The following is a 49,714-nucleotide window of genomic DNA, read 5'->3' on the forward strand; positions in this document are numbered from 1 at the left end:
CCAATTTCTCAACAACCGCGTTCGGGACAAGTGGGGGGTTAAACAAAAAGACCGAAAACGCGTATACATTCCACCGCCATCTTGAAGCGTACGCGCGCCCCACTCGCCCCCGCCTATGCCGTACGTGGCGAGCGTCTCCTCAAACATACACACGAGCATTTATTGTGCCAATGGGTTAATCCCAATAGCAAAACGAGACTCAATACTTTTTCCGCCTTGCTTTTTACACATCTGTATTATCTCATAGTGTTATTTCAAAGAGAAAAGTATTTTTGCCAGTGGTTTGAGCAAAAAAAATAATTTGCATACAACATAACATTAATGTCCCAATTCTAACGAGACTCTAATGAATGAGTCTATTTAATTCATTACTTGATTTTTCCCCTTTGTATTTATTTTTAGATGGATTTATCTGATAACTTGCAGTGAAGATAAACGTACATCTATCGGCATCGTTCCATTTATTTAAAATGATATTATTGGTGTTTTTACTCCATTTTTCACGACTTGTGTTAAATAGATTATTAACTGCAAATTTTAATCGTAGCTTTTCATTAAAAAAGTCTTTTACGCAATGAATATTACAATCGAAATTTTGAGAATAAGAAACCAACTCTGTATCTAAATTCCCACATGTGTTAAAGCTCATATTAACTCCTATTTGGAAATGCTTAGGCAGGGTTATTATATTATTCAATAGAAAAGAATAAATGGGCTTATTATATTTACTGTTATTGTAAACCAAAAAAGGTTTGGTGAAATCTATTGTAAATGATGGCCTCCATATTTTAAACCATATAGGTGAGTAATATAAAGCAATATCAAAGGTTTGATTGCTTTTTATATTCTGAGTGTGAAAAATAGCAATGCTATCACTTCCATTGTATCTGTCGTAAACATACATCGTACTATTCTTCATCATCGAATAATTTGCCATTACTTGTAAATCTTTCCACCCTAATGAAAATGAAAGCATATTGTTTTTTTGTGGTAAAAGGTTAGGAGTACCACCTTCATATCCATAAGGGTTATTATACTCAACAGAATTTCTTAGCATAAAATAACTTGGACGTAATGTCGTATAACGATATGCAAGGGTCATCTGTACATCATTGTTTTTGTAATTAATGGCAGTGGAAGGATAAAACCCCTTATCCTTCTGAGAATCTTTCGTTGAATTATTGCTATTGTTATAATAATTAAAATTCATATATTCAAACCTGATCCCCATACTTATATCCCAGTGCGCGCCAAAAGATTTTTCATATTCTGAGAAAATAGAATATAGCTGTTGTTTAGCCACATTGGAAGTAGGTAACAGGCTATTTCGCAAGGTTGTGCCATCAAGTATTGAGTAACGATTTTTGTTTGTGGTAAAAGCTCCATCAGTTCCGGAGGTCAAAGTTCCACCAGCCAAAGGGCTTATTACCTTTGCCCGATAGGCATATAGCATATTATTACTATGATTCTTTGAATGGATTTCTTTGCTTGAAAGAGAATAATCTTGGTTATTCTCGTTAGATGAGTTCATATAATCAAAATCAATCTTGAGATATGTGTCTTTTGTGAAATAATAAGAGAAATAACCATTTATATAATGACTGTATATGGCGGATTTTCTTTTATCGTTTGACATAAAACCTCTTACGCGTCCCAAATGTTTAACTTCCACATAATCATCAACTGTAAAAGTTTCATCAGGTACAGATGTGTACTTGTATATAGCACCCATAGCCACCTTATCTCTGTGCTCGTAATTAAGCCCTACTGATCCGTTCCAAGAGAATGCGTTAATTCGCATATCCAAATTCTCGTTTACCTGCCGAGTTAATAAACTTCGATCTGAGAGCTGCTTAGCTTCAGATGATCTTTGATTATATCGCAAATCCGCAAAAACGTCAAATTCTTTTTTGCGATATTTTATGTTTAGTCCACTATAATGAGACAATCTACGCTCCATGCTTAAACCTGCATTAGCCAAACAGCCAATTCCTTCTCCTATTGCTTTTGATGTGATTATTTTTATCACAGCGCTTATTGTAGCGTCATACTCCGCTCCGGGATTGGTTATAATTTCCACTCGTTTAATATCAGAAGAGTTTATTTGATGCAATTCGCTTTGATTACGCACCAATCTATTGTTGATAAAGATTAAAGGTTTTCCTTTACCCAAAACACTAATATTTCCATTCTTGTTTATAATAAAGGGAAGATGAGATAACACATCTAAGCCATTACCAAGTTTAGCCAATGGTCCAGAAGCAATATTAGCGATGATACCTTTCGATGTATGTAAGTAGGTCTTACCTTTGACTATAACTTCTTTTAGAGTATTTTCATTGGGCTGTAAAAAGAAATTATATAAGGTATCTTCAGGCACTATTTTTCTAAATTGGGTATTGCAGCCAATGAAACTTACTTTTATAATACTGTTGGGTATGGTGCTTGGAATTATAAACATGCCCAAAGAGTCAGTAGTGGTTCCTGTTATAAAAGCACTATCAGATGCGGAAAGGATGGTAACATTTACAAACTCCATAGGTAAATTGCTATCTTTTTCTCTTACTATTCCTTTTATTTGTGCCAAGGTACAAAGTGAAAGCATAAGTAATTTTATAATCAATATGCTTCGCATCTTATTGTTAGTATTCATATAGCATTTATTTTTTTTATTGATTCGATATCTTTGTTTATAGATTCGTGATTTCGTCCTCTGTAAATGACGACATGTGATGGGAATAATTCTCCCTAACTATGAAATTGGCAACTTCATTCGAACAGGATTTATCAGCCATGAATATCTCATACTCTTCGAACGACGCTACTTCCATTTCCATAACGATTCTTTTGTATTTAATTTTATACGGCAAAAGTAGTGGTTCTTTAAACATTGTACACTACACTTTTGTGTAATTCTTCTTTTCTATCTTGCTATTTACACTTTTGTGTAATCTATTAGTGCCATTTCGAAGAAAAAAGTATTTTTGCCATGAGATTAAGTGAAGAACCTGATATGTTCGTCATATATGACAGACATAAAAGATTTCTTTATAGCATCGAACACCGTGCGCAATGCACCGGACTATGACTCACATGTACTGTCTACATTAGTACAAACGGTAGAGGCTTTTGCACGTGTGACTTATCAGAGCGTTTACTTGATAGATTATTATAAGCAGGAATTCCTTTATGTTTCGGAAAACCCTTTGTTTCTTTGTGGGCATACGGCAAAGGAAGTAAAGGAATTAGGGTATAGCTTTTACTTGGAATATGTGCCGGAGGGAGGAACAAAAAATGCTCGTGGAGCTGAACGGCGGTGGTTTTAAGTTCTTCGATACTTTCGACAACGCTGATAAATACCAATGCTCTATGTCCTATCATTTTCATCTGAAGAGTGGAACAAGGAGCAAACTGATCAACCATCAGCTTACTCCCATTCTATTAACCGATGAGGGCAAGATATACTATGACGGAAATTGCAAAGGATCATATTGCAAGATGATAGGAAAGGATGTTGTCATTTTTATCGTATATCTTTTATCTCATTGTATTCTTGATTACCTGTAATTTTCTTAATTGTAGAATGCTTACCTTTCTCGAAAGTCCATTTTACGCAGAGTCCAATATATGGAAATGCGGTGGTATTATCATAAGTAGTCTTAAATAAATTTGTCTGTCGGGAGTATTTGCGTCCTTTTCCTGCAAGTCCAAACGACAGCTCCAATTCTAATTTATCTTTGAAAAGTTCTTTATAGATATTTCCCGTAACATTATAGACGCTATAATAAACACGGTCTAAGTTCCTAAATGTTGGTTCTAACATTACGTTCAACATACCGCCCCATCCTGAAGGGAGGTTGAAACTATTATAAAGCGTATAATATTGTCGGAGTCTATTCTTGTCATATTTTATACCATCTAAAGTTATATCCTCTACATGCAATTCTAATTTACCCGTGGCTTTCATCATCCAATATTTCAAAGGGTGTAGATTCAGTTCCACACTCATCCCATACGCATTTATCCCATCAAGATTAACAGGACGAGTGTAAAGGTAATCTTTATTCTCCGAACTATTTTCGGTTTGCCAATAAATATTATTATTAGCGTGGATATAGACACCTGTTACTCCAAGTAAATTTTTAAAGAAAGAGAAAGAAGCCATCACCATATCATTCGTTGGAGCTTTCAAAGACGGGTTTCCCATTGAATAATTAGAGGCACTCGACCATCTAATCGTTGATGATATTGCTGAATAAGGAATGTTCTCCAATATATGCTTAAAAGCAAAACGAAAGATACTGCTTCCGTTTTTATTTAATGGAGTCATTAAACTAATTGAAGGACTTAATTCTCTTTGTATGTTCTTGGAAATTGCATAGGACTCATCATCGCTATATGAAATATGATTCATTTGCCAATTTACGCCAAAAGAATATTTAAACTTCTTGAATGCTCCCGCTAACTGAACATAGACATAAGGGGTAAAGCCCTTGACTTTCGTTCTACTGTTGCTTACGAAAAAATCGTCAGTCATATTGTTTACTACTGTTGGAGTAAATTGCTGATTCGCAAATTGAACTGCACCACCATAAGTCAATAGATTTCTACCTATGGGTTGAGTGAAATCTAATGAAGTTTTCCAAAGATTATTATTTTGCTTGTCAGTTGCTCCAACGCATTCTGCGCTATTCCCAAAATAAGTTGTAGCTGTATTTGCGTGCCTGTTAAAATAGTCAATCGTCAAATCTGCCAAGATTTTACTCTTGCCGAGAGGAGTTAAATATTTTGTAGTTACTTCTTGTTCTACAATTCGTTTGTAAGTCCTTATATTTGTATTATTATCGTCATCATAAGTATTTAAGCGTGAATGGTTGTGGTTGGCTGAGATATAGTAACTAAAACTCAATGACGATTGTTTGTTAAACTGTTGGGTAAGGCTCAGCCGATTAGAGAAACGATGGCCCGAATTATTATTTTTTTCATAACTCTCTTTCTCAATGCCCGATAGTTTATTATAAAGAATTTGCCGGCCATTCTCTTTATACTGATACCAAGGCAGCGATAGATTATCGTAAACATGCAAATTTTTATATCTATAATATATCGTTCCTCCTATGTTTTCTTCTTCTATACCATTCCCCTTGTGTGCGGTTCCTTCCGCAGACAAACTACCGTAATAGTTCCTGTCGGCTATTTTCCTTAATGAGATATTGATAACTCCTCCACCAGTAGAGGCATTGGCGTTACTTCCTGCAAGATAATCAACCTTCACAGAGCCAATCATATTGGCAGGAAACTTGTTAAGTTCTTCTTGCGAGGTTATTTTAATTCCATTTACATATATTTCGCTTACAGGAAGTCCATTAATGTTGATAACTCCGTTTTCATTAGTTATTCCTGGGAGGAATAGCAAAGCATCAGCTGTTTTCTTCCCTTTCAAGATAGGAGAGGATGCTAAGTTTACGGTGTATCCCATCGTGTTTTGTATGATTCTTGAAGCCGACACAGCAACTTCGTTCAGCCCAACAGCCTTGGGATAAAGCGTAATTTTTATAGGGTTATTGTCCATTTCCTTAGTTTGGAAAGCATTTTTGTACGATAGATGTGAAACTCTCACGATTACAATTTTGTTTTTGTCGGAGATCTTAACCTTGAATTGTCCATCTGCCGTCGTTATACAACCTCCTACCAGTGTAGAATCAGTAGAAGTTAAGATGGCTACCGATGCAAGCTCTACTGGCTTTCCTTGATTATCTAATACATATCCTTCTACTTCCTGTGCGTGCAGAACACCACAGAAAGATAGCATTAATACTAAAAACAAAAATACAACTTTTCTCATCAATATTAATTATTTACAATTTTGAAATTAATGATGTCATAAACAAACACCTCCATGGAGTATACCTAATTCATCCTCTCTTAACTCTGAAAATCCTCCTTGATAATTTGATTTTTATTTATTTTGTCTACTCTTATAGATTTTCAACTTCTTCTCCTTTTTTATTACAGTGAGGTCTGTATTATAATCTTGTCGACTTTATGATTTCTGTTGCAAAAATATTTATATCTCCAAATTATATCGTTACACTTTTGTGTAATTTTTCTATTCCTATCTTGCCTTTTACACTTTTGTGTAATCTTTTTGCAGTATTCCGCATTAAAAATGTACTTTTGTAGTGAAATATATCAGCGAACCTTAGCACGTTTAGCATATATGACAGACATAAAAGATTTCTTTATCGCATCAAACACCGTGCGCAATGCACCAGACTATGGCTCACATGTAATGTCTACATTAGTACAAACGGTAGAGGCTTTTGCACGTGTGACTTATCAGAGTGTTTACTTGATAGATTATTACAGGCAGGAGTTTCTTTATGTGTCAGACAACCCTTTGTTTCTTTGTGGGCATACGGCAAAGGAGGTGAAGGAATTAGGGTACGGTTTTTACTTGGAACATGTGCCGGAGGAGGAACAAAAAATGCTCGTGGAGCTGAACAGCAGTGGTTTTAAGTTCTTCGATACTTTCGACAACGTTGATAAATACCAATGCTCTATGTCCTATCATTTTCATCTAAAGAGTGGAACGAGGAGCAAACTGATCAACCATCAGCTTACTCCTATACTATTAACCGATGAGGGCAAGATATGGATTGGAATGTGTGTCGTGTCTCTGTCTTCGCATAAAACAGCTGGGCATGTAGAGTTTCACAAGAATGGACAACAGAAATATTGGAATTACTCTTTCGAGGGACATCGGTGGCAGGAATGTGATGGTGTATCGCTTAAAGAAGAAGAGCTTGAAGTTCTCAGACTATCTGTGGCTGGTCTTACGATGGCAGAAATTGCAGACAGAATGTGTCGCTCGTTAGACTCCATTAAATTCTACAAACGCCACGCCTTTGAAAAATTAGGCGTGGCGAATATTACAGAAGCTATTTCAAGGGCAACCTTAAACAAATTGTTCTGAGAAAAGAACTTCGCTTATTGCAAAAGTGAGGAGAAATAGAATTTTGGAAAATAGTTCACAGGTTTTCCTGTAGCAAGATTGTACATTGCTGTTGTACACAATCCCGCTGTAATCCATGATGCTATGGACAGTTGTGGAGGTGGGAGCATTCCGCATTCTTCCCTATATTGAGTAACGATTTTGTCCAACCACTCTTTTGGCTGATTCCAAAAAGCTCCATGCCCTGTAACATATTCAGCCACCTTTAGTTCAAATCCCTTAAATCCGTCTGCCAATTCTGATATGGAATGTCCCAATGGGTCTGCGATTGTAACAAAGCCTGCCCAACCAAAGTTGTATGGGTGCAGTACGGGGATTTTTCTTTCTTTGCATATCTCATCAAAGACGAATGGGGTCTTATCCTTAAAGTCCAAGGCATTGATAGCCACATCATGTCCACTCAATAAATTCTCAATGTTACCCGGATTCAAAAACTCTGTATGATAGTCTATCTGTGCATTGGGGTTAATACTTTGCAAGCGTTTAGCCAAACATTCCGCTTTGTATCTGCCAATGTCATTCTCCGTATAATTCTGTCTGTTAAGGTCGCTTTCATCCACCTTATCACCATCAACGATGGTGATATGCTCAAAACCAAATCTTAAAGCGCATTCAGCGATAATGCTGCCAATACCCGCACCACCAAGGAATATTTTATAATCCTTGATAATTTTTTGTTCCCTTTCACTCACGTAGAGCCTGTTTCTACTGTATCTGTCTTCCATAATCTATAATTTTTATTTTTGGCAAAAGTATAAGCAACAATAAAAACATGCGCTACACAAAAGTGTAATAATCGATTATGTTATTGATTTTTTTAGATTTTATAACGTATTCAGAGGTAATATGGTTGCTATTCCTGATAATGTTCGTCCAATAATTTCTCCAAATCCGACACCTTATAGAGTATCTTCCCTGCAAACTGAGTGTATGGAATAATCCTCCTGTCCCGATAGTCTCGCAAGGTACGAGGGCTGATATACAGCCGCTCGCATACATCCTTGCTCGTCAGGAAATGTTCTCCTCCAAACAGCGGTTTGTGTGTCTGTGACACTTCCTTGATTCCCTTGCTTACACCACTAATAGCGGACAACATCGCCTGCATATCATCCGCTTCAATATTCAAGTGCTTTACTGATTCCATAAGACCCTTGCCTTATTTGTTATTCTTTAGTCTGTCTGTTTTTGTTTTCTCCGATTTAGTCTGCAACAGCCGCTCCACGTCCTCACGCCTGTAATAGCACTTATGCGCGATTGGGGAGAAAGGCAACACACCAGTATCGCGATAGCGTTGCAATGTGCGCTTGCTAAAATTAAGCAACTTGCATACATCGCCGTTGTGCAGTCAATCGGTGTGCTTGCTTTGTTCCCCAAATGCCTTGTGGCAGGTCTCGGCAAGATCCGCAGTGTCAGAAAGGAAAATGGATTTTTAAAGACAACAGATAATTTGATTAAAAAAAATAGTATAACTTTGCACTTTGATTTTGAATCTTCATCTCGCTACGCTTCGAGAACGTCTGCGTCTCTCGGCGAGGGGGACTCTTTTATTGCACTTCGTTTTGGAACTTACGAGGTATTCTATTGAAAATTAAAAACCTATATTTGCCTACACCTTCTTTTTAGCCTAAACGCGTGAAATAATGTTGGATGCTTACGTTTTTCTTGCGTATTTGCTGGTTTAAGGATTTTGTGTTACGATATAGTCTTGCTATCTCAGTACACTGCTGACTGAGATAACACACGTAAACCATATCTCTTGCATCATGTCTTTCAACACTTTCGACAGGTCCGCAACTTACTCTTTGACAGGTATAAAGGTGCGAAAATACATCTAATATGCAAGAATACATACCGCTTAAAAAAGTTTTAAGGGATGTTTTGCGGGAAATAAAAGATAGAGGTAGAGTGGTTTTTACTATCGCTGAATAGTTTTACAAATGAGAAATATTCTGTTAATCGATATCAAATATTTGAACCTGATTGGCATTATATCGAGATATGCCTTTCTGGCCCATCCGTCCCTTACTCAGCCATGTTCGGGTCATCATTCAGGTATTGACGTAAACTGGCTGTAAGCGATGGCATTCCCTCTGTTCCGATGTCGTCCATTTTCCAGTCAGAATTTTCCTGTCTCATGGTGACATGAGCTATTCGATCAGAATTTTTATATGCCGGATCAATAATTCTTACTCGAACCTGCGCGACGTTATCACCATTAGAGTCTTGACTTAGCTCTACGTTTTCCACTTCCGCTCGTATATCGGGGAACCAGTCTTGAGCTTGCGTGAAAATATCATAATCGATGAAGCCACACTCGTGTTGATGGTAGATCCTATCGTACTCCATTACTCTGTTCCAAAGCTCCTTCAGAATATCGGTACTATAAGCGTTGATGACTTCAGATTGGCCGAGAGCATTGAAATCAGTCTTATACATTTCCAATACTGCTCGCTTAACATCATCTTTCATTTCAGATGCACCCATGTCATATGTGTCATCAGAAACGGCAACGGAATCTACTAATGCAAGGGAATCTGATGCTTCTGTATTATTTGGGTCTGTAGACATGATATCCAATAGCGTTGTTCCGTTACGGTTAATCATACCTTCTATTCTTAAAGCACTAAAGAAAATTAATATTGCCATGACTATCCAAAAAATGAGATCTGTATTGGATCGTACCACGAATTTTCGGTCTTCTTCATTCGTTATTTCTTCTTTCTTACAATATAGGACGAGAAGCCATATTGCTCCAATCACTGGAATGACACTTATCAAGATCCACCACCCACTCTTGTTGATAGAGTGCAATCTGCGTACCTGCAAAGCGATTGACGGGATGGCAAGTACTAATGAAACCATACCTGTGATGGCGAAGAACCAATCAACTAAGATTATATCCAAGGCACCAGCCCCTATCAATACGAGCGTGTAATATAAGCACGCTAACCAGAAACGTTCACGGCTTATGGTAGAGCTGAAATCAAGATACTTCTCTATGAACTGCTTAACAAAGTAGTTGTTGAAATATCCTTCCTTGATGTCATCATTAAGATCTGTATCATCATCGGTGTCGTTCGTATCATCAGGTGAAAGAAGAGTGCCGGTGACAGGTGTCGGCTGTGAAGTGGATGTCGTGACATTTCTCTCCGTACCCTCATGTTCGTCCATGACAATTGGGGTAGACTTGGTGTCAGGGGATGGTTGTCCTTGCTGTTCTTCCCACTCGTGAGGGATGGTCGTGCCATTCTGCAAGGGTTCGTTGCAATATGGGCAGACCGTTGTATTCTCCGGAATAAGTTCAGAACAAGCCGGACAGGGTATCATCTTTACCGGCTCTTCTTTCTCTACTTTCTCCGTAAGCCATTCTCCGCAATATCTACATTTCTTGGCGACGGCTTTTATTTCTTCGCCACAATAGGGACATGTCTTAGTCTTATCATTCATTTTGAAAGTATTGATTTAGAATTGTTAATTATTTAATAGTTTGTCATAGAACTCCTTTCCTCCATCCTTTGTGAGCATGAAGTCATCCCAATCTACACTTGCGAAAGTCATTCCTAATACGCCAAAACCGACATCTATACCATCGGGATGTTGATTATTCACTATAGAGACCGTATTCCAGAACCAATGCTTCTCTATGTTAATGGAATTATATTGGCTGAAGGTCTTGTCTATACCATCATTAATCGTTCCTGTATCTAATGCCATGGCACCCAATGTCCCTAACCCTGGAATGATTGTATTGCCCAAGGAGGCAACCTCGTCTTGTACAGCTTCATGAACTCCGTCTAAAACTTTGTTATAGAGTCTAGCCTCATTGGGTATTGTAAAATGTGCAATGATTAAAAAAACAACTATCCAGAATGCTTTTGCAATGAAACCGGTAATCATATTCTTCACCTCAGGATCCATTTGATCAGAATCTGCATCTTCATACACCGGCTCAGGTGTTACTGGTTCTGTGTTAGGGTTAGGCTGAGATATGGCAACATCCTTAATCAGCCATTCTCCACAATGCTTGCATTTTTTTGCTGTCGCAAGAATTTCCTCTCCGCAATAGGGACATCTTTTAGTACTGTTCATAATTCGTCAAATTTACTGTGGAATGCCGGTAAATGGAATAACAAGGCAACGACACCGGCAACAAGTCCACCTGTCATGTCATAAACTGCATAGCCAATACAAAACCATGTGGCGATAGCGCCCACACAATAAACAATTCTAAGTATCTGGAAACTCATCAGTATCGTAAATATAAAGTAAGCTATCAGAGTTTCCCACCATTTCCAATCATAGACGTACGACAATAAGACTCCTAACACAATGGATTCTATCAACAACAAACAGCCCGTTATGGAAGAATAGCCTTCAACGACTTCTTCTAAAGTCTCATTGCCTTCGTCATCATCATCTGCTGGAACAGAAGCAGGCTGAGGGGCGAGGGCGCCAGTCTTTATATCGTAGGCTTTCCTGTCTTTGTAACTAAACCAAGTTCCGCAATGCTTGCATTTTTTCGCATCAATGTTAACCCATTCGTCGCAGGCAGGGCACTTCTTCTCAAGCCAGTTTCCACAATGCTTGCATTTTTTAGCTGTTGCCAGAATTTCAGAGCCACAGTATGGACAAATTTTTGTTTCTTCCATATTCTATATAATTCGTATAAGCCTCAGACTTCCGCCCTACATCGTTTTATTGTAGGCAGGAAGTACTGAAGCGTGATTATGGATTTTGAAGACTGCTTACTCGTCTCCCAAGACATTCAGTTCGTAGGTAGGATAGATACCTTCACCATCTATCGTCACTTTTTTGCCTTCTACCTTAATATTACATTCTCTTGGCTCCGAATAACCTTGCATAGCAGCATTGACAATTTCCTCATACTTTGCGTCTTGATTGGTTACAGAAGCGCCGTCGGTGTCGAAAGTAAAGATTATCTTACCATCTGATATTTTCCACTTAAATGGAATATCAATCTCTTCATCCCCATTACTATAAACTGCAGTCTCCATACCGGTTCCATCTTCATCCAGCACACAGTGCCAGCCTTCAAAATCCCCAGTGGAAGTATAAATACCGGCTATACCAGCCGACTGTGCATCTGTTTCGGTAGAGGATTGGACAGTGTCAACCCCTTTGGCAGAATTAGTCTTCTTAGAATTACATGAGACAATTGTTAGCGATGCAATAATTGCAATTGACAGAATACTTAGTTTTTTCATAATTAAATTATTTTGATTAGGATTAATATGTTTCATATTTAATAGCGTCCCGCATATATTTATATTGCAACCAGCTAAAACCGAATGAAATTAATGCGAAAAAGAACTTATATACTTCCTCGTCTTCAACCATAAAAGCAACTATAACTAAAGATGTCACACCGAACACAATGGATGCCAGCAACACTATGCCAATTTTCTTGATGCTGCCTTCATACTTAGTAATCAGCACGATGCCAAAGGCTACTTCTATCAGGCTAAAGATCGGTATCAATACATCCACAACCTCACCATCTTCGATAATTTCAAACAAGGATAGCACTATGGACAGAATGACAAAAACAGTCTGTGGGCGACCGATTATCTCAAGACGCTTCATGACCCCGTACCAAAGTCCTACGGCGCCAACCGCTTCTATAATTGACGCTATCGTCGCATTGATACCGATTGATTGGATTAAGGAAAGCACAAAGAAAACGAATCTAAACTTCCCCCCTCCATGTAAATCTCTTGAGATGTAAGGACAAACCGCTAAAGAATAGAGCAATGCGCCAGTTATGGCTATGAAGAATGATATTTGCGCGAGCCCCTTAATATCTTCACTTAAAACCCTTGGCTCGGTGTCCTCAGTATCATTAGGTTTAGGCGTTGGCCCAGGCCTCTGCGCCGATACTGTTGGGCTAACGCCTGGTTTAGGTATAAGCCATTGTTTGCAATGCTTGCACTTCTTCGCCGATTCTATAATATATTCACCGCAAAAGGGACATTGTTTTAAATTTTCGACCATACGTATTCACTATATATTTTTAAGACTCACTTGAACTATTATGAGAGCTCCCGTCAAGAAAGTACCATTGCACAGTTCTATCAAGACAGAACTCTTTAGAAAAAGAATTAAATAATAGAGCCTTTAATTGCTGTTAGTTTTGTTTATAATAATGGTATTCTTCCTGTTCACTGTCTTTAAAAGACATACTATTACCATTTATCTCCAGATCGGAATATTGATAGGATTCATCTTTCTTGCAGTGATAATAATCGAACATGTCAGAGTAACAGCTTTTCTGAATTTGCTTTTCCAACTCATTTTTTTCTGCTACCAAATCTAAAAGATCACTACTGAGCACTTCATAAGGAGAGTAATGAACTTTTAGGCTCTTTTCCTCGACTGCGACCCGAAGTGTGGAGACATCATAGCTGACATATAGGTCGCCTGCTATAATTTCCCATTTCCCCTCAACATAAGAATCTAAAACATAATCGTAGGTGTCGTCCCCATATTCGTAATTTTTAGATATGTATCTTTTAGTTTCAACCAAGGTTCCGGACGCGTCATCATTATTTCCCTTTTCGAATACCAAAGTCTCATTTATACTATCTACACTCTGGTCATTGGAGGTTAAATTATATTGTATGTTCCAAGTTCCTTGAATGGCCTCTGACAGTCTATCGTCGTCACATGAGGAGAAGAGAGCGGACAACAAGACAAGACTGAAAAAAACACAGTGATTTGGGACAGATACTCTATTCATAGGTAAAATGATTATTGTCCTTAAAGTGCAGATTGAAATATTGCCCCCAACTCTTCGATAGCTGTTTCATCAAAAAAAATAGAGCCACCCATACGCAGCAAACCCACCACGCGGTTATTGACAATGAGCTGATGCCCCAAATAGGCCGATCCGAAGGCATGATCATGGTGGCCAATGGCCAGTGAGAAAACTTCTGATAATGGGAGAGAACCTTTATCGGATATGGCAACCAAGCCACTCAAAAAAGAATCCTTCACACATTTATAGTACAAAGTCTTATCCGTAATCATTAATCCAGACCATCCATACCCTTTAAATGTCCCAGGAATCTTATCATTTACGATAAGGAGAGGTCGCTCGTTTTGACAACCATCAGCATAACGGTTGCAATGTTTTTCAATTAATTCTGACGTTATGGCGTCACCAACATAAACGTTCTTGCTAATTTTTTTACCAGACGATAAATACTTCTGAATGGCATTTTTCAAACTCAGTTCATTCATAGCTTTAATTTGATGATAATTATTAATAAAGAGTTAAATAGTATGCTGTCATGATTTTCAGCTATGCCCGAATAAAAAGTGAGGTGTGGACCCTAATCCACACTTTCTCAAAGTAAGGCTCTGGTAAAACCCAATAACAAAGAAAACATGAAAGAGGAATCCACACCCTATGCAGGTGTGAACTCGCCCAGACATATCTTTGTTCAATGTTATTTGTTTGAATTTACCAGATTCTACTTTTTGAACTTCGATATCCGAACGGGAACACAAGTACTTCTTGTGACTATTCATTTGCAAATATATATAATATTTGTATAACAAACGATAAATTTCAAAGAAAAGAGTGTGGATATTCCTCATTTCGTTTATTTAGAACATTTTTGCAAAGATATAATAGATAATCTTCCACAAAAAATAATTTAAAGTTCAAGTTGGTTCAAGTAATGAGTTTGGGAACGGAAAACTGTTCATTTGTTTTTGTAAAGAACATGTACAAACTACTATTAATATCGTAAGCATCCGTGTTCTTTAGTTCCGATTTTTATGCTCAAGAAGTTCAATAACAACATCCCAAGTCTAAACGCATCTTTTCTTTATGGTAGCGTTAGGGCTTATTCCTTCAAGCGGAGCTCGCAAGGTACGGAATTCTGCCGTATTATTTTTTGACTCATGCAGCCCTGCGCCATCCGCTTGTGATAGACGACAAAACCACGACGTTCCCAATGAAACAACTTGATTCGGTTAAGAGATCGAATGCAGAAAACGTAAACTACACCATCAAAAGGGTTGAAATCGTAGCCGCGTGCCAATTTGGACAGGCGAAGTATTGCCTGACGGCATGTTCACGCAAGTGCGACGAGCCCGACAACATTTGTTTCGTTGAGTGCAAAAACCAACGTTTTCCAGGCAAAGGAATTAAAATAGGAAAGCCACGCAAAAGCGGCTAACGCTGGACGCTTACGCTGTTTTTGCACTTAATATAAAAAGAGCATGTTAGTTTAATGTAAGACGCTGTATATTAACAGTATCCGAACATCCATATTTCAGGCCGTTTTTCTCCGAAAGTATGCGCGTCTTCAATTATTCGCCATTCCATAGCTCGATGCGTTATACCTGTTTTTCCATATCTCGCAATATCCGCGCGGCTTCTGTGATATTGCGCACGTTGCTGATTTGGATGAGACGCCGCCCATGACTGTCTTTGAAATTGCAACGGCGGGCGTTGGCCATGACATATTTGATGACACGGCCAAATGTGGCGCTTTGGTAGAACGGACTGTCTTGGGCGGACACGAGCTGCATGTTCATGGAGGATTGGCGCAATGTGAGTTTCTCGCAACCAAGTCTTTTGCCCACGCGCCTGAGAGCCACTACCTGCATAAGTTCCTCCCCCTCTGGTGGCACGGGGCCGAAGCGGTCCACCAAGCGCTGTCTATAGGCGGCGAGTTCGTCGTCGTTCTCCATGTTGTCAAGTTCGCGATAGAGCAACATTCGCTCACTGCTGCCTGGCACATACGTGTCGGGGAAATACATCTCAAGATCGCTCTCCACGGCGCAATCGCTCACGAAGTCGGAGCCTGTCACATCGTCTGCCTGCTCAATGGCTTCGGCGTAGAGATCGGAGAACTCGTCATTGCGCAGCTCGGTAACAGCTTGCGTGAGTATTTTTTGATAGGTCTCATACCCCAAATCCTCCATAAATCCACTCTGTTCAGCCCCAAGCAGATTGCCCGCGCCACGTATGTCGAGATCTTGCATGGCCACGTTGAAGCCACTTCCCAGCTCGGAGAAAGCCTCAAGCGCCTCTAATCGCCGTCTCGCCTCGGGCGTGAGCGAGTTCTTGGGCGGCGCGAGCAGGTAGCAAAAGGCCTTTCGGTTGGAGCGTCCCACACGCCCGCGCATTTGGTGCAAGTCTGAAAGCCCAAACCGATTGGCGCCATTGATGATAATGGTGTTGGCGTTGGGTATGTCAATGCCGTTCTCTATGATGGTTGTGGAGAGAAGCACGTCATACTCGTAATTGACGAAATCCATGACTATCTTCTCTAACTCGTTTGGCGCCATCTGCCCATGTCCTATGGCAACTCGGCAATCGGGTATGTGCTTGCGAATGAGATTAGCCAGTTCGTCCAGGTTGGATATGCGATTGTTAACAAAAAACACTTGCCCATTGCGACTCATCTCAAAGTTGATAGCGTCGGCGATCACCTCGTGGCTGAACACGCTCAGCTCGGTATGTATGGGGTGACGGTTGGGCGGTGGGGTACGCATGACGCTCATATCGCGCGCGCCCATTAGCGAGAATTGCAAGGTGCGAGGTATTGGCGTGGCCGACATGGTGAGCGTATCCACATTGGATTTTAGCTTGCGGAGCTTTTCCTTGGTGCTCACCCCAAACTTGTGCTCCTCGTCTATGACGAGCAATCCCAAGTCGTGCCATTTTACCGCCTTGCCCAAAAGTTTGTGCGTGCCGATGATAATATCTATTTTTCCTGTGGCCAAATCGTCCATCACCTGTTTGGTTTGCTTGGCCGTGCGAGCTCGGGTGAGATAGTCCACCCGGACGGGAAAATCTTTCAGGCGGTCTCGAAATGTCTGAAAATGCTGGAAAGCCAGCACGGTGGTAGGCACCAACACCGCCACTTGTTTGGAGTCGCAAGCTGCCTTGAAAGCCGCCCTGACGGCAACTTCCGTCTTTCCAAATCCCACGTCGCCGCATATTAGGCGATCCATGGGGCGGGCTCGCTCCATGTCTTCCTTGACCTCGCGCGTGGCCTTGAGCTGGTCAGGGGTGTCTTCGTACAGGAAACTGGCCTCCAACTCATGCTGCATGAAAGAGTCGGGGCCGAAGGCGAAACCCTTGACGTGCCGCCGCTTGGCGTAAAGACGTATCAGATCGCGGGCTATGTCTTTTACGCGTTTCTTGGTTTTCTCTTTCAAACGCTCCCAAGCGCCCGTGCCCAACGCGCTCAACCGGGGTGGCTCGCCAGAGTTGGCGTTGCGATATTTGGATATTTTGTAAAGCGAGTGGATGGACACGTCCACCTTGTCGTTGTTCTTATAAATGAGGCGTATGACTTCTTGGTACGAGTCGGCAACGCCCGGTTTTGTGATAGGAACCCTTACCAAACCTCCAAATTTGCCTATACCGAAATCTACGTGCACTATGAAGTCTCCCGGCTCCATGTCTTGCAGCTCCTTCATGGTGAGGGCCATCTTGCCGGCTCGGGCCGCGTCTGACTTAAGGTTGTACTTGTGGAAACGGTCGAAGATTTGGTGGTCAGTGAAGAAACAAGCTTTTAAATCATTGTCGGCAAACCCTTCGTGGATGGTTCTATCCACGGCCGTGAAATTGATAACAGACCGCTGAGCGTTGGCGCCAGATCGCTCTTGGTCGGCTCCCATCTCGTCAAAGATGTCGCGCAAACGCTGATGCTGCTTGCGACTGTCGGCCAAAATGTAGAGTGTGTAGCCCTTCAACAGATAGTCTTCAAGCGTTTGGCGCAACAACGTGAAGTTTTTATGGAAAAGCGGCTGGGGCGATACGTGGAAGTCTATGGCCGCTGCGCCGCCTTTGTCAAATTCCGCCACATTGGCCGATGGTTGCATGATTACCTGCTTGAATCGTTGCGCGTCTGTCTCGAATTGGGTGGCGGGACACAATGCGCTCTCCTTGGTCATCTCGCGCAATATTTGCGCCTGTTCCATTTCGGTGGCTCCCTCCATGCGCTCGGCGAGTGCCTGGGCTGAGAAACCCTCGTTGTAAACGCGGTCGATGACACCGCGCACATAAGCCATGTCTTTAGTCACCAAGATGGTTTCTGGCGGCAAAAACCGCGTGAAAGGTGTTTTGTCCAATGCCTGCGCGGCCAATTCGGGCACGATGTCTATTTCCGTTTTCTTGTCCTTGGAGAGCTGGTCCTCCACGCTAAACGTGCGAATGGTATCTATTTCGTCGCCGAAAAAATCGAGACGGAACGGCAACTCGCTCGAAAAAGAATAGATGTCGAGAATGCTGCCGCGTGCCGCAAACTGACCTGGCTCGTACACATAATCTTTCTCCTCGAACCCTAACGCTCGCAAACGGCGTTGCAAATCGACGATATCGACGTTTTGGCCTGTTCGCAACGACATGCGCCGCTCGTCCAAATGAACTTGGTTAACGACCATCTCCGCGATGGCCTCTGGATATGTCACGATATAGACGGCACGATCGGTGGGCTTGGACAACATGGCAAGCGCCTCTGTTCGAAGTATCTCGTTGGCTGGATCGCGTTGTCCGTACTTCGTGGCCCGCCTATAAGAAGATGGGAAGAAAAGCACGGCGGCGAGATTTTCATCCGTGTTCGCGCTTTCGTCTTCGGGGCATTTGGCGGCATGTGGCTCGTCATTGGCATGCTTTCGTGCATACGCTGACATCATGTCGTTGTAAAAATAACCAGCCTCGTCAGCGTCTTGGAGTATGAAAACAAATGTTTTTTTTACTTTTGGAGCCACCGACGAAAAAAACATGGGGGCGGAGGAGGCCACGAGACCTCGCAGGAAAACGGTGTTTATAGATTTGTTTTCCAGTATTTGCGCGAACGCTCCGCCTTGCGGAAGGTTCGCGTACAATTGTTGTAACACTTTTATATCCATTCAAAGAAGTCTCCCGCGCGCTGTCCATTTGCCACCTTTTTGACATTGGCAAAATTGCTTGCCAACAAACAGGATAAAACGTGAGAGACTGGTTCTTTCTTATACTACGGCACATGAGAAATTGGTCTCGCCCCCACCGCTGCCGCCATTGGGTCGCGAAGTTGTCACGCTCGCCAGCTCATTCATGCATGTTTAGGGCTTACGCTTAGGGTATTGCCTTAGCCAGCCATCCAGTCGCAGACGCATTACGCCAAAAAAAGCCTCGCTGAAGATGCTGCCGTTCATCTTGCTGGTGCCCTCTTGTCGGTTGACGAAGACGACCGACACTTCTTTTATCTTGAACCCTATCTTGTAGGCCGTATACTTCATTTCTATCTGGAAAGCGTAGCCCTTGAAACGAATTTTGTCAAGCTCAAGGGTCTCGAGTACCTCGCGCCGATAACAAACAAAGCCCGCCGTGGTGTCGTGGATGGGTATTCCGGTCACTATCCTGACATACTGGGAGGCGAAATAGCTCATCAAGATGCGTCCCATGGGCCAATTCACGACGTTCACGCCCGTCACGTAGCGAGAGCCAACCGACACGTCGGCGCCATCGTCGTGGCAGGCCGCGTAGAGCCGAGGAAGATCGCCGGGATTGTGACTGAAGTCGGCGTCCATCTCTATGACATAGCCGTAATGGCGCTCAAGCGCCCATTTGAAGCCGGCTATATAGGCTGTTCCCAGCCCTTGCTTGCCCGAACGCTCGACGATGAACAGTCGATCGGCAAACTCGGAGGCCATAAGCTCGCGCACTATTTGCGCCGTTCCGTCCGGGCTGCCGTCATCAACAACAAGAATATCAAAACTCTTTTCCAAGGAAAAGACCGCCCTGATGATCTTTTCTATGTTCTCCTTCTCGTTATATGTTGGAATAATAACTATCGAATCACTTGCTTTCATAGTAGTGTTGCATTTGCGTTTAGTGCAAAATTATAAAATAAAATGGTAATATTATTATTTAATGGCATTTTTATTGGTCAGGATTTTCTGCATAATCTTGAAATTCTTTCGTAAGTCCACTCATCACCGTGCGATAGCTCTCTCCTTTCAGATAGTCTATGTTGTCGCGGCCTTGGCCTTGGGGCATAATGGGTTTGTGAATGGTAAGGGTGAGTGGTTGCCAATTTATCCAATGATAATCGCGCGTGCGAGGCATCACCAAGAACGAGCCGTTGATGGTGAGTGGGCACACCGGCAACCGCAACTCATCGGCCAATGAGAAAGCTCCACGGCGGAAAAGCCCCATGTGCCCGGTGAAAGTGCGAGCGCCCTCAGGAAACACCACCAACGACATTTCATCGCGAAGCGTGTCCCGCGCTTCGTCGTAGGTACGCCTAATAGCCGACTTGCTGGTTCGATCCACAAAGATATGATGGGCGGCTTGGCATGCTATCCCAATGAAAGGGAGATTGCGCAACGACTTCTTCATCATCCATTTGAAGTTGCGATCAAGGTAACCGTAGATCAAAAAAATATCGAACATGCCTTGGTGATTGGCCACAAAAACGTATGATTGCCCTTTCTCAAGAAGCTCCCTACCCTCCACCTTGACGGGCAAGAACAGCAAACGCAGGATGAGCCAAGACCAAACTTTGCCAGGATAATAGCCCCAAAAATGGCCATCGCCTATGAAACAACCCACCACCGTGAACATAGCGGTGAGTACTGTGATGACCAAAAAGATGGGCAGGAATACGAGAACTTGATAGAGTCGATACAGATATTTCATTTGTTCAATCGATGTAAGGTTATTAACACGACTTCCGGCGACATCCCAAAACGAAAGGGAATGAGGCCACCAACGCCTGCGGAGACAAACATAGCCTTGCCATTTTCGCGAAATAGACCGTAGTCATGCTTATATATTATAGATGATGGACGAAACCCGAAGAAAGCTATTTGCCCACCATGAACATGCCCACTTAGGGTGAGTTGGATGCGGCCAGACGGCATTATGTACCTCTCCCATGCCTTTGGATTATGCTGCAACATAACTACAAAAGCGCCACGCGCCACTCCACGCATAGTTTTAGGGAAATCGGCCCGAGCCGGCTTCTCGAGGTTTTCCTCGCCCGCAATCACCAACGAGTCGTTGCCGTGACGGATGATGGCATGCTCGTTGAGCAACAGTCGCCAGCCAAGTTGCCGCTCAAGAGCAATAACCTCTTGACAATTGGCAGCCTCCTCTGCCGCGTTCAAGTGCACATACTCGCTGTAATCATGGTTTCCCAATACGGAATAGATGCCGTCCTTAGCACGCAATTTTGCCAAAATGGGGTATGCCGAGCGTATCTCGCAAGGCTTAATATTCTGTAAATCACCAGTGAAAGTTATCAAATCAGGACGTTGTGCGTTGATACTGTCAACGACTCCGCGCAAAATCTGCCGGCGATTGCCATTAAATGATCCTACATGCGCATCGGTGAAATGCACGAGCTTATAACCGTCAAACGCTTCAGGAAGATCGTTAAAGTAGAGCTCCACATGTTCTACGCGGAGCTTACGCACTCCAATGGTAGCCCCATAAATGATAACATACCAACAAAAAAACACTAAAACAGCCCCCAATGAATACCCCCAATTGCGACCGCCATGACGCAAGCGAACCACCCCTTGCCCAAGCAAGATAGACAAGATGAATAGTATTTTTGGTACCACTAACAGGCCAAGAATTAACAGATAAATGTCAATGATGGCCATATTATCAGGTATAAAGTTGCGAATATGGTCTAAATAGATGGTATATACGATGATGCCGATGGTAGGAAGCCACCACAATAATCGTTTCCACCAGCAATATCGGCGAACGGACCGGATATAGCGGACTTCAAAATAAAGATCCGGTAGTATAATAATAAAAAGGAGAAAGTAGAAAATTCGGGCTACCAAGGGTTCGTGATTTAAACGTTATTAAACTGTGTTTTCGACGCGATTGATTTCTCAAACAAGCCTTGATGGCTATTCGATGTTATCCGAAATGAATGGCATCGATTATTTTTCCTATCAAGAATATGTGCTAACCAGTTGATAAACATTATTTTTTATCATTCTCGTTAAATCTGAACCGCAGGGCTTCTCCATAGTAGTTCCGGTCCAAAATGCCATGATCAAAGATATGCCGACCATTGCAAAATGTGTGCACTACTTTCCATTGGTATGTCTGTCCAAGCAGTGGGGACCAACCACACTTACTTTCTATCATACCCGTTGACACCGTCCATGGGTCACATCGCTTTACAATGGTGATGTCTGCCTTATATCCTCGTCGCAAAAATCCACGCTTGTTTATCGAAAACAAACGCGCCGGATTGTGTGCCATGAGCTGTACGAGCCGCTCCAAGGAGAGCACACCCTCGTCGACCAAGGTGAGCATGGTAACCAAAGAGAACTGTATCGTTGGCATGCCCGAGGCCGCCTTGGCGCATCCTCCCTGCTTGTCTGCCAACGCATGCGGCGCATGATCGGTGCCGATGGCACTGATTTGCCCAACAGCAAGGGCCTCGCGCAGAGCTGCCCTATCCTCCTCTCGTTTTATGGAAGGATTGCACTTGATGAGCGCACCTTTCGTTTTATAGTCGCGTTCTGAAAACCATAGGTGGGCGATGACAGCTTCGCCAGTGATCGCGGGCAACTCGTTTTCTACAGTTGGCTTGCCAAACAGTTCAAGCTCTCGTGCCGTGGAAACATGCGCCACATGCAAACGCGTGCCGTAATGACGAGCCAATGCCACAGCCAATGAAGTGCTCGTATAGCATGATTGGGCCGAACGTATAAGCGAGTGGAGCGCGATATCAGGGTCGTCGCCATATTGTTGTTTGGCCTTGGCCATGTTCGCGGTAATCATGGCAGTGTCCTCGCAATGTGTCATGAGCGGCAATTGCAAATCGGCGCATGTCTTGAAGATTTTTTCCAAAGCATCCCTCCGATCCACGAGCATGTTTCCCGTGGACGCGCCCATAAAGAGTTTCACGCCCGGGAAACGCGTCCTGTCAAGCTGGGAGAACGTCCGCGCGTTGTCCTTGGTGGCGCCAAAGAAAAAACCATAGTTCACATGACTACGGTCGGCAGCCATCGCTATCTTTTCGTCCAGGGCCTCGGGGGTTGTCGTTTGCGGGACGGTGTTAGGCATGTCAAGAAACGACGTGATCCCTCCCACTGCCGCCGCGCGCGACTCGCTCTCCATGTTCGCCTTGGAAGTAAGGCCAGGCTCTCTAAAATGCACATGCTCATCAATGATTCCTGGCAATACAAAACAACCCTCGGCATTGACCACTTTATCGCCCGTGTCGCGGGATACATGTTGCCCCTCTATAATATCCGTGATACGGTCGTCGTCAACAATGATGGTAGCCTCAAAGGTTTTGCCCTCGTTGACAACGCGACCGCCAACAATAATAGTTCTCATAGCAGGGAAAAATAAAGCTTAATATAAATAGGTGTCTACCGTCATTTTGCCGCAAACGTCGCGCGCTCGTCTCTCTTTGGGCGCGCATGCCATCAATCATCACGCTGGCAATTCGCCCGCTCCATTTGCCAATGATTATTTCGGAGAGGCCAACTGGTTGGGAGTTGGGCCGTCAGCGGGCGGCGCCACAACGGCAGACGGCTCATGGCGCGGGGCGTCTTGCATGCCATTCATGATATTCTGATTCTGCTGCGCGGCTTCGTAATACGCCTTCACTTGGGGATTGTTCTTGAATTTTTCCGTGGCCTTGCTCATGATATCCTCTATCCACGCGTCGAGCATAGGCACATCGTAACGGCTCATACAAGTGTTGATGAACACATAAGGACCAAGCACATTGTCGAAATTATCCACGACAAAATTAGTGACAAGTTTGTCTGTTCTCTGGTTGATGACTTCGTCTTCAGCCGCCAATTTCGCGTTGACCGCGCTCATGTCACTACCGTTCATAATGGCCTGGTCATGCTTGTGGACCAAGTCATTGCTTTGGTTCATGAGCTGGGTGAATTTTTGACGGAAATCAGACAGCTTGTCGTTGAGCGGTGTGCCGGTGACGCTTTCTTGCGTGTTGTCTATCATCACCACGATATCCCCGCCCTCAAGCACCACGGGCAGGCCTACGTTTTCATCCAAAAAGATGTTGGCAATACGCACGGAGTCTATAGCGCCCTGAAACTGAAACTGCCCATGCACCACATCACACGAATCTATTTTTTTCAGCGTGGAGCCCTTGTAAACTTTCAAATACAGCTTTTGGCCGTCAAGCGTGGATACATTTGACGATCCCGCTATGTTAAAAGTGTCCGCGCATGATGTAAAGGTCAGTATGCTAATTACCGCGTAAAGTATTTTATTCATAGACCATAATTTCTTCAAGTAACACAAAGGTAACATGTATTGACGACGCAAAAAAAAAAATTATGCTATTTAAAGATTATATCTCATCTTTTTAGCTTTTTTTTGATAGTTCGCGGTCTATCCTGTGCACGGAATAAACCTCCAAGACCACCGCTATGAGCAGCAGCGCCACCCATTTGTTAAACACATAGTTGCAATAGTCCACCATGTTGGCGAACAGGGGGCGGAAAAACCCGTACGCGTTGTCCGCCATCAACATTCCGGCCAACACGAACATCAAGCCGGCCAAGCCCTGGACGCGTTTCAGTCGCCTTAAAGTTATATCGCCACCCTCGTAAGCCTGCGTTGTTTGCATGGCGGCAAACAACAGGGCGCCCACCAAGAACACCCAGCAGAATATGGGCTGATGCCACATCATGGAGAAACTTCCGGCGCCAATCACCATCAGGGCGCCACCTAAAAGAAATATCGCACTTTGCGTTCTATTGAGCTGTTTCATCTATATTGTTCGCTTTTTCTATCGCCTCGTCCGCGGCCTGCTGGTCCGTGCTCAGCACATATATGTCCTCGTCGTCCGCTTTCATGAAATAGCGTTCGCGAGCGATCTTGCGTATGGCTTTTGGGTTGCGCCTCAACTCGTCAAGCGCTTGCGTGGCTTTCTCGTTCTGCAGGTTGTATTTGCGTATCTCGTCCCTCATCTTGCCAATCTGCATGTCATATTGCACACGCCGCAAGAAACTGTTATCGTCAATGAATCCCACAAGAGCCACGCCCACAACAAAAGTTATCACATATTTATATTGTGACAACATATTCCACAAATTGGTAAGTTTGCCGCTCATTTGCCATTCATAATCTTTGCTGCAAAGATAACGCAAAAGCGGCAAAAGACAAAAGAAAACATTATATTTGTTTGGCTTTCCACCCAATTAAAGCTAACTTTGCAACAATTAACTATCTGTCATTACGCTATGGACAACTATATTGTATCGGCCAGGAAATACCGCCCCGCGTCTTTTGGCTCCGTGGTTGGGCAAGACGCCCTGACCACGACGCTAAAAAACGCCGTCATGGGGGGCAAGCTGGCGCACGCCTATTTGTTTTGCGGTCCACGAGGAGTGGGCAAGACCACATGCGCCCGTATATTTGCCAAGACCATCAACTGCGAGCACATCACGGCGGATGGCGAGGCTTGCGACACGTGCGAGAGCTGCAAATCGTTCAATGAGGGCCGATCGTTGAACATCTTTGAGCTTGACGCCGCCAGCAACAATTCGGTGGAAAACATCAAGACGTTGATGGAACAGACGCAAATTCCACCGCAGGGAGGCAAGTACAAGGTATTTATCATAGACGAGGTGCACATGCTTTCCACTTCGGCTTTCAATGCTTTTCTCAAAACGCTCGAGGAGCCGCCTGCGCACGTCATCTTCATTCTCGCCACCACTGAGAAGCACAAAGTGCTGCCCACCATTCTCTCAAGGTGCCAGATTTATGACTTTGAGCGCATGACCGTACCTAAAATCACTGATCACTTGAAGATGGTGGCGGCGCGAGAGAACATCAGTTGCGAGGAAGAGGCATTGCGTGTTATCGCCGAGAAGGCAGACGGAGGCATGCGCGACGCCCTGTCCATCTTTGACCAAGTGGCCAGCTTTTGCCAAGGCAACATCACCTACGAGCGAGTGCTTGAGGACCTAAACATGCTCGACTCTGAAAATTATTTCAAGATTGTCGACCTTGCATTGGCAAACCGAGTAAGTGACATTATGCTAACGCTCAATGGCATCATAGCCAAGGGATTTGATCCGGGGCACCTTGTCAACGGGCTATCCTCGCACATTCGCAACGTGATGATGGCCACCGACAAACGCACGCTTTCACTTTTGGAGGTGAGCGAGCGACAACGACAAAAATACCAAGAGCAGGCCGGCAAATGTAGCACGCGCTTCTTATTCCAAGCTCTGAAGATATTGAACGAGTGCGACGTGAACTATCGGCAGAGTAGCAACAAACGGCTCTTGGCAGAGCTGACGCTCATTCGCGTGGCCCAGCTCACCCAATCTGACGAAGACGATGACGCAGGCGCGGGGCGTAGCCCCAAGTGCTTGAAAATCCTGTTCAAAAACCTAAAGACTTCCCAACCTCAACCGTCTCGACAGGTGGCGGTGGCCGGGAAGTCTGCCAAAGCGAACCAACAATCATACGAAACCGTCGCGGCGGAACGCGCCACAAGCGGCTTGACCGCGTCGGAGCCACGCCACGCCGCCGCGACCCCCTCACCATCAAAGGGCACAGCGCCTCGAATAAAGCTCAAAAACATTGGCATGACGTTTGACCATCTGAGACATGGCACGCCGTCACCCAACTATGTGGACGTTAAGAAGACGGATGAAAAGGTCATCCCCACCAACATCAAGAAGTTCACCGATGACGAGCTTGGCATGCAATGGACACTGATGTGCAACCGTATGCCCCACCATTTGGTAGGTTTGGCGTCGCGCCTTAAAAACATCACGCCCCATATAGTGGATTACCCTGCCATAGAGGTGACCATTGACAATGAGATACTTTATGGACAGGTAAAGGAGATAATAGGCAACATCACCGCCACGATGAAAAAAAATCTGGGTAACAATGCCATCTCAATCAACTTGCAATTGACTAAAAATAATGGTTCAAGCAGGGCTTATACCAAGCGTGAAATTTTTGACAACATGCGCAAAAAAAATCCTGCCATAGAAAAACTCAGACAGAACTTAGGCCTCGAATTGGCCTAAATTCTGTCTTCAAAACTTAGCGACGCTTTTATCCGCGTGGCGGCACGACCTTCAAAAAGATTGCCAAGCAATAAAGATCGTTACGCCGCTTGCCTTTTGAGCGACATCTATACAGCGGACTTGCGAAAACAAATTTTGTAAGTATTTATACCATTTATTTATCGCTCCATAACTGATACGTTTGGCCATTTTACGCTTGTCCCGAAGCCATCTTGGCGTCAAACCACGCCGAGCGAGCCATGGACCTCCTGTCATTAGGCACGAATGGCAACGCCGCCAATGCTTAAAGGCGTGTCGTTTGGACGCCATTCGGCTGTCGTTTGATACCTGATCGAAACGCGATCAATACTTAATCGCCAAACAAATAGGTTGTCATTTTAAACGAAAGCAAAATGACATTATCATAATATGTTGTCTTTTAGCCAATTGCAAGAGCATGCCCATTTCCCCAATTTACAGGAACACAATCTGCTTTTTACAATAAATTCATGTAAACCAAACCCGATGTAATAATAATTCGACATGTTTTTTTTATTTTCCAACGTCACCATTCGTCGGGCAAAACATTTTCGAGCCGAGGCGGGCATGCCGGCACTCTACTTGCCCGGAAATGTCGTTCCATTGCCCCACCGCACCCCACCGCGCGCCCAAGGTATGCAAGCGCGCGTACTCGCACGGTGACCACGGACTCCAAGCCCCACCCACCCACATAGGGCGAACGCAGCTTATCCAATTCCTCATCGGCGCGAATGGCATTCGTCGCACACGCAACAATCCATTTTGACGCTGCATTTATCTTTCCGCACGAGTTCAAGGATAAATTGCATGAAGTTTGCGACACCCACGAAATCTTTTTCAAAATGTCATGGTTGTTCCTTTTTTCGATACACCTTGAAACCAACGGCTCGCACCAAGACAGCTTGACCAATGGACATGTGGCTTTGAAAAAATATTTCTTACTTTTTTAACCATAGCCTTTGCACTTTCCAAAATAATTGCTACTTTTGCATCTAATTCGTTTAAAGGCTCCGTAGCTCAGTTGAATAGAGCACAAGATTCCGGTTCTTGGTGTCGCGGGTTTGAGTCCCGCCGGAGTCACCATGAAGCACGACTTCAAAACCTTTTTTCTTTATAGACATGGATATCACCGAACGATTTATTAATTATACTAAGTTCGACACACAGTCGGCGGAAGGCTCCGACACAACACCCAGCACAGCCAAGCAACTCATCTTCGCGAAATACCTGAAAGAAGAACTTCATGCCGAAGGGTTGAAAGACATAGAAATGGACGGGATGGGCTATATCTATGCCACACTTCCTTCCAACATTAAGAAAGAGGCGCCGACCATTGGCTTTATCGCTCACTACGACACCGCGCTCGACGCAAGCGGCGCCAACGTCAAGGCACGCGTCATAAAGAATTATGACGGCGGCGACATTGAGCTGTCGCCGGGTATTATTTCATCACCCAAGAAATTCCCGGAACTGTTAGAGCACAAAGGAGAAGATATCATTGTGACTGACGGCACGACGCTGCTGGGAGCCGATGACAAAGCTGGTATAGCGGAGATAGTACAGGCCATGTGTTACCTGCGCGACCACGACGAAATTAAACATGGTGATATTAGAGTGGCTTTCAACCCTGACGAGGAGATTGGCATGGGCGCTCACCACTTTGATGTGGAGCGTTTCGGATGCCAATGGGCATACACCATGGACGGTGGAGACATAGGCAACTTGGAATATGAAAACTTCAACGCCGCGGCTGCCAAAGTCACCATCAAGGGCGTGAGCGTACACACGGGTTATGCCAAAGGCAAGATGATAAACGCCAGCAGGTTGGCATGCGAGTTTAACGGCTATATCCCAGACACGGACATACCCGAGAACACCGAGGGCTATGAAGGCTTCTATCATCTCACCAACATGGAGACGAGGTGCGAGGAAGCGTTGTTAAGCTATATCATTCGCGACCATGACCGCAAGAAATTCGAAAGGCGGAAGGCCTTTGTCGAGAGTGTCGCCAAGCGGATGAACGAGAAATACGGAGAGGATACGGTCGTGGTGGAAACGCGCGATCAATATTATAACATGAAGGAGAAAATAGATCCTGACATGTATGTCATTGACATTGTGCTCAAGGCCATGCAAGAAACAGGCGTGACGCCAAAAGTGAAGCCCATTCGCGGCGGCACAGACGGCGCGCAGCTAAGTTTCAAAGGGTTGCCCTGTCCCAACATTTTCGCTGGCGGCGTGAACTTTCACGGACCATATGAGTTTGTTTCTATCCAAGTGATGGAAAAGGCTATGCAGGTTATCACGAAGATTTGCGAGATCACAGGAACGTTTAATGACTAAGGAGGAGACCATTTCCCCTTTCGTTGTCAAATTCGAAGGCTTCATCTCTCGACAACTCGCGGCAAGACGCATGAAAGCTATCCGAGGTTAAACCATGAGCCTCCTCACACCCCGATATCAGTGTGGCGTGGGGAGCGTTTGTTTTTGAGGGCATGAGAAAACAATCCATGCCCCTGCGATTATAGAATTACCATCATACAAATGACATTCGAGAATATTATCACAAGCGCGCAAAACCAGAGAGTTAAGCGACTCATGGCCTTGCAACAAAAATCGGTTGAACGCAAAAAGAGTGGGCTGTTTGTGGTTGAGGGCGTGCGCGAGTTGCTGCATTGCATCCGCGCGGGCTATGAGGTGGAGTGCTTGTTTCGTTGCCAAGACATTTTGGGGTCGAACCCCGACGCGCGGAAAATTAAAACGCTCGCACCGGACGCGCCCATCTATGACGTTTCAAAAAAAGTGTATGAGAAGATGGCTTACCGGGGCACCACGGAGGGATTGATGGCAGAGATGCGAGCAAAAGACAAGTCCCTGGACGACCTCAAACTGCCCGAGAATCCTTTTTTGGTGGTGCTGGAAAGCGTGGAGAAACCGGGAAACCTTGGCGCCGTGCTCCGAAGCGCAGACGCCTCGGGGGTGGACGCGGTCATCGTATGCGACCCTCTCACAGATCTTTTCAACCCCAACCTGATACGCGGCAGCGTAGGCGCGGTCTTCACGGTGCCCACGTTGGCATGCGGCACCGAGGAGTGTATTGACTTCTTGAGGTCGCACGGCATCCAAATACTAACCGCCCAACTGCAAGATTCCGCGCTCTATTACAACACCGACATGCGCCAGCCCACCGCCATCGTCATGGGCACTGAGGCTACGGGACTTACAAACGCTTGGAGACAAGCCGCCAACGCCCATATCCGCATCCCCATGTTGGGACATCTCGACTCTCTCAATGTGTCGGTGAGCGCGGCCATACTGATGTATGAGGCGGTGAGACAAAGGAGCCATGGGCTTGGGTTGTAAATTAAATAAACAAAAAAGCGAATTGAAAACCCACATGATATGAGACAGAGACGCGACGAGGAGATGGCGTGGAAAAAACTTGATAGCAAGTATATCATACATAGACCGTGGCTCACGGCACGCCGAGACAAAGTTCAATTGCCCAACGGCAAGGTTTTTGACGAATACTATGTACTGGAGTATCCCACATGGGTTAATGTCGTGGCTGTGACGCAATCGGGCGAATTGATATTGGAACGGCAATATCGTCATGCGCTTGGCATCGTCTCGACGGAGATTGTCGCTGGATGCGTGGAAAAAGGCGAGACACCATTAGATGGCGCCAAGCGCGAGTTGCTGGAAGAGACAGGGTATACGGGCGGCACGTGGTCTGAGCTAATGGCGGTCGCGCCCAACCCCAGCACAATGACCAATCTTTGCCACTGCTTCGTGGCTAAAAATGTCATACCGACCACCAATCGTCATTGGGATGAGACAGAAGATATAGAAGTGTTTCTCAAAAGCAAGCGTGAAACGCTTGAGATGTTGCGGCAGGGGCAGTTCGCGCAGGCCATGATGATCGCGCCACTATGGAAATATTTTGCCGACCATACAGACTTGTTGCAAAGTAGGCAAGCGCCATCCGAATGACGCCCAAGCCTCTCGTATGGACCCAATCCTATCCATTCGGGAAAAACTTGCGCTATCACGGTGACGGGATGGCCTTGTCACCGGGTTATGAAAGAAAATCGCAAGAGACGTTTATAGTTTCTATAGAAATATAAACTTCGTTTCAAACATACCTTTTAATACCATTGCACGGCGTTGCTATAACCACTCCGCTTGTCATATTTCAACGCATCTGTCAACGTTGCCGCATTGGCTCTGAAGGAGAAATTGTAGCTTGTGTATGGTGCCAACACTACGGAGCAACTCATGTTGAAACAATGAAGGTCGCGTTGCAATGAGGCCGTTGTCATGGATATTTGCTTGTTTTCGAAATCATAACCACTGGAGAAACTTATATTCCAACCGTCGCTGATACGCAGATTTCCGCTCACATTAAGTGTCTGGGTGAATTTGTACGGATATCTCATGCTCTTCTTGTTGAACCTTCCACCACGGTCCTCGCGCATCGTGATGCCATAGCCAAAAGTCAATGACCACGGCATGGAAAAGGGCAAGTAGCCGTCATCGTCCGTGGAGGCCTTGCCGCCGTTTTGTTTTTTGTCAGCTCCACGCCTGCCTTTTTCCATCGCATCGTCTATGTTGCTCTCAATATTTGTGTCAATATCCTCGTCGTCATGGTTCTTGTCATCGTCTTTCTCCTCGTCCTTGCCACTGAAAAGTTTTTTTATTTTCTCGGGATTGAGCGTATAAGATATATTTTGTGACATGCCTTGAAAGCGTCCGAAACGGCCACATCCCCACTCCGTTCGATCACCGACGTATGGTTTGCCGTTCTCGTCAAGCTCGTAAGCGTATGTGGCGAACACAGCGTTGAGGTTGAAAGTATAATTTTTCCACCACTTCAACCTTATACGCATGGACAAGTCACTCCATGGTTGGCGGCGCGCAGCCATATTGTATGACATAGAGGCGCCAAGCTCATCTATCAAGCTTATTTTCTTGAAGCCAGTGGAATCTTTGTCGCTTTTGACCTTCATCTCTATGTTGTTGCTCACGTCCCAAGACACACTTCCAGTACGTCCTTTGCCCGGAGGCCCGTAAAGACCCGTGGAATAAGGAGAGTATTCCACCAACGAGACGTTTCCGTCACGGTCTGTTTTTTGGTAGGTCTGGTAATAACCATAGCGCGCCGAGCCAAAATCAGGCGCGTAGCTAAAGCTCACTTGTGGCGTGAACACATGTCGGATGGCTTGAATCTTTTCACCGAAAATTTTTCGGTTTGGAATGTAAAATCCATATAATTTGGTGCTGGCCGAAACGCTCATGTTCCAGTTATAGATGTTGTGAAAACCGTAAGTGGTATCCGCCACCTCAGTTTGGGTGGCTTGATTCCACGACTTTTCCACCTTGGACATGGTCATTCGGTCAGTAAAATTAAATGAGGGCGTGACATTTATAAATTTGAAAAGCGTGAAAGACGCGTTGATAGGGATGTCATGTTGCATGCCATTGTGCCAATCTTTCACGATATTGGAGTGGAGCAATAGGTTTTCCTTGGTTTGGATAGAGTTGCTCATCTGTCCGGTATAGCTCATGGATATTTTCTCGTACCAGCGTTCCTCGCCCACCCTGCGCTTGCGCCTGAATGGGTAAAAACGGCTGACAGAAACATTGACGTCTGGCAAAGTTAGAGATATGGTGGAGTTTTGCATGTCTTGCGAGAGGTTGGCCGAGGTGCTCAACGAGAGTCCTATGCTTGAGAAAGTGGTGCTCCAGCTTACCGAAGAGGTGCGCGTGGTTTGGGTCATGGCTTGCGGATTGTACATGCTCGTGAGATTGTTTCGTTCGTAGCTTGACGTGGCAAAGTTGACGCTCGCCGACAAAGAGCTGAATGGGTTGGCCTTGGAGTCTTGCCGATGGCTCCATTGCAGCTTGAAGCTCTCTTGCTCCTGGAAGTCCGGCATGCCCTTGTCTCCGGTCTTGGTGTCTTGGTAAGCGGCAAAAAACGACCCGCTGTACTTGTAGCGTTTGCGATAGTTGCTGGCAGCGGAGATGCCCCACGACCCCTTGGTGTAAATTTCGCCAAGCAATTTCAAGTCCCATTTGTCACTGACAGCGAAGTAGTAGCCTCCGTCGCGGAGATAGAAACCGCGATTATTTTCGTCGCCATAGGAAGGCATGATAAAGCCGCTGGAATAGCTTTTGGTGAATGGGAAAAAACCATAAGGGATGGCCAAAGGCAATGGGACGTCTGCCACCACAAGATACGCCGGGCCAAAAATCACATCCTTGCCTGGGCGCACTTTAGCTCTCGACAGGGCTATATAGAAGTCTGGGTGCTCCCTGTCGCAAGTGGTGTAGCGGCCGTGAGCAAGGAAAAGCTCGCCCTTGTCATTACGCTTTGACACCTTACTGACAAGATAACCGTCTTCTTGTTGGGTATACGCATTGCGCACAATGCCCTTCTTACTCTTAAAGTTGAACGCCATGGTGTCGGTGTCATACTTGTCCTGTCCCATAGTGAAGATCGGACGTCCCTTGATGCCAGCCTTCTGCGTTGAGTCCGCGCTGCCCGTTGCGCGCACCAAACTGCTGTCCAGACTCATGTATATTTTATCGCTTTTGAGGTTCATGTTTTCATAACTCACCTCGGCCGTGCCGTAAAGATGGGCAGTGTTTGATTTGGCCTCATATACCAAAGAGTCTTGCGCCTCGTATTTAACGGGGGCGTCTATGCCACTCTTTTTCTTTTTGTTAAGGGAGTCCAACCTGATGGAATCGTCCACCATCTTGTTGTGATGGTAAATGGCAAGCTGGAGCGAATCCATCATGGTGGTATCGGTTTTGGCGTCCGCGTTGCCCTCCGTGATGGCGGAGTCTTTTAACGTGGGATGATCGTCGGGGGCAAGTTTGACTTTCGTCGTGTCGTCGTTGACGGAATTGATATTTTTATTAAAAAATCCGGACACGTCGCTGTTTGCCATGGAAAAAACCATGACGAAAAGCGTAAATATGACGAGAAGCCGTGTCTTCATTTGTGGTACAAAAGTAGGTAATAAATGGTGAAAAGTCGTGTGTTTTCGCAATTTTAACTTTGTTATTCAAACATTGCCTCCCATGCCTTAAAGCGTTCCAACCCGCCATCGCCAAAACGAGCGATACTTCGCTCGGCCTCGGCGAGGGTTCGCTCATGTCGCAATTTTGTCTTGCTGTAGAATTTATCAGCGTAGCACACCACCTTTTCTTCCAATGTCTCGGGCAAATAGTCTTGGTGGGGCAACGGAAGATTGCCCGAAACGATAGCTTCCTTTGTCAATCCAGCACCCGTGTGACGCTCGCACACGCGAGCATGGCGAGGGTATCCCTCGGCGCGCATCAAGTTAGCGCCAATTATCCCATGTCGCAAATAGGGCTCTTTTCCATGGCAACAGATGCCCGGAGCATCGCACTCGAAGATGCCGATGTCGTGCAACATGGCCGCCTCTTCCACAAACGCGCGGTCAAGGCCAAGCTCCGGATGGCGGTCGCAAATTTGCAACGCCCTGCGCGTAACCGCTATGCTATGTGTCAAGAAAACGCGGCGCAACTCGCTATCCTCTGGATAATACTTGTCTATCAGTTGCGCCACCCAATTGGGTTGTACTCGATAATCCATGACTTAAAAAACTATCGCCCTCTCCTCCGCTTTGGAGAAAAGGGCGAATATTTATTTATTGATAAATGTATATCACTGGCGAGCCCAAAAGATTATTCGTGATCCCTTTCGATATAAGCTATCACATCACCCTTTTGCACCTTTGATCCTTGCTTTGCGCCTATCTCGACGAGTTTTCCCCCGAGGCTGGCGCCTACCTCGACAAACTCGCCCCAAGGAGCCTGGATGTAGCAGAACGCATCTCCCTCCTTATAGGTCTTGCCGATGTATGGCTCTATCGCCGGAGCGGCCTCTCCGTCGCCTTGGAACTCCCAGTACACCTGTCCCTTCACGGGAGCCACGATGGCATCGGCTTTGGCGTGCTTGTACGCGGCCAACTGCTCTGGCGTGGCGTTACCGCCAAGCTTGGCATCTTTAGCCTTCTGCAAGTCGGCCAAGAAATTTTTCTTGGCTTGACCACTCTTATAGTTCCTGTATTGCTCTGGGTGCATGGCCAATTCCCACAGCTCCTCGTCGTCCTGACCATAGTCCCAGCCATTCTCGTCCATCTCCTTCTTGAAGTCGTCGAGCGCGTTTGGCAATAGCGTGTGTGGGTCGGCGTCGGTAAACTCGAAACCCTTTTCTTTGGCCAGCTTGACAATCTCGTCGTCAATCTTGCCGGGCACCTTGCCGCTCTTGCCAAGGATCATGCCCCACATGGCGTCGTCCATCATGACATACCGCCCCTTGCCTTGTTCCAATGTGAGCAGGTTGAAAAGCGCGATGTTCTTGGTGTACTGCGAGAACGGCGTTACCAAAGGTGGATATCCCACCCTCGGCCACACGTAAGCCACCTCGTCAAAGAGCTTGATGAGCAGGTCGTCCATGCTCTGTGGCTCCTCGCCCTTCTTCTTGCGCAGGTTGTTGATGGTGTCGTACATGCCTTTCAGATCAGACATCATGGAGCCCATCATGCCGCCAGGCAGGCCACAGGTGAGCAGTAGCGAGCTCATCACCTTGTTTTGCGGGTTGATGAAACAGCCAAGCCATTCGTCGATGAACTCTTGCGTGAGTGCGCGCGCTTTCATGTACGCGCTCATGTTGATATCCGGAACGTCAAAGCCCGCGTTGCGAAGCATGCTCTGAACGGATATAACGTCAGGATGCACCTTGCCCCATGACAGTGGCTCTATGGCCGTGTCAATGATGTCCACACCATTGCGGCACACCTCAAGGACCGATGCCATGCTCAGTCCGGGACCGGAGTGGCCGTGGTATTCCAATATAATATTGGGATGCTTGTCCTTGATACGTTTGGCCAACTGGCCCAAGAACGCCGGCTGTCCGATGCCAGCCATGTCTTTCAGGCATATCTCCTCCGCCCCTGCCTCGATCTCCTGATCGGCCAAGCGCTCATAATAGTCGAGCGTATGTATGGGAGACGTCGTGATGCACAGCGTGCCCTGCGGGGTCATGCCCGCCTCCTTGGCCCACTTGATGGAAGGCGCAATGTTACGAATGTCGTTCAGACCGTCAAAAATACGTGGTATATCCACGCCCTGCGCGTGTTTCACCCTGTACATCATGGCACGCACATCGTCCGGCACCGGATACATACGCAGGGCATTCAAGCCGCGGTCTAACATGTGGGTTTTGATGCCCACTTCATTAAATGGTTTGCAAAAGGCGCGCACTGCCTCGTTCGGGTTCTCGCCGGCAAGCAATTGCACTTGCTCGAAAGCGCCGCCATTGGTCTCCACGCGCGAGAAACATCCCATGTCGATAATTACCGGGGCGATACGCTCCAACTGATCTTTGCGAGGCTGAAACTTGCCTGAGCTCTGCCACATGTCTCTATATATGAGACTAAACTGAATTTTCTTGCTCATTATTTTTGTGCTTTCAATTCATATTTCAAAACCAGTCCTTCACCTATGTATTGAGAGGAATGGCATTACGAATAGGTATGCAAAATTAGATAAAAAAATCCAAATTAGGTCCGATAGCGCGTTTTTTTTATTCTTTTATAATTATCTTTGCAAAGAACAACAGTCCATGCATGATGATATTTAGAAAAATATTCGCCGCAACATTTATTGTCACATCCATCGTGAGCTGCAAGCCCCAAGCCGCCGACACAAGCAATATAAACGACCCATTCGCAGGAGATTACAGGATGGCTGGCGACAGCACCGTCTACGGATTGGCCTGCAAGGGAAGCTCGGACGACGCCATACTGTTATTGCCCGCGGACGGAAGCGACCCCGTGAGGTATGACATTGTTTCAGCCACGCGCAAGAACAAAGTGCTGGGCAGCGTCAATACGGGCGACCGCATCGCGTTGGTGCCAAACAAGAAACGCGCGAACGTGGCCGACATGGTTATCAATCTGGATGAGCTGAGGGGCGTGTGGTGCTACATGGTCATGCCGCGAATGCGGCAAGACGGCCACGAGCAAGAGCAGGCGCGAGGCCGCGCCAAAGACTCGATGGCCGATTCCCTGTCGCTCTCCCTGCTCGTGCCACTCGAATATGGCTTCTGGCTCAAATCGCAAGGAGAGGCTGCCAGCGTGGGCTACATACGCGAGCTGAACGCCTTGGCGGACGGAAATCCCGTGACGTACCCAGCACTTGACTATTTCGTCAAATGGCAAATATGGAACGGAAAATTTGTCATGGCGAGCGGAAGGCCCAAATACGACAAGGACAACACGGTGGAAGGCTACACCGACATCAAGTACGACACATGTTCCATAGATTTTCTTAGCCATGACTCGCTGGCTCTCACCGACCGCAATGGCACCCGCGGCTACCACCGCAAGAAAGATGCCAGCGAGGTGAACAAGAAAGCGCAGGCCGTCGCCGCCAAGCACAAGAAAGCCGCCTTAAGAAGAAACGCCCTGCCATAAGGTGCGGCGGGGCGCATGCGAAACGATGATTTGGGTGGGCGGGAAGCACCTCAATCTGTCAAGAATATATCAAAAAAACAGGTGGTCCACAACCTGTTGATTTAGCGGCAAAAACATGAATTGTTTATTTTAAAAAGACATTGGCAACATGTTTGTCTCGCGGATATTTTGCCATTGGCACTCATTGACGCCGCGTTTCGGCACTAAACGCAAGCCGTTTCGGCCTTTTTCACGCTTCGTCCAAGCCCCAATGGCGGCACGATTAAGGCCCAATGGCAAGTCGATTGGAAAACTTTTTGGGGCAGATTTCATATTTTCAATCCCATCGCGCTGATTTACAGCGCATGAAAGAAAACTCACGTGCCTCGCTCATTTGCAGGCAACGCCTCCGCCATTTGCATACAAGTGATTTCTGAGAGGTGTTTTGTCATGTTTTTTCCGCGTTGTTTTTTTTCAAATCCACCATCACTTGCCAGTAGGCTGTCACTCCCATCTTTTTCGCCAAACAGCGCGCGAGGCCACATGCCGAAAGCTCGCATGCGAGGGTGCGCGAAAGCCGCGCGCGTTCGGAGGCGGCTATCGCATGCCATGATTGGCAAACCTCGTCTCGGCCATACGCTCGTACTTGGTGCCCGGCCGGCCATAGTTGGCATAAGGGTAAATGCTGATGCCACCTCTCGGCGTGAACAAGCCCTCCACCTCTATATACTTGGGCGACATGAGCTTGACGAGGTCTTTCATGATGATGTTGACGCAATCCTCATGAAAATCGCCATGATTGCGAAAACTAAAAAGATACAGTTTCAGGCTCTTGCTTTCCACCATGCGTTCCGCCGGCACATAACTGATGCGTATCTCGGCAAAGTCCGGTTGCCCCGTGATGGGACAAAGCGACGTAAACTCGGGACAATTGAACTGCACCCAATAGTCGTTTTCGGGATGCTTGTTGCTGAATGTCTCCAATACCTCGGGGGCGTAATCCATGCTGTATCGTGTCCGCGCGCCCAATGATTTCAATCCTTCTTGCTCTCTGTTTGATGCCATAATCCTTACAAGCTAAATACTTTCCATACGTTATAACTCTCGTTTGTGTCGTAAACGTCCTCTCCCTCGTGCCGCTTCATCGCTCTCACGATCCGCACGGTGATGGGCAAAGCCAACACCTCGTAGCTGGTTTTGAGAACCACTTGCCACAACATGAGCCAAGGCAACTCGCTCGCCGGAACCACGCCAGCCAAGGCCAAGGGAAAGAATATGACCGAGTCGCATGTCTCGCCGGCAACGGTGCTGAGTATGGCCCGCGCTGAAAAACGCTTGCCTCCGTCTCGTATCTTCATACGGCTCATCACGTAAGCATTGACAAAACTGCCTATGACAAACGCCACAAACGACGCCAGCGCGATACGCGGGGCCAACCCGAAGATGGCATGGAAACCCGCCTCGTTGTTCCAATAGTCGGCGCCCGGGATGAGGTCGCAGATGGCGCCCATGGCCACGAAAAAGAAATTCATGGCAAAGCCCGTCCAAATGAGCAATCGCGCCTTGCGAAATCCCCACACCTCGCAAACACAGTCATTAATGATATAAGATACGGGAAACACGATGAAACCACCCGTGAGACTGATGGGGCCAACCGATATTTGCTTTGTTTCCAATACGTTTGCCGCGATGAGGCAAACACAAAAGAGTATGCTGAAAAGCATAAACAGCACACTCACGGTCTGCTTGTTATTGTTCATGTCTTGTTTTTTAAGAGGTTTACCAAGCACTCTATTTCGGCCGCGAAGATACGATTATATTTCCAATCGCGACCGACAAGTATCTAAAAAAGTGTTTAGATCCCACCAATTATGGCAACAACGGGCACAAAAGATGGCACGCGGACCTTTTTTTTCGCCCATCATGGGCTAACCGTCAGGCCGCTTGGCTGACGAGATAGGCCATGTAGCCCAAAAAACCGGCCGCGAGCAACGCTCCCTCCCATCGCTCAACTCGATATTTCGTGAACGAGAAGAGCCACAACACAACAATGGAAAGGAGCAGCGCGCCAAGGTCCACGCAGGTAATGCCCTGAATGTCCATGGGCGAGATAAGGCCCGTCAGGCCAAGTATCATCAAGATGTTGAACACGTTAGAACCTAAAACATTGCCAATGGCGATGCCACTGTTGCCACGACGCGCGGCCACCACCGTGGTGGCAAGCTCCGGAAGCGACGTGCCACAGGCCACGATGGTAAGACCGATGAGCGCTTCGCTCATGCCCAAGTTGGCGGCAATGGCCGACGCGTTGTCCACAAACACATTGGAGCCCAGCACCAAACATGCCAAACCGACAACCAACAATGTCACGGACCGAGAAACGGCCATGGCACGCTTCTTGACGGAACAGCCATCAGGCCCTTGCCCAAAATTAGCGCGCGCACCCTTTAGCGTGATGTACATGAACATGCCAAACATGGCAAGCAACAACAGCGCGTCAACGCGAGAGACGCTCGAGTCAAAGCACATAGCCAGCAACACCACCGACGAGACGATGGCAAAGGGCATGTCTTTTTTCACAGTCGCGGGCAAAATACGTATGGGACATATCATGGCCGCCACACCAACGATGAATGCCGTATTGAAAATATTGCTTCCAACGACATTGCCAACAGCCAAATCGGGCGTGCCATTGATGGCCGACATGAGGCTCACAAAAAACTCGGGCATGGACGTTCCAATGGACACAATGGTGAGACCGATGACTATCTGGGGCACACCCACGCGCTCGGCCAAGCCCACGGCGCCATCGGTAAGGCGGTCGGCGCCCCACAAAACGATAACGACGCCCGCCACGAACAACACAACTTGAAGCCACAATTGTGGCGCAGCGAACGTAAAGAGCGGTAACATTTGCATAACAGGATCAATTGATACGTTGTGCAAATGTACATAAAAAAAATGGAACTTGGGGAGCGTGCGCACAGTTAAGAGTGTTACGCATTGACAAAAAACATAAAGCACAACACTCCGGTTGTTATTTACGCCGCGTAAGCAGCCAAACGGAACATCCCATTTGCGCATTCTTTATTTAACGGCGCGCTCGGGTTTCCTCTCGAGCATGTCAATAGTTCGGCGCGCGTGGTGGGCGCGCTGACCATCCGCGCGAAATAGCGTCTCCTTGGCATGCCCATCAAAAGAAATAGCGTTTCCATGGCGTTTGTATGGATACTTTTGTTTAATTTTGACCCATCTCCAACGCTAAACGCTGCTTTGAGGAGTTTCATATATCGGCTAATCAAGTTGGTTATCAGCATGAGCTTTATTGTTTGTTTAACCTGTAAAGTCACCAATATCAACGAGATAGCCGATTTTTCATGTTTGTTTCCTGTCACGATTTCCGTTGGCTTGGGATGAAAACTTCGCAAAACACAAAAAAATAACGGTCTATTGTTGTCAGTCTCATCTGAAATTTGTATCATTGCATGTGATTTTGTGGTTGCCGACTACTAAGAAGTTGAATTGCTTCTTGTTTGAAAAAAACATGTGCACCTACCATTTGGAGCATCTTTAATCTTATAAATCGACAAACAATGAAAACCGACAGTCAGATCGCCCACGAGGCGAAATTGTTACCCATCGAGCGCGTCGCGGAGCGCATCGACATTCCAGTGGAAGCCTTGGACCTCTATGGAAAGTATGTGGCCAAAGTGCCTTGCGCACTTATTGACGAAGAAAAAGTGAAACGATCCAATCTCATTCTCGTAACCGCTATCACGCCACAAAAAGCCGGGGTGGGCAAAACCACGGTGAGCGTTGGTTTGGGCCTTGGCTTGAACCGTATAGGAAAGAAAGCGGTTATCGCCCTGCGAGAGCCTTCCATGGGGCCCTGTTTTGGCATGAAGGGAGGCGCGGCAGGCGGCGGTTACGCCCAAGTGGTGCCCATGGAGAAAATAAACCTGCACTTCACGGGCGATTTTCACGCGGTCACGGCGGCCAACAATCTTATCGCGGCCTTGTTGGACAATTACGAATACCAACACCAAAAAGAAGGATTTGGCCTTAAAGAGAAAACTTGGCGACGCGTGCTCGACGTCAACGACCGCTCCCTGCGCGATGTGGTCACGGGCGTGGGTGGGCATGCCAACGGCCTGATTAGCGAGACGGGGTTCGACATTACGCCCGCTTCGGAAATCATGGCCATACTCTGTTTGGCCAAAGACGAGACCGATCTGCGCGAGCGTATCGACAACATACTGCTTGGCACAACCCTTGACAACAAACCGTTTCGGGTACGCGACATGGGCATAGCTGGCGCCATAACAGCCATTTTGCATGAGAGTATCAATCCCAACCTTGTGCAGACCACCGAGAACACGCCTTGCTTTGTCCATGGTGGACCTTTTGCCAACATCGCACACGGCTGCAATAGCGTCATAGCCACCAAGGCAGCCATGACATTTGGCGATTACGCCATCACGGAGGCAGGCTTCGGAGCGGACCTCGGCGCGGAGAAATTTTTCGACATCAAGTGCCGAAAAGCTCACTTACAACCCAAGCTGTCTATACTCGTGGCAACTTTACAGGCGCTGAAAATGCACGGCGGCGTGGCGCAAGACAACCTTGTGGCGCCCAACGAGAGCGCGCTTGTCGATGGCTTGGCCAATATGGACAAGCACATAGAAAACCTGCATCGCTTTGGACAAACAGTCTTGGTGTGTCTCAACCAGTTTGCCACAGACACGGAGGGCGAGCTTGAAATCATGCGCGATCATTGCGAAAAACTGAATGTGCCCTTTGCCATCAATACCGCCTATACAGATGGCGGCGTTGGCGCCGAGAACTTGGCGCGTCTTGTGGTGAAGACCATTGACGAGCGACCGTCCAAACAATTACATTACGTCTACGAAGAGAACGACACCATTCATGACAAGATTGAAAAAATAGCCAAAGACATCTATGGCGCAAAACGAGTCGTAATCAAACCATCGGCCATGCGCAAACTGCGCGCCATGGAGGGTGGAGAGTTCTGCCGTTACCCTGTCTGCATAGCCAAAACACAATACTCATTCTCTGATGACGCTAAGGCTTATGGCGTGCCGACAGGATTTGACATAACCATTCGCGACGTTGTCATCAATGCGGGCGCACGGATGATAGTGGCTATCGCGGGCGAGATTATGCGCATGCCAGGCCTGCCCAAGTCGCCGCAAGCTGAGCGCATAGACATCGGCGATGGATTTATCCAAGGACTGTCATAATTCGCTCGCCCCTCTTTTGGGCTTAATGCTATTATCTACCACATTTACAAGTGGCAGGCGAGATCAAGAAAGGCAGGACGCGCCAAGGAGACGCGATTTCGCGCGGATGGTCAACGCCCACCACGCGCGACGCGTTATTGACACGCTCGGGAGGATTCCGAGCGCGCCGTAAAATAAAGAAAGCGCAAACGAGACGTTCCGTTTGGCTGCTTACGCGGCGTAAAAAACAACAGAGTATTGAGATAAAAAAAAACTGTTAACATATTATTTCTAAAAATATAATCCATTGACAAACAAACATATTAAACCATTTTCCCTAAAGGAATAATCCAATAATAAAAAATATATATGCTTGTAGTTGCCATATTCAATTTTATTTTTATAACACAAATTTCTTGCAAATAAGGTATAAAAACTTTAATTTCGCTTACGATAAAACTTAAATATCATATTATGAGAACAAAATTAAGCAAGATGGAGAAACTTCCATCAGAATGTACGACAATTATTGTGGGCGAGAAGATGACCGATGACGGCTCTCGTATATACGCTCGCTCAGAAGATTTCGATGCGCTACGTTGCAAAAACTGGTTGGCTTTCGCAGACACGGAGAATGGTCCAGAAGAGTTTGTGGCTGATGACAGCCGCTTCCGCTGTCCATTGCCGAAGAGAGCTTTGGGCTATACCGCATTGCCTGATTACCAGTATCATCACGAGTGGGGCAGCGCTGGATTTAACTCTGCTGGAGTAGGCGAAAGCTCTACGGAAACAATTTTTAGCAGCAAGAAGGCTTTGCAATTTGATCCATATGTAGAGGACGGCCTTGCCGAAAACTGCACTTACAACATCGTGCTGCCCTATATACACACCGCTCGCGAGGGAGTGGAGCGCTTGGGGGCACTCATAGAGAAGTACGGTTCTGCCGAAGGCTTTGGAATAGGTTTCATAGACGACAAGGAAACATGGTATCTTGAGAACGCATGTGGCCACCGCTGGTTGGCCTGTCGCATGCCCAAAGACAAATATTTTGTAACTGGCAACCAAAGCCGCTTTAGGAAATACGACCCCAATGACAAGGAAAACTTCATGGCTTCGTCCGATCTCATTGAGTTTGCGGAGAAAAACGGATTGTACGATCCCGCCAAAGGCGAGTTTGATTTTCATGAGGCATACGCCAAAGACGATATTGATGACACCACCTACAACTATCCGCGCGTATGGGGGTTGCAAGGAATGTTCTCACCCAGCATAAAAAATGACGTGACCAAAAACACGTTCCCAGTTTTCGCCAAGGCTGACAATCCGATTGGAATAAAGGAACTTCGTCGCGCTTTCAGGTTCCATTATGACAACACCGAACACGACCCCTACTTGCACAGCAATGGCAAAGAACCTTGGCGCCCAGTGTCTATCTTCCGCACCACGCAAACACACTTGATGCAAGTACGCACATGGTTGCCCAAAGAAATAGGTTGTATCACGTATGTGGCCAACGGAATGGCAGACCTTGGCGTGTTCCTTCCAATATATCAGGGCATTAAAAGTTTCCCAAAAGCCTATAGCGTTGGCGGTTCTTGCTGTGATGACGAGTCGGCCTATTGGCGTTTTCGCAAAGTAATGACGCTTGGCATGACAAACTATAACGCGTACGCCCCCGTAATCAAAGAAGCGTACGCGCGCCTTGAAGCCGAGAACGACCAACGACAAAAGGAGTTTGAGGCACGTTATCTTGAGATATACAAGGAAAGCCCGATGCAAGCGCAAGACATGCTTCAAAAGTTTAGCGACAGTCTGCTAAACCATGCCTTAGAAGTGGCTGACGGCTTGGTAAAGGAGCTCTTTACTCGTATGACCAAGGACATCCAGGCCGAATATCTCTTCCATGGTGCTTAACACCAATCGAAGAAGTTGACATTCTTTATATCTTTAACCTCAGATGGGGGACGCAATTATAACCGCGTTTCCTGTCTGAGAATTTTTATTTTTTTTCAAAGTTACGTGTTTTAACGCCTGCTCCAATTTTTTAGCCAATCGCGAAAGGCATGCCACATTAGCAGCTTTGGTGTTTTTGCCTTTGATACTGCCTTTTGACTCAAAAAAAAACATGTCTATTCTCAACGAGACAAATGTTTTCAAGGTATGTAAAACCCCTGTGGATATACGTCTGGGACTCATTCGGATATGCCAACAGGCACTCAGCAACAAATTCAACCTTTCTTACAATGCTACGCATGTTGTCTACGATTATTGTCGCGACCAGCCCCCCCACACACATTGAGAACGCCGCGGCTTTGTCGCCTTGCCCATAAAAAGATGGCGCAAGGGTGTTTGGGGCATAAGAAAACGGCAGGATGTTAGTTCTTATGAACTTCGATGGGATGAGATGGCAGTCTATATTGAAGGTATAACTCCTAATTGCCAATGAAAAAAAATCTCAAGAGTAAATGGAATGTGAAATAGAGTTCACTGTGACTTACACGAATTAACATAATCCCTGCATTTACTTTCAAAGTCAAGATATTAAGAGAAAGGGAGAGTTGTAGTGGACAGATCGACCACTCGAGCTTGTATTGCGAACCGGATAAAATAAAAAAAAAGACAGTGGGCTATTTATGTTCAGTTCATGTTTATATGCCGTGATCTTTTTTTGCGCTCGCCTTTATCCACGTTTTTGCAATGCCTCATCCATTGTTCGCTGACCATAACGGATAAGTTCTGCCCCCTTGTCAAAATCGAACAAGCCAAAGTCGTCCATAGGCACATTGACATACAAGTCTGGTGGGGTAAGACACATGGCTCGCTCTGTGTCGTTTTGTATCATCAACTGCATCACGCGTGTCATCACATTGATATAATTGGACGAGATTTCTGGCCTGCGAAGTCGGAATATTGATTTCGAATGATCGCCGGTCCCTGATGGCACGTTTTGGCATTGGCTTAAGAATTTAGTGTCGGGACGTTCGCATGCGCCACTCACGTTGACTGCCACAAGAAGGTCGTGTGGCTTTCGCGCCACGCAATTCAAGGGCAAAGTGTCGCGCACGCTGCCATCAACGAAGAACCTGTTGCCGTCGCAAACTGGTTTGAAAAACATGGGAATGGATATAGAAGCGCGTATGGCCCGTTTGAGATTGCCCTCCCTGAACACCACTTCGTCGCCACTCACAAGATCGGTTGCCGAGCAACAAAACGGTATAACAAGGTCTTCGATATTGATGTCGCCAATGATTTGATCGAGCAACAACATGATGCGCTCACCATTAGTGATATGGTCAAAGCCCGGCGAGAAACCGAAAATGCGCAACATGCGCTTGCGTGTCATGCGCTCGGCGATAGCTCTCAGCTCGTCCATCTTGCCAGCAGCGTACAATCCGCCTACCACGGCACCCATGGATGTACCAGCTATCGAGGTGATGCGATAGCCATGCCCAACAAGCGAGTCGATGGCTCCGATGTGCGCCCAACCTTTCGCTCCGCCGCCGCTGAGCACCAAGGCCACGTCGCGCGATGGGTGGTAAGTGTTAAGAAGTCGTTTCCACTGTTGCTTGAGCCAAATCATTTGAATATCCTTTGTGAACACTGCAAAGTTACTAAAAAATATGCCGTGAGACATGTTTTTACATCAGCTTTTGAAGGGGTGACATGACATTACTGAGAGATTTAATCATTTAGGCATAATATGGCTGTCATAAAGTTGGGCACGTCCTTGTAGAAACGAAATAAAATTTTTATCTTTGCGCACAACCATAAGTTCATGCGTCGATCCAAAGTCTATGCTTGGGCGACATTGAGATGGCATGCCTTTCTATATGTGATGAGCCTAAAGACAGGCACCGCGATTACCATGGTGCTAACATGTACGTATTAGACGGGACGAGTATGTTGCAACAAAGGCGGTTATACCGGTTTTATTACACTTTGCAGAAACAATATTACATGATGATACAACAGGTACTTTTTTCGGTTGGCCCATTTGTGCGTGGATTTCATTTGATCACGCGCGACGTGATGAGACGGTTGCCAGCATTGCCCCCAACGGGGCTACTCAACCTGTTTGTGCAGCACACAAGTTGTGCGCTGACTATTAACGAGAATTGTGATCCTGACGTGCGACATGACCTTAAAGGCATTATGGAGCGAATAGTTCCCGATGGCGACCCCAACTACCGACACCAAAACGAGGGGCCAACGGATATGAGTGCCCACGCGAAAAGTTCGATAGTGGGGACATCTATCAATGTGCCTATCGTGGATGGACATTTGGCTTTGGGCACCTGGCAGGGGCTATATCTATGCGAGTTTAGAGAGCAGGGCGGCGCACGCCGTATTGTGGCCACCATCATGGGATGAAAGTGGTAGTTGAGCCTGTCGTTTACCAAACGGCGTCTTGGCTATATGGGCCACCCCCGAATAGCGCGCCAAGCGGGCGGGGCCGATCACTTGAAAATCTATTTGCGATTTAAGACTATACCTAACGATGAAAAGAAATTATAACTGGCCGTACCATTTGATTGCCATCATAGTGGTGTTGATTTAGGGATGCACGTTCGTAAACTCCAAAGTGTTGCTGATGAATGGCATGACGGCACACGAAATATTCTTTTTGCGTTTTCTCTTCGCTTACTTTTGCATTTGGACCATATCGCCGCGAAGGCTATGGGCAAACAATGCCAAAGAGGAGTTACTTTTGGCGCTATTGGGCGTGACAGGCGGCTCTCTGTATTTTGTATCCGAGAATGAGGCCGTTCGGATAGACTATGTTACCAATGTGGCGTTTATTGTTTGTACCGCTCCATTGCTCACGACAATATTGGCACTTGTGTTTCTGAGAAGTGTCAAGTCCACGCGAGATATTGTCTTAGGAGCCGCTTTGGCGGTAACGGGCGTTGCCTTGGTGGTGTTTAATGGCCAATTTGTATTGAGGCTGAACCCTTGGGGAGACATCCTGGCACTCACGGCAGCCTTTTGTTGGGCTATATATAGTTTGTTGCTGCGAAGGTTGGCGGGATACAACGTGGTGTTTGTGACTCGCAAGGTCTTTTTCTATGGATTAGTGACGGCGCTGCCTATGTTTATGGTGAAGCCATGGTCGTTTCCACTTGGAAATCTGACCCATACCATAATATGGGGCAACCTGTTGTTTCTCAGTTTTGTATCAAGTTTTGGTTGCTACGTGCTGTGGAGTTGGACAAGCAAAAAGTTGGGGGCGATCAAGGTGAGTAATTATATCTATCTTAATCCTGTCTCGACCATTGTGTTCTCCGCCTTGGTATTAAACGAGACAATGACATGGCTCGCTTGGATAGGCTCCGCAATGATTTTGGTGGCGGTGTACATCTCCAACCAAGGCTTACCAAGCCCGCGTATACATGGGCACAAATAGAGATGACGATTTTAGAGCGGAGGAACAAAAATGTTTGGAATAAAAGTCAAAAATAAATAAAACTTTAATATAGAACTTTTCATAATACAATAGGATGATGAAAGAACTTAAATGTCCACACTGCGGAGCTGTTTTTACAGTGAATGAGGCCGACTATGCCTCGATTGTAAACCAAATTAAGAATGTTGAGTTTGATGCCGAGGTAGCGCGTAGGGTGCAAGAATTGGAGAAACAGCACAATGCAGAGCGGGAATCATGGACCTTAAAGGCTGAAAAAGGGTTTAGCGAGCGAATGAAATCTGTTGAGAAACAGTTAAATGAAAAAGAAATAACGATTTCTAACTTGAGCGAGAAACTAAAGAGTCTGGAAACACAAAAGGAACTTGAGATGCGTGCCGAATTAGCTAAAAAAGATGAGAAAATAGCCACACTAAACGTCGCGATGGAAGAAAACGCCAACAAGGTAAAATTGGCTGTGATGCAAGAACAAGCTAAGGGCATGGAGCTAATCCACAAGAAAGAAAAAGAAATAGCAGAACTAAAAACTCGCATTGAGACAGACAACAGCCAAGCATTAGCGCGAGAGGCCAACTTGAAAGAACGATACGAGCGGGAACTTCAGCAAAAACAAGACATGGTGAACTATTACAAAGACTTGAAAACAAGAATGTCAACCAAGATGGTTGGTGAGACGCTCGAGGCACATTGCAACACGCTCTACAACACCACACTGCGATCCGTGCTGCCCAATGCCTATTTTGAGAAGGACAACGACGTGACAAGTGGCACCAAAGGAGATTTCATTTTTCGTGACTACGATGGCGAGACAGAGTATGTCTCTATCATGTTTGAGATGAAAAACGAGATGGACGAGACTGCGACAAAGCATAAAAATGAGGATTTTTTCAAAAAGTTGGACGAGGATAGAAATAAGAAAAACTGTGAGTTTGCCGTGTTGGTATCTTTGTTGGAGCCTGACAATGAATTGTATAACAATGGCATTGTAGACGTGTCGCACCGCTATCCAAAGATGTATGTGATACGGCCACAGTTTTTTATACCACTCATCACGTTGTTGGTGCAAACGTCCAAGAAAAGCGTGGAATACCAACGTCAGTTGCAAATAGCACAAAGCCAGCATGTAGACGTGACGAATTTCGAAAACAAACTGTTGGATTTCAAGGAGCGATTTGGGCGTAATTACGAATTGGCCAGTAAAAAATTTCGCACGGCGATCGACGAGATTGATAAAAGCATAGACCACTTGCAAAAAATCAAGGACGCGTTGGTTGGGTCTGAAAATAATTTGAGATTAGCCAATAACAAAGCCGAAGAGTTGACCATCAAAAAACTAACCTATAACAATCCCACGATGAAAGCTAAATTTGAAGAGGCGAGAAAGGCTGAAATGGTACAACCCGGGAAATAGGGAAAGGCAACTAAAAGCTGTGTCGTTTTGTAAACTTCGAATATTGGCCGTCTTTCACACTACTTGTATGGG

39 protein-coding genes, 1 tRNA gene and 3 pseudogenes are annotated in these 49,714 nt (G+C 45.9%); 13 read left to right on the plus strand and 30 right to left on the minus strand.

The genetic code is table 11. The features are described from left to right. Nucleotides 1–343 precede the first annotated feature (343 nt). A complete protein-coding gene (locus tag HMPREF1640_RS08580) occupies nt 344–2,653 on the minus strand; it encodes a TonB-dependent receptor domain-containing protein (RefSeq protein WP_081935326.1) in 2,310 nt (769 codons plus the stop codon). 373 nt (nt 2,654–3,026) lie between these two features. On the opposite strand from HMPREF1640_RS08580, the pseudogene HMPREF1640_RS12835 reads away from it, so the two are divergent. Further along, nucleotides 3,027–3,465 (plus strand): annotated as a pseudogene (locus HMPREF1640_RS12835) (helix-turn-helix transcriptional regulator); the annotation flags it as partial. A 58-nt stretch (nt 3,466–3,523) separates the two neighbouring features. On the opposite strand, the gene HMPREF1640_RS08595 reads toward HMPREF1640_RS12835, so the two are convergent. Continuing rightward, nucleotides 3,524–5,845 (minus strand): TonB-dependent receptor, encoded by a 2,322-nt coding sequence (locus tag HMPREF1640_RS08595; protein WP_081935327.1) that lies wholly within the window; start codon nt 5,843–5,845, stop codon nt 3,524–3,526. Between the two features lie 375 nt (nt 5,846–6,220). Here HMPREF1640_RS08595 and HMPREF1640_RS08600 point away from each other — a divergent pair, with 375 nt between their 5' ends. Further along, nucleotides 6,221–6,976 carry a helix-turn-helix transcriptional regulator gene (locus tag HMPREF1640_RS08600; protein ID WP_036893972.1) on the plus strand — a complete coding sequence of 252 codons (756 nt, stop codon included), beginning with the start codon at nt 6,221–6,223 and terminating at the stop codon, nt 6,974–6,976. 14 nt (nt 6,977–6,990) lie between these two features. On the opposite strand, the gene HMPREF1640_RS08605 is transcribed toward HMPREF1640_RS08600, so the two are convergent. From HMPREF1640_RS08605 to HMPREF1640_RS08700, 19 genes and pseudogenes are all read right to left on the minus strand, one after another. Continuing rightward, nucleotides 6,991–7,740: a ThiF family adenylyltransferase gene (locus HMPREF1640_RS08605; RefSeq protein ID WP_036893921.1), complete on the minus strand. Its 750-nt coding sequence runs from the start codon at nt 7,738–7,740 to the stop codon at nt 6,991–6,993. Nucleotides 7,741–7,868: 128 nt separating this feature from the next. Beyond that, complete coding sequence (locus HMPREF1640_RS08610) at nt 7,869–8,159, minus strand: helix-turn-helix domain-containing protein (protein WP_036893923.1); 291 nt, start codon at nt 8,157–8,159, stop codon at nt 7,869–7,871. Nucleotides 8,160–8,171: 12 nt separating this feature from the next. Further along, nucleotides 8,172–8,438 (minus strand): annotated as a pseudogene (locus HMPREF1640_RS12840) (helix-turn-helix domain-containing protein). Nucleotides 8,439–9,037: 599 nt separating this feature from the next. Beyond that, nucleotides 9,038–10,462, minus strand: a complete 1,425-nt coding sequence (locus HMPREF1640_RS12605; RefSeq protein WP_052051775.1) for a DUF805 domain-containing protein — start codon at nt 10,460–10,462, stop codon at nt 9,038–9,040. 24 nt (nt 10,463–10,486) lie between these two features. Further along, complete coding sequence (locus HMPREF1640_RS13720; RefSeq protein ID WP_036893925.1) at nt 10,487–11,104, minus strand: zinc ribbon domain-containing protein; 618 nt, start codon at nt 11,102–11,104, stop codon at nt 10,487–10,489. After that, the gene (locus HMPREF1640_RS08630; protein WP_036893927.1) at nt 11,101–11,664 is read right to left on the minus strand and encodes a zinc ribbon domain-containing protein; all 564 of its coding nucleotides are present in this window, start codon (nt 11,662–11,664) and stop codon (nt 11,101–11,103) included. Before HMPREF1640_RS08630 ends, HMPREF1640_RS13720 begins: the two co-directional genes overlap by 4 nt. Before the next feature lie 96 nt (nt 11,665–11,760). After that, the gene (locus HMPREF1640_RS08635) at nt 11,761–12,276 is read right to left on the minus strand and encodes a hypothetical protein (protein WP_036893928.1); all 516 of its coding nucleotides are present in this window, start codon (nt 12,274–12,276) and stop codon (nt 11,761–11,763) included. Continuing rightward, a complete protein-coding gene (locus HMPREF1640_RS08640) occupies nt 12,263–13,027 on the minus strand; it encodes a hypothetical protein (RefSeq protein ID WP_036893930.1) in 765 nt (254 codons plus the stop codon). The genes HMPREF1640_RS08635 and HMPREF1640_RS08640 overlap by 14 nt, the downstream gene beginning before the upstream one ends. Before the next feature lie 133 nt (nt 13,028–13,160). After that, on the minus strand, nt 13,161–13,772 hold the full coding sequence (locus HMPREF1640_RS08645; protein ID WP_036893932.1) for a hypothetical protein: 612 nt from the start codon (nt 13,770–13,772) through the stop codon (nt 13,161–13,163). Between the two features lie 20 nt (nt 13,773–13,792). Then, nucleotides 13,793–14,275: a hypothetical protein gene (locus tag HMPREF1640_RS08650; RefSeq protein ID WP_036893933.1), complete on the minus strand. Its 483-nt coding sequence runs from the start codon at nt 14,273–14,275 to the stop codon at nt 13,793–13,795. A 611-nt stretch (nt 14,276–14,886) separates the two neighbouring features. Continuing rightward, on the minus strand, nt 14,887–15,102 hold the full coding sequence (gene tnpB / locus HMPREF1640_RS12845) for an IS66 family insertion sequence element accessory protein TnpB (RefSeq protein WP_156098764.1): 216 nt from the start codon (nt 15,100–15,102) through the stop codon (nt 14,887–14,889). A 280-nt stretch (nt 15,103–15,382) separates the two neighbouring features. After that, nucleotides 15,383–18,913: a transcription-repair coupling factor gene (gene mfd / locus HMPREF1640_RS08665; RefSeq protein WP_036893937.1), complete on the minus strand. Its 3,531-nt coding sequence runs from the start codon at nt 18,911–18,913 to the stop codon at nt 15,383–15,385. A 192-nt stretch (nt 18,914–19,105) separates the two neighbouring features. Next, the gene (locus HMPREF1640_RS08670; RefSeq protein ID WP_036893940.1) at nt 19,106–19,855 is read right to left on the minus strand and encodes a polyprenol monophosphomannose synthase; all 750 of its coding nucleotides are present in this window, start codon (nt 19,853–19,855) and stop codon (nt 19,106–19,108) included. Nucleotides 19,856–19,925: 70 nt separating this feature from the next. Next, nucleotides 19,926–20,684, minus strand: coding sequence for a 1-acyl-sn-glycerol-3-phosphate acyltransferase (locus HMPREF1640_RS08675; RefSeq protein ID WP_036893941.1), 759 nt, complete (start codon nt 20,682–20,684; stop codon nt 19,926–19,928). After that, nucleotides 20,681–21,733: a metallophosphoesterase gene (locus HMPREF1640_RS08680; protein WP_369699828.1), complete on the minus strand. Its 1,053-nt coding sequence runs from the start codon at nt 21,731–21,733 to the stop codon at nt 20,681–20,683. Before HMPREF1640_RS08680 ends, HMPREF1640_RS08675 begins: the two co-directional genes overlap by 4 nt. A gap of 256 nt (nt 21,734–21,989) precedes the next feature. Next, on the minus strand, nt 21,990–23,360 hold the full coding sequence (locus HMPREF1640_RS08685; protein ID WP_036893943.1) for a dihydroorotase: 1,371 nt from the start codon (nt 23,358–23,360) through the stop codon (nt 21,990–21,992). 135 nt (nt 23,361–23,495) lie between these two features. Next, a complete protein-coding gene (locus HMPREF1640_RS08690) occupies nt 23,496–24,278 on the minus strand; it encodes a DUF4369 domain-containing protein (RefSeq protein WP_036893945.1) in 783 nt (260 codons plus the stop codon). Between the two features lie 91 nt (nt 24,279–24,369). Further along, complete coding sequence (locus HMPREF1640_RS08695; protein WP_036893946.1) at nt 24,370–24,777, minus strand: hypothetical protein; 408 nt, start codon at nt 24,775–24,777, stop codon at nt 24,370–24,372. Beyond that, nucleotides 24,761–25,120 carry a septum formation initiator family protein gene (locus HMPREF1640_RS08700; protein WP_036893974.1) on the minus strand — a complete coding sequence of 120 codons (360 nt, stop codon included), beginning with the start codon at nt 25,118–25,120 and terminating at the stop codon, nt 24,761–24,763. Before HMPREF1640_RS08700 ends, HMPREF1640_RS08695 begins: the two co-directional genes overlap by 17 nt. Before the next feature lie 129 nt (nt 25,121–25,249). On the opposite strand from HMPREF1640_RS08700, the gene HMPREF1640_RS08705 reads away from it, so the two are divergent. Next, nucleotides 25,250–27,058, plus strand: coding sequence for a DNA polymerase III subunit gamma/tau (locus HMPREF1640_RS08705; protein WP_036893947.1), 1,809 nt, complete (start codon nt 25,250–25,252; stop codon nt 27,056–27,058). 544 nt (nt 27,059–27,602) lie between these two features. Here HMPREF1640_RS08705 and HMPREF1640_RS13290 read toward each other — a convergent pair. Then, nucleotides 27,603–27,917, minus strand: a complete 315-nt coding sequence (locus tag HMPREF1640_RS13290; protein ID WP_231565873.1) for a hypothetical protein — start codon at nt 27,915–27,917, stop codon at nt 27,603–27,605. A gap of 165 nt (nt 27,918–28,082) precedes the next feature. On the opposite strand from HMPREF1640_RS13290, the gene HMPREF1640_RS08715 reads away from it, so the two are divergent. The 4 genes from HMPREF1640_RS08715 (at nt 28,083) to HMPREF1640_RS08730 (ending at nt 31,069) form a co-directional block, all read left to right on the plus strand. Continuing rightward, nucleotides 28,083–28,159, plus strand: a tRNA-Arg gene (locus HMPREF1640_RS08715). 36 nt (nt 28,160–28,195) lie between these two features. Further along, nucleotides 28,196–29,419, plus strand: coding sequence for a peptidase T (gene pepT / locus HMPREF1640_RS08720; RefSeq protein WP_036893951.1), 1,224 nt, complete (start codon nt 28,196–28,198; stop codon nt 29,417–29,419). 201 nt (nt 29,420–29,620) lie between these two features. After that, nucleotides 29,621–30,439 carry an RNA methyltransferase gene (locus HMPREF1640_RS08725; protein ID WP_036893952.1) on the plus strand — a complete coding sequence of 273 codons (819 nt, stop codon included), beginning with the start codon at nt 29,621–29,623 and terminating at the stop codon, nt 30,437–30,439. A 39-nt stretch (nt 30,440–30,478) separates the two neighbouring features. Next, nucleotides 30,479–31,069, plus strand: a complete 591-nt coding sequence (locus tag HMPREF1640_RS08730) for an NUDIX hydrolase (protein ID WP_036893953.1) — start codon at nt 30,479–30,481, stop codon at nt 31,067–31,069. A gap of 155 nt (nt 31,070–31,224) precedes the next feature. Here HMPREF1640_RS08730 and HMPREF1640_RS08735 read toward each other — a convergent pair whose 3' ends face one another. The 3 genes from HMPREF1640_RS08735 to HMPREF1640_RS08745 all read right to left on the minus strand — a co-directional run bounded on the left by HMPREF1640_RS08735 (nt 31,225) and on the right by HMPREF1640_RS08745 (nt 36,571). Then, the gene (locus HMPREF1640_RS08735) at nt 31,225–34,083 is read right to left on the minus strand and encodes a putative LPS assembly protein LptD (RefSeq protein ID WP_036893955.1); all 2,859 of its coding nucleotides are present in this window, start codon (nt 34,081–34,083) and stop codon (nt 31,225–31,227) included. Nucleotides 34,084–34,145: 62 nt separating this feature from the next. After that, nucleotides 34,146–34,703: an HD domain-containing protein gene (locus HMPREF1640_RS08740; RefSeq protein WP_036893956.1), complete on the minus strand. Its 558-nt coding sequence runs from the start codon at nt 34,701–34,703 to the stop codon at nt 34,146–34,148. Between the two features lie 92 nt (nt 34,704–34,795). After that, entirely contained in the window at nt 34,796–36,571 is a 1,776-nt protein-coding gene (locus tag HMPREF1640_RS08745; protein WP_036893957.1) for a biotin/lipoyl-binding protein, read from the minus strand. 170 nt (nt 36,572–36,741) lie between these two features. On the opposite strand from HMPREF1640_RS08745, the gene HMPREF1640_RS08750 reads away from it, so the two are divergent. Beyond that, nucleotides 36,742–37,590: a hypothetical protein gene (locus HMPREF1640_RS08750; RefSeq protein WP_052051776.1), complete on the plus strand. Its 849-nt coding sequence runs from the start codon at nt 36,742–36,744 to the stop codon at nt 37,588–37,590. Nucleotides 37,591–38,166: 576 nt separating this feature from the next. Here HMPREF1640_RS08750 and queF read toward each other — a convergent pair. The 4 genes from queF to HMPREF1640_RS13725 all read right to left on the minus strand — a co-directional run bounded on the left by queF (nt 38,167) and on the right by HMPREF1640_RS13725 (nt 41,051). Then, on the minus strand, nt 38,167–38,634 hold the full coding sequence (gene queF, locus HMPREF1640_RS08765) for a preQ(1) synthase (protein WP_036893961.1): 468 nt from the start codon (nt 38,632–38,634) through the stop codon (nt 38,167–38,169). 5 nt (nt 38,635–38,639) lie between these two features. Beyond that, complete coding sequence (locus HMPREF1640_RS08770; RefSeq protein ID WP_036893963.1) at nt 38,640–39,329, minus strand: queuosine precursor transporter; 690 nt, start codon at nt 39,327–39,329, stop codon at nt 38,640–38,642. Nucleotides 39,330–39,504: 175 nt separating this feature from the next. Then, a complete protein-coding gene (locus HMPREF1640_RS08775) occupies nt 39,505–40,488 on the minus strand; it encodes a calcium/sodium antiporter (RefSeq protein ID WP_052051777.1) in 984 nt (327 codons plus the stop codon). 122 nt (nt 40,489–40,610) lie between these two features. After that, complete coding sequence (locus tag HMPREF1640_RS13725; protein WP_231565874.1) at nt 40,611–41,051, minus strand: hypothetical protein; 441 nt, start codon at nt 41,049–41,051, stop codon at nt 40,611–40,613. 111 nt (nt 41,052–41,162) lie between these two features. Here HMPREF1640_RS13725 and HMPREF1640_RS08785 point away from each other — a divergent pair, with 111 nt between their 5' ends. Beyond that, the gene (locus tag HMPREF1640_RS08785) at nt 41,163–42,830 is read left to right on the plus strand and encodes a formate--tetrahydrofolate ligase (RefSeq protein WP_036893965.1); all 1,668 of its coding nucleotides are present in this window, start codon (nt 41,163–41,165) and stop codon (nt 42,828–42,830) included. Between the two features lie 453 nt (nt 42,831–43,283). Next, a complete protein-coding gene (locus HMPREF1640_RS08795) occupies nt 43,284–44,723 on the plus strand; it encodes a C69 family dipeptidase (RefSeq protein WP_036893967.1) in 1,440 nt (479 codons plus the stop codon). 766 nt (nt 44,724–45,489) lie between these two features. On the opposite strand, the gene HMPREF1640_RS08805 is transcribed toward HMPREF1640_RS08795, so the two are convergent. Next, a complete protein-coding gene (locus HMPREF1640_RS08805; RefSeq protein WP_036893969.1) occupies nt 45,490–46,389 on the minus strand; it encodes a patatin-like phospholipase family protein in 900 nt (299 codons plus the stop codon). Nucleotides 46,390–46,769: 380 nt separating this feature from the next. On the opposite strand from HMPREF1640_RS08805, the gene HMPREF1640_RS08810 reads away from it, so the two are divergent. From HMPREF1640_RS08810 to HMPREF1640_RS08820, 3 genes and pseudogenes are all read left to right on the plus strand, one after another. Continuing rightward, a complete protein-coding gene (locus HMPREF1640_RS08810; protein ID WP_036893970.1) occupies nt 46,770–47,180 on the plus strand; it encodes a secondary thiamine-phosphate synthase enzyme YjbQ in 411 nt (136 codons plus the stop codon). 127 nt (nt 47,181–47,307) lie between these two features. Next, nucleotides 47,308–48,213 (plus strand): annotated as a pseudogene (locus tag HMPREF1640_RS08815) (DMT family transporter). Between the two features lie 97 nt (nt 48,214–48,310). Continuing rightward, complete coding sequence (locus HMPREF1640_RS08820; RefSeq protein WP_036893978.1) at nt 48,311–49,642, plus strand: DUF2130 domain-containing protein; 1,332 nt, start codon at nt 48,311–48,313, stop codon at nt 49,640–49,642. The last annotated feature ends 72 nt before the right edge of the window (nt 49,643–49,714 follow it).

The organism is Prevotella sp. S7-1-8, assembly GCF_000758925.1.
Classification (GTDB): domain Bacteria; phylum Bacteroidota; class Bacteroidia; order Bacteroidales; family Bacteroidaceae; genus Prevotella.

Bases quoted from the DNA above. Each gene is read 5' to 3' on its own strand.
- HMPREF1640_RS08600 (WP_036893972.1), top strand. From the start codon at position 6,221: ATGACAGACATAAAAGATTTCTTTATCGCATCAAACACCGTGCGCAAT.
- HMPREF1640_RS08605 (WP_036893921.1), bottom strand. From the start codon at position 7,740: ATGGAAGACAGATACAGTAGAAACAGGCTCTACGTGAGTGAAAGGGAA.
- HMPREF1640_RS08635 (WP_036893928.1), bottom strand. From the start codon at position 12,276: ATGAAACATATTAATCCTAATCAAAATAATTTAATTATGAAAAAACTA.
- HMPREF1640_RS08640 (WP_036893930.1), bottom strand. From the start codon at position 13,027: ATGGTCGAAAATTTAAAACAATGTCCCTTTTGCGGTGAATATATTATA.
- HMPREF1640_RS08740 (WP_036893956.1), bottom strand. From the start codon at position 34,703: ATGGATTATCGAGTACAACCCAATTGGGTGGCGCAACTGATAGACAAG.
- HMPREF1640_RS08695 (WP_036893946.1), bottom strand. From the start codon at position 24,777: ATGAAACAGCTCAATAGAACGCAAAGTGCGATATTTCTTTTAGGTGGC.
- pepT (WP_036893951.1), top strand. From the start codon at position 28,196: ATGGATATCACCGAACGATTTATTAATTATACTAAGTTCGACACACAG.
- HMPREF1640_RS08770 (WP_036893963.1), bottom strand. From the start codon at position 39,329: ATGAACAATAACAAGCAGACCGTGAGTGTGCTGTTTATGCTTTTCAGC.
- HMPREF1640_RS08690 (WP_036893945.1), bottom strand. From the start codon at position 24,278: ATGAATAAAATACTTTACGCGGTAATTAGCATACTGACCTTTACATCA.
- HMPREF1640_RS08700 (WP_036893974.1), bottom strand. From the start codon at position 25,120: ATGAGCGGCAAACTTACCAATTTGTGGAATATGTTGTCACAATATAAA.
- HMPREF1640_RS08775 (WP_052051777.1), bottom strand. From the start codon at position 40,488: ATGCAAATGTTACCGCTCTTTACGTTCGCTGCGCCACAATTGTGGCTT.
- HMPREF1640_RS08810 (WP_036893970.1), top strand. From the start codon at position 46,770: ATGATACAACAGGTACTTTTTTCGGTTGGCCCATTTGTGCGTGGATTT.
- HMPREF1640_RS08580 (WP_081935326.1), bottom strand. From the start codon at position 2,653: ATGAATACTAACAATAAGATGCGAAGCATATTGATTATAAAATTACTT.
- HMPREF1640_RS08610 (WP_036893923.1), bottom strand. From the start codon at position 8,159: ATGGAATCAGTAAAGCACTTGAATATTGAAGCGGATGATATGCAGGCG.
- HMPREF1640_RS08675 (WP_036893941.1), bottom strand. From the start codon at position 20,684: ATGAAATATCTGTATCGACTCTATCAAGTTCTCGTATTCCTGCCCATC.
- HMPREF1640_RS08735 (WP_036893955.1), bottom strand. From the start codon at position 34,083: ATGAAGACACGGCTTCTCGTCATATTTACGCTTTTCGTCATGGTTTTT.
- HMPREF1640_RS13725 (WP_231565874.1), bottom strand. From the start codon at position 41,051: ATGATACAAATTTCAGATGAGACTGACAACAATAGACCGTTATTTTTT.
- HMPREF1640_RS08650 (WP_036893933.1), bottom strand. From the start codon at position 14,275: ATGAATGAACTGAGTTTGAAAAATGCCATTCAGAAGTATTTATCGTCT.
- HMPREF1640_RS08730 (WP_036893953.1), top strand. From the start codon at position 30,479: ATGAGACAGAGACGCGACGAGGAGATGGCGTGGAAAAAACTTGATAGC.
- mfd (WP_036893937.1), bottom strand. From the start codon at position 18,913: ATGGATATAAAAGTGTTACAACAATTGTACGCGAACCTTCCGCAAGGC.
- HMPREF1640_RS08820 (WP_036893978.1), top strand. From the start codon at position 48,311: ATGAAAGAACTTAAATGTCCACACTGCGGAGCTGTTTTTACAGTGAAT.
- HMPREF1640_RS08725 (WP_036893952.1), top strand. From the start codon at position 29,621: ATGACATTCGAGAATATTATCACAAGCGCGCAAAACCAGAGAGTTAAG.
- HMPREF1640_RS13720 (WP_036893925.1), bottom strand. From the start codon at position 11,104: ATGAACAGTACTAAAAGATGTCCCTATTGCGGAGAGGAAATTCTTGCG.
- HMPREF1640_RS08630 (WP_036893927.1), bottom strand. From the start codon at position 11,664: ATGGAAGAAACAAAAATTTGTCCATACTGTGGCTCTGAAATTCTGGCA.
- queF (WP_036893961.1), bottom strand. From the start codon at position 38,634: ATGGCATCAAACAGAGAGCAAGAAGGATTGAAATCATTGGGCGCGCGG.
- HMPREF1640_RS08645 (WP_036893932.1), bottom strand. From the start codon at position 13,772: ATGAATAGAGTATCTGTCCCAAATCACTGTGTTTTTTTCAGTCTTGTC.
- HMPREF1640_RS08805 (WP_036893969.1), bottom strand. From the start codon at position 46,389: ATGATTTGGCTCAAGCAACAGTGGAAACGACTTCTTAACACTTACCAC.
- HMPREF1640_RS08795 (WP_036893967.1), top strand. From the start codon at position 43,284: ATGAGAACAAAATTAAGCAAGATGGAGAAACTTCCATCAGAATGTACG.
- HMPREF1640_RS08745 (WP_036893957.1), bottom strand. From the start codon at position 36,571: ATGAGCAAGAAAATTCAGTTTAGTCTCATATATAGAGACATGTGGCAG.
- HMPREF1640_RS12605 (WP_052051775.1), bottom strand. From the start codon at position 10,462: ATGAATGATAAGACTAAGACATGTCCCTATTGTGGCGAAGAAATAAAA.
- HMPREF1640_RS08595 (WP_081935327.1), bottom strand. From the start codon at position 5,845: ATGAGAAAAGTTGTATTTTTGTTTTTAGTATTAATGCTATCTTTCTGT.
- HMPREF1640_RS08785 (WP_036893965.1), top strand. From the start codon at position 41,163: ATGAAAACCGACAGTCAGATCGCCCACGAGGCGAAATTGTTACCCATC.
- HMPREF1640_RS08705 (WP_036893947.1), top strand. From the start codon at position 25,250: ATGGACAACTATATTGTATCGGCCAGGAAATACCGCCCCGCGTCTTTT.
- HMPREF1640_RS08750 (WP_052051776.1), top strand. From the start codon at position 36,742: ATGATGATATTTAGAAAAATATTCGCCGCAACATTTATTGTCACATCC.
- HMPREF1640_RS08685 (WP_036893943.1), bottom strand. From the start codon at position 23,360: ATGAGAACTATTATTGTTGGCGGTCGCGTTGTCAACGAGGGCAAAACC.
- HMPREF1640_RS08670 (WP_036893940.1), bottom strand. From the start codon at position 19,855: ATGAAAGCAAGTGATTCGATAGTTATTATTCCAACATATAACGAGAAG.